The organism is Bacteroides sp. NGMCC 1.200775, assembly GCF_040798045.1.
In the GTDB taxonomy this organism is placed as follows: Bacteria; Bacteroidota; Bacteroidia; order Bacteroidales; family Bacteroidaceae; genus Bacteroides; species Bacteroides hominis.
This window is the reverse complement of record NZ_JASCQK010000008.1, coordinates 125762-183432: the sequence shown is the minus strand read 5'-3', so window position 1 is coordinate 183432 and position 57671 is coordinate 125762. Positions and strand designations below refer to the sequence as shown.

The 57671-nt window shown below is 41.5% G+C and carries 51 protein-coding genes (1 of these 51 cut by a window edge); 20 read left to right on the top strand and 31 right to left on the bottom strand.

What is annotated here, in order from left to right:
- The 3 genes in view from QK890_RS18060 to dnaB are tightly spaced (at most 30 nt apart) and all read right to left on the bottom strand, a layout consistent with a single transcriptional unit that may run on beyond the window.
- Positions 1 to 1281, bottom strand: partial view of a bifunctional fucokinase/fucose-1-phosphate guanylyltransferase gene (locus QK890_RS18060; RefSeq protein ID WP_250704748.1) — the 5' end (the start) only. Its footprint begins 1569 nt before the window's first position; the window shows 1281 of its 2850 coding nt (coding positions 1-1281); the start codon lies at positions 1279 to 1281; the stop codon falls past the left edge of the window.
- A gap of 4 nt (positions 1282 to 1285) precedes the next feature.
- Positions 1286 to 1615: an L-rhamnose mutarotase gene (locus QK890_RS18055; RefSeq protein WP_005778184.1), complete on the bottom strand. Its 330-nt coding sequence runs from the start codon at positions 1613 to 1615 to the stop codon at positions 1286 to 1288.
- 30 nt (positions 1616 to 1645) lie between these two features.
- A complete protein-coding gene (gene dnaB, locus QK890_RS18050; RefSeq protein ID WP_032530667.1) occupies positions 1646 to 3193 on the bottom strand; it encodes a replicative DNA helicase in 1548 nt (515 codons plus the stop codon).
- 180 nt (positions 3194 to 3373) lie between these two features.
- Here dnaB and ispE point away from each other — a divergent pair, with 180 nt between their 5' ends.
- From ispE to QK890_RS18035, 3 genes are all read left to right on the top strand, one after another.
- Positions 3374 to 4198, top strand: a complete 825-nt coding sequence (gene ispE, locus QK890_RS18045; protein ID WP_032530668.1) for a 4-(cytidine 5'-diphospho)-2-C-methyl-D-erythritol kinase — start codon at positions 3374 to 3376, stop codon at positions 4196 to 4198.
- A 22-nt stretch (positions 4199 to 4220) separates the two neighbouring features.
- On the top strand, positions 4221 to 5465 hold the full coding sequence (locus QK890_RS18040) for a DUF4934 domain-containing protein (RefSeq protein ID WP_367627493.1): 1245 nt from the start codon (positions 4221 to 4223) through the stop codon (positions 5463 to 5465).
- Positions 5466 to 5600: 135 nt separating this feature from the next.
- Complete coding sequence (locus QK890_RS18035; protein ID WP_250704750.1) at positions 5601 to 6860, top strand: DUF4934 domain-containing protein; 1260 nt, start codon at positions 5601 to 5603, stop codon at positions 6858 to 6860.
- A gap of 306 nt (positions 6861 to 7166) precedes the next feature.
- Here QK890_RS18035 and galE read toward each other — a convergent pair whose 3' ends face one another.
- From galE to QK890_RS17985, 10 genes are all read right to left on the bottom strand, one after another.
- Positions 7167 to 8201, bottom strand: coding sequence for a UDP-glucose 4-epimerase GalE (galE, locus tag QK890_RS18030; protein ID WP_005778195.1), 1035 nt, complete (start codon positions 8199 to 8201; stop codon positions 7167 to 7169).
- A 203-nt stretch (positions 8202 to 8404) separates the two neighbouring features.
- Positions 8405 to 8977 carry an electron transport complex subunit RsxA gene (gene rsxA / locus QK890_RS18025; RefSeq protein ID WP_005778198.1) on the bottom strand — a complete coding sequence of 191 codons (573 nt, stop codon included), beginning with the start codon at positions 8975 to 8977 and terminating at the stop codon, positions 8405 to 8407.
- 11 nt (positions 8978 to 8988) lie between these two features.
- Positions 8989 to 9576: an RnfABCDGE type electron transport complex subunit E gene (rsxE, locus tag QK890_RS18020; protein ID WP_005778200.1), complete on the bottom strand. Its 588-nt coding sequence runs from the start codon at positions 9574 to 9576 to the stop codon at positions 8989 to 8991.
- 17 nt (positions 9577 to 9593) lie between these two features.
- Positions 9594 to 10268, bottom strand: a complete 675-nt coding sequence (locus QK890_RS18015; RefSeq protein WP_005806529.1) for an RnfABCDGE type electron transport complex subunit G — start codon at positions 10266 to 10268, stop codon at positions 9594 to 9596.
- The gene (locus QK890_RS18010; RefSeq protein ID WP_044300232.1) at positions 10265 to 11257 is read right to left on the bottom strand and encodes an RnfABCDGE type electron transport complex subunit D; all 993 of its coding nucleotides are present in this window, start codon (positions 11255 to 11257) and stop codon (positions 10265 to 10267) included. The genes QK890_RS18015 and QK890_RS18010 overlap by 4 nt, the downstream gene beginning before the upstream one ends.
- A 5-nt stretch (positions 11258 to 11262) precedes the next feature.
- The gene (rsxC, locus tag QK890_RS18005; protein ID WP_367627492.1) at positions 11263 to 12600 is read right to left on the bottom strand and encodes an electron transport complex subunit RsxC; all 1338 of its coding nucleotides are present in this window, start codon (positions 12598 to 12600) and stop codon (positions 11263 to 11265) included.
- 36 nt (positions 12601 to 12636) lie between these two features.
- Entirely contained in the window at positions 12637 to 13509 is an 873-nt protein-coding gene (locus QK890_RS18000; RefSeq protein ID WP_005778209.1) for a Fe-S cluster domain-containing protein, read from the bottom strand.
- Positions 13510 to 13514: 5 nt separating this feature from the next.
- Positions 13515 to 13934, bottom strand: coding sequence for a SoxR reducing system RseC family protein (locus tag QK890_RS17995; RefSeq protein WP_005778211.1), 420 nt, complete (start codon positions 13932 to 13934; stop codon positions 13515 to 13517).
- A gap of 252 nt (positions 13935 to 14186) precedes the next feature.
- Positions 14187 to 14591, bottom strand: a complete 405-nt coding sequence (locus QK890_RS17990) for a hypothetical protein (protein WP_005778212.1) — start codon at positions 14589 to 14591, stop codon at positions 14187 to 14189.
- Positions 14592 to 14711: 120 nt separating this feature from the next.
- Complete coding sequence (locus QK890_RS17985) at positions 14712 to 16142, bottom strand: DUF3078 domain-containing protein (protein ID WP_032530673.1); 1431 nt, start codon at positions 16140 to 16142, stop codon at positions 14712 to 14714.
- A gap of 382 nt (positions 16143 to 16524) precedes the next feature.
- Here QK890_RS17985 and QK890_RS17980 point away from each other — a divergent pair, with 382 nt between their 5' ends.
- From QK890_RS17980 to QK890_RS17965, 4 genes are all read left to right on the top strand, one after another.
- Complete coding sequence (locus tag QK890_RS17980; protein WP_005806541.1) at positions 16525 to 18126, top strand: CTP synthase; 1602 nt, start codon at positions 16525 to 16527, stop codon at positions 18124 to 18126.
- 47 nt (positions 18127 to 18173) lie between these two features.
- Positions 18174 to 20030 (top strand): membrane protein insertase YidC, encoded by a 1857-nt coding sequence (gene yidC, locus QK890_RS17975; protein ID WP_005778218.1) that lies wholly within the window; start codon positions 18174 to 18176, stop codon positions 20028 to 20030.
- An 89-nt stretch (positions 20031 to 20119) separates the two neighbouring features.
- On the top strand, positions 20120 to 21451 hold the full coding sequence (locus QK890_RS17970) for an MATE family efflux transporter (RefSeq protein WP_005778220.1): 1332 nt from the start codon (positions 20120 to 20122) through the stop codon (positions 21449 to 21451).
- Positions 21452 to 21501: 50 nt separating this feature from the next.
- Positions 21502 to 23610, top strand: coding sequence for a S9 family peptidase (locus tag QK890_RS17965; RefSeq protein WP_032536702.1), 2109 nt, complete (start codon positions 21502 to 21504; stop codon positions 23608 to 23610).
- Between the two features lie 92 nt (positions 23611 to 23702).
- Here QK890_RS17965 and QK890_RS17960 read toward each other — a convergent pair whose 3' ends face one another.
- The 5 genes from QK890_RS17960 to QK890_RS17940 all read right to left on the bottom strand — a co-directional run bounded on the left by QK890_RS17960 (position 23703) and on the right by QK890_RS17940 (position 27929).
- On the bottom strand, positions 23703 to 24698 hold the full coding sequence (locus tag QK890_RS17960; RefSeq protein WP_250704754.1) for an MBL fold metallo-hydrolase: 996 nt from the start codon (positions 24696 to 24698) through the stop codon (positions 23703 to 23705).
- Positions 24699 to 24941: 243 nt separating this feature from the next.
- The gene (locus QK890_RS17955; RefSeq protein WP_250711304.1) at positions 24942 to 25466 is read right to left on the bottom strand and encodes a flavodoxin; all 525 of its coding nucleotides are present in this window, start codon (positions 25464 to 25466) and stop codon (positions 24942 to 24944) included.
- A gap of 221 nt (positions 25467 to 25687) precedes the next feature.
- Positions 25688 to 26257 carry a sugar O-acetyltransferase gene (locus tag QK890_RS17950; RefSeq protein ID WP_005778226.1) on the bottom strand — a complete coding sequence of 190 codons (570 nt, stop codon included), beginning with the start codon at positions 26255 to 26257 and terminating at the stop codon, positions 25688 to 25690.
- Positions 26258 to 26501: 244 nt separating this feature from the next.
- Positions 26502 to 27581 (bottom strand): PspC domain-containing protein, encoded by a 1080-nt coding sequence (locus tag QK890_RS17945; protein ID WP_367627491.1) that lies wholly within the window; start codon positions 27579 to 27581, stop codon positions 26502 to 26504.
- A 12-nt stretch (positions 27582 to 27593) separates the two neighbouring features.
- Positions 27594 to 27929 carry a PadR family transcriptional regulator gene (locus tag QK890_RS17940; RefSeq protein WP_005820533.1) on the bottom strand — a complete coding sequence of 112 codons (336 nt, stop codon included), beginning with the start codon at positions 27927 to 27929 and terminating at the stop codon, positions 27594 to 27596.
- 161 nt (positions 27930 to 28090) lie between these two features.
- Between QK890_RS17940 and QK890_RS17935 the strand changes: the two genes are divergently transcribed.
- Positions 28091 to 28588: an N-acetyltransferase family protein gene (locus QK890_RS17935; protein ID WP_367627490.1), complete on the top strand. Its 498-nt coding sequence runs from the start codon at positions 28091 to 28093 to the stop codon at positions 28586 to 28588.
- A 108-nt stretch (positions 28589 to 28696) separates the two neighbouring features.
- Here QK890_RS17935 and QK890_RS17930 read toward each other — a convergent pair whose 3' ends face one another.
- The 3 genes from QK890_RS17930 to uvrA form a co-directional block, all read right to left on the bottom strand.
- Positions 28697 to 30355: a peptide MFS transporter gene (locus QK890_RS17930; RefSeq protein ID WP_005778234.1), complete on the bottom strand. Its 1659-nt coding sequence runs from the start codon at positions 30353 to 30355 to the stop codon at positions 28697 to 28699.
- Positions 30356 to 30416: 61 nt separating this feature from the next.
- The gene (gene ybaK / locus QK890_RS17925; protein ID WP_005778236.1) at positions 30417 to 30896 is read right to left on the bottom strand and encodes a Cys-tRNA(Pro) deacylase; all 480 of its coding nucleotides are present in this window, start codon (positions 30894 to 30896) and stop codon (positions 30417 to 30419) included.
- 160 nt (positions 30897 to 31056) lie between these two features.
- Positions 31057 to 33885 (bottom strand): excinuclease ABC subunit UvrA, encoded by a 2829-nt coding sequence (gene uvrA, locus QK890_RS17920; RefSeq protein WP_005778238.1) that lies wholly within the window; start codon positions 33883 to 33885, stop codon positions 31057 to 31059.
- A 176-nt stretch (positions 33886 to 34061) separates the two neighbouring features.
- Here uvrA and QK890_RS17915 point away from each other — a divergent pair, with 176 nt between their 5' ends.
- Entirely contained in the window at positions 34062 to 35831 is a 1770-nt protein-coding gene (locus tag QK890_RS17915; protein ID WP_250728634.1) for a LysM peptidoglycan-binding domain-containing protein, read from the top strand.
- Positions 35828 to 36535 carry a porin family protein gene (locus tag QK890_RS17910; protein ID WP_032537049.1) on the top strand — a complete coding sequence of 236 codons (708 nt, stop codon included), beginning with the start codon at positions 35828 to 35830 and terminating at the stop codon, positions 36533 to 36535. Before QK890_RS17915 ends, QK890_RS17910 begins: the two co-directional genes overlap by 4 nt.
- A 75-nt stretch (positions 36536 to 36610) precedes the next feature.
- On the opposite strand, the gene QK890_RS17905 is transcribed toward QK890_RS17910, so the two are convergent.
- The 6 genes from QK890_RS17905 to QK890_RS17880 form a co-directional block, all read right to left on the bottom strand.
- Positions 36611 to 37060, bottom strand: a complete 450-nt coding sequence (locus tag QK890_RS17905) for a DUF4293 domain-containing protein (RefSeq protein ID WP_005778244.1) — start codon at positions 37058 to 37060, stop codon at positions 36611 to 36613.
- A gap of 109 nt (positions 37061 to 37169) precedes the next feature.
- Positions 37170 to 37505 (bottom strand): DNA-directed RNA polymerase subunit omega, encoded by a 336-nt coding sequence (locus tag QK890_RS17900; protein ID WP_005778246.1) that lies wholly within the window; start codon positions 37503 to 37505, stop codon positions 37170 to 37172.
- A 15-nt stretch (positions 37506 to 37520) separates the two neighbouring features.
- On the bottom strand, positions 37521 to 38324 hold the full coding sequence (locus QK890_RS17895) for an outer membrane protein assembly factor BamD (RefSeq protein WP_005806568.1): 804 nt from the start codon (positions 38322 to 38324) through the stop codon (positions 37521 to 37523).
- Between the two features lie 186 nt (positions 38325 to 38510).
- The gene (locus tag QK890_RS17890; RefSeq protein WP_005778250.1) at positions 38511 to 38936 is read right to left on the bottom strand and encodes a hypothetical protein; all 426 of its coding nucleotides are present in this window, start codon (positions 38934 to 38936) and stop codon (positions 38511 to 38513) included.
- 26 nt (positions 38937 to 38962) lie between these two features.
- Positions 38963 to 40261, bottom strand: coding sequence for a phenylacetate--CoA ligase family protein (locus QK890_RS17885; protein WP_005778252.1), 1299 nt, complete (start codon positions 40259 to 40261; stop codon positions 38963 to 38965).
- 243 nt (positions 40262 to 40504) lie between these two features.
- Positions 40505 to 40834: a hypothetical protein gene (locus tag QK890_RS17880; RefSeq protein WP_032540518.1), complete on the bottom strand. Its 330-nt coding sequence runs from the start codon at positions 40832 to 40834 to the stop codon at positions 40505 to 40507.
- 759 nt (positions 40835 to 41593) lie between these two features.
- Between QK890_RS17880 and QK890_RS17875 the strand changes: the two genes are divergently transcribed.
- The 10 genes from QK890_RS17875 (at position 41594) to QK890_RS17830 (ending at position 50489) form a co-directional block, all read left to right on the top strand.
- Positions 41594 to 42022: a MarR family winged helix-turn-helix transcriptional regulator gene (locus QK890_RS17875; RefSeq protein ID WP_050550833.1), complete on the top strand. Its 429-nt coding sequence runs from the start codon at positions 41594 to 41596 to the stop codon at positions 42020 to 42022.
- A 225-nt stretch (positions 42023 to 42247) separates the two neighbouring features.
- Complete coding sequence (locus QK890_RS17870; protein WP_032540516.1) at positions 42248 to 42730, top strand: GNAT family N-acetyltransferase; 483 nt, start codon at positions 42248 to 42250, stop codon at positions 42728 to 42730.
- A gap of 424 nt (positions 42731 to 43154) precedes the next feature.
- Positions 43155 to 45188 (top strand): excinuclease ABC subunit UvrB, encoded by a 2034-nt coding sequence (uvrB, locus tag QK890_RS17865; RefSeq protein WP_032540514.1) that lies wholly within the window; start codon positions 43155 to 43157, stop codon positions 45186 to 45188.
- A 294-nt stretch (positions 45189 to 45482) separates the two neighbouring features.
- Complete coding sequence (locus QK890_RS17860) at positions 45483 to 46121, top strand: vancomycin high temperature exclusion protein (RefSeq protein ID WP_005778255.1); 639 nt, start codon at positions 45483 to 45485, stop codon at positions 46119 to 46121.
- A gap of 41 nt (positions 46122 to 46162) precedes the next feature.
- Positions 46163 to 46939 (top strand): transglutaminase-like domain-containing protein, encoded by a 777-nt coding sequence (locus tag QK890_RS17855; RefSeq protein WP_032540540.1) that lies wholly within the window; start codon positions 46163 to 46165, stop codon positions 46937 to 46939.
- 44 nt (positions 46940 to 46983) lie between these two features.
- Complete coding sequence (locus QK890_RS17850; protein WP_032540513.1) at positions 46984 to 47646, top strand: hypothetical protein; 663 nt, start codon at positions 46984 to 46986, stop codon at positions 47644 to 47646.
- A gap of 156 nt (positions 47647 to 47802) precedes the next feature.
- Positions 47803 to 48567 carry a hypothetical protein gene (locus QK890_RS17845; protein WP_032540511.1) on the top strand — a complete coding sequence of 255 codons (765 nt, stop codon included), beginning with the start codon at positions 47803 to 47805 and terminating at the stop codon, positions 48565 to 48567.
- Between the two features lie 31 nt (positions 48568 to 48598).
- On the top strand, positions 48599 to 49063 hold the full coding sequence (locus QK890_RS17840) for a hypothetical protein (RefSeq protein ID WP_005820550.1): 465 nt from the start codon (positions 48599 to 48601) through the stop codon (positions 49061 to 49063).
- Between the two features lie 244 nt (positions 49064 to 49307).
- A complete protein-coding gene (locus QK890_RS17835; RefSeq protein WP_005778266.1) occupies positions 49308 to 49736 on the top strand; it encodes an Hsp20/alpha crystallin family protein in 429 nt (142 codons plus the stop codon).
- 297 nt (positions 49737 to 50033) lie between these two features.
- Positions 50034 to 50489 (top strand): DUF6078 family protein, encoded by a 456-nt coding sequence (locus QK890_RS17830; RefSeq protein WP_005806583.1) that lies wholly within the window; start codon positions 50034 to 50036, stop codon positions 50487 to 50489.
- 229 nt (positions 50490 to 50718) lie between these two features.
- Here QK890_RS17830 and QK890_RS17825 read toward each other — a convergent pair whose 3' ends face one another.
- The 4 genes from QK890_RS17825 to QK890_RS17810 form a co-directional block, all read right to left on the bottom strand.
- Positions 50719 to 53790: a response regulator gene (locus QK890_RS17825; RefSeq protein ID WP_032530067.1), complete on the bottom strand. Its 3072-nt coding sequence runs from the start codon at positions 53788 to 53790 to the stop codon at positions 50719 to 50721.
- Between the two features lie 133 nt (positions 53791 to 53923).
- Positions 53924 to 55042 (bottom strand): ABC transporter permease, encoded by a 1119-nt coding sequence (locus tag QK890_RS17820; RefSeq protein WP_367627489.1) that lies wholly within the window; start codon positions 55040 to 55042, stop codon positions 53924 to 53926.
- Complete coding sequence (locus QK890_RS17815) at positions 55039 to 56139, bottom strand: ABC transporter permease (RefSeq protein WP_032540508.1); 1101 nt, start codon at positions 56137 to 56139, stop codon at positions 55039 to 55041. Before QK890_RS17815 ends, QK890_RS17820 begins: the two co-directional genes overlap by 4 nt.
- 3 nt (positions 56140 to 56142) lie before the next feature.
- Entirely contained in the window at positions 56143 to 57606 is a 1464-nt protein-coding gene (locus QK890_RS17810; RefSeq protein ID WP_175415588.1) for an ATP-binding cassette domain-containing protein, read from the bottom strand.
- Positions 57607 to 57671 lie beyond the last annotated feature (65 nt).

The following is a 57671-nucleotide window of genomic DNA, read 5'->3' as shown; positions in this document are numbered from 1 at the left end:
AGGAAATATAGAAGCAGCCTGCAAGTCGTCCGTACGTCCTTTCAAATCTGTATATGAAAGACCACGTTTCGCCATCCATTCACCAAAAGGAATACCCGTCAGGGTTGTTTTAGAATCTCTCAAATCTCCTTTGAAAACATCGTCCAGACCGTATGGACGGGCAACAAAGCCCTTATCTCCCATCGGAACCACATCTACACACACTCCGGCAGGAACAGTCAATGTCCAGTCATTTTCCGGTACACCGGTTATGATATGTCGTGAAGCTATCTTCCACTGAGCCCCTATATGGCTGTTTTCAATCCATAAATCAGCATTCTCTGCACAGAGAGGTATCTGCACTACAGCATTTTGGACAAACATAGCCGGATTGGGTTTTACTTTACGATGCATGATACGACGCTGATCGTACACTTTATTCTGCACAGAAAGAGTGGAAGAAATCAGTTCTTTACTGGTACCATAATGATAAAACTCTCCCCCGGGCAAAGGTAAAATAGCAACCGACAAAGTATTCACCTCTTCATCTTCAATGCACGGGTGTGCGCCAAGAGCCAATCCAAAATCGGAATAAAGATCGTAATATCTCAGTTCCTCAGAATTCTCTTTATAGGAACGCTTCATCAACACCTCCACAGCACGGTCACTCAAAAGCCAGATGCCAATATCCATCAGAAAAAGATGAGTCTTTGACAATGACTCCAGTTCATCCAAAGAAGGTTTTTGGAGCATGAAGTCAAGTTTTTCAGGATGTTTCCGGTCGGAAGCAAATACACCATGATGAGTGGCCAATGAAGGATCAACCCATAGTCCATAGCAAACTACATCTGCATCCGGAATGGTTTGTAAAGGCTTCTCCGAACGAATATATACATCACCGCTCGCAATCAATGTATGCAGATTTTCCGGAGCTAAAGACATGATCTTTTCATACAGAGGCAATTGTAAGGAAAGCAAGTTCTGCCCAAGGTGTTGGCCCCTCTCCCATCGGAACACAGGAACCGGTGTCAGTATCTTGCCCGATGGTGCGTAACCGGGCAGACGACGGCTTTGTCCGCCTGCATGCAACAGAATTCTTTTCTCTTTTCCCAGCCACCCGGAAAAAGAGGTCCCGTCAGCAAATTCGTTATAACATTCTTTCAGTAACCAAGCTGTTCCACCTCCGGAACCAAGTTTTTTGCCTACCGGATCGGAAGTACAAAACCAATCGGTACGGTTTACCCGCTCTAATTCATGAAAGGACTGAACCAGATTAGGAGGCAAAGATAGTAGTTTTTGCATATCGTCAGAGTTTAAATATACGTTCCATCATTTTCCATTTCTCGTGTGATGCTTGTCCTGGTAACGAACGCTGGAAACGGGACATATAAGCTTCCCATTCAGCCTGCCGAGGCAGTTTAGCCAGACGTTCGTTATCTTTTATCCAATCGAATTCATCTACCGTATCGACAATCATAAAGAGAGTATGTTCGTGGATATAAATCTGCATATCGAGTATCCCGACTTCACGGATACCTGCTTTAATTTCCGGCCACACATGCTGATGTTCTGCAACATAAGCACGAATCAATTCCGAATCGTCGTACAATTCGAGTGTTTGGCAATATCTTTTCATGGTATTATAAATTAAATAAATATCTTATTTCTAAAAAGGCAAAGGTCCGTCATTGCTTCCTCCGAACGGATTACCTCCCTGAGGGGCAAATTCAGCTGGAGGCGGAGGTACACTCCCGGTATTATTCATGCGCGACCCCAACATAGCTCCTGCATCAGGCAATGGAATCACCATATCGTCATCCGGATTCTGGAAACGGGTATATTCACCTTTGAATCGCAACAGAACATCGCCAACTGCACCATTACGATGTTTAGCGATAATAATTTCGGCCATTCCACGGAGATCGTTTCCTTTATCATCCTGAAATATCTTGTAATATTCGGGACGGTGAATGAAGCACACCATATCGGCATCCTGCTCAATGGCACCGGATTCACGAAGGTCACTCAACTGAGGACGCTTTCCTTCAAGTCCTTCACGACTCTCGACACCACGGTTCAACTGTGACAGAGCAATAATCGGGATATTCAACTCCTTGGCAAGTCCCTTCAATGAACGTGAAATGGTACTGACCTCTTCCTGGCGGCTGCCGAATGCCATACCGCTGGCGTTCATCAACTGCAAGTAGTCAATGATGATAATTCTCACTCCATGCTCACGTACCAACCGACGCGCCTTGGTACGAAGTTCAAATACGGAAAGTGAAGGTGTATCGTCCACATAAAGCGGTGCATCCAGCAAATCCTTTAGTTTATAATCGAGCTGTTGCCATTCATAAGCTGCCAATTGTCCGCTCTTGATTTTTTCACTCGGAATTTCACAAACGTTCGAGATCAGACGATTGACCAACTGAACGTTACTCATTTCAAGAGAAAACAAGGCTACCGGATTCCTAAAATTCACGGCAATATTCTTAGCCATTGAAAGTACAAAAGCCGTTTTACCCATGGCCGGACGGGCTGCAATAATTATCAAGTCGGATTTCTGCCATCCGGAAGTCATCTTATCCAGTTTGGTATATCCACTCTCCAATCCGCTCAGACCATCGGTACGTGCGGCGGCTTTCTGAATCTGTTCGTAAGCTTCCGCTATGATCGGATTGATCTGCGTATAGTCTTTCTTCATGTTCCGCTGCGAAATCTCAAAGAGTTTTCCTTCAGCTTCTTGCATAAGATCATCTACATCAAGAGTCTCGTCAAACGCCTTACTCTGAATATTACTTGTAAAAGTTATAAGTTCTCTTGCCAGATATTTTTGTGCTATGATACGAGCATGATATTCAATGTGAGCAGAAGATGCCACTTTACTGCTCAATTGAGTAATATAAAATGGTCCTCCGACTTCTTCCAACTCGCCACGCTTACTGAGTTGCTCTTTTACTGTCAGAATATCTACCGGTTTTTGATTAACGGCAAGGTCGGTAATAGCAGCATAAATCAACTGATGCCGATGTTCATAAAACGATTCCGGACGGAGAATCTCACTCACCAGCGAATAAGCATCTTTTTCAATCATCAAGGCCCCGAGCACAGCTTCTTCCAGTTCCGGCGCTTGCGGCTGGATACGCCCATAATCATTTACGGGTTGAACCTTGGACTTAGTGGTACTACGGGTATTTCTTCTTTGTTCGGCCATCTGTATTTTTATTGAAATATAGAAAATGAATAGTGGATTAAGTTGTATACATCCACAAAATGTAGGCAAAGATAATTCTCTATTATCAATTTTCCATTATCAAATCTGAATTATTTATTTAACTTTGCGTCCATTAGATAGCATTAATCATTAACCACGAATCATTAATAGTCCAAAGACATGATTACATTTCCGAATGCCAAAATAAACCTGGGGCTGAACATTACTGAAAAACGTCCGGACGGATACCATAACCTGGAAACAGTGTTCTATCCTGTACCTCTGGAAGATGCTCTGGAAATTACAATATTGAATGACTCTAAACAGAAATTTGCTTTGCATCAATCCGGTCTTGAAATCAGTGGAGAACCCGAAAACAATCTGGTAGTAAAAGCTTATCTTTTACTTGATCGGGAATTTCAATTACCCCCGATAGATATATACTTGTACAAACACATTCCTTCGGGTGCCGGATTAGGAGGTGGCTCTGCAGATGCTGCTTTCATGCTGAAGCTGCTAAATGAAAAATTTCACCTGCATCTGACAGACGAGAAGCTGGAAGAATATGCTGCCATGTTAGGAGCAGACTGCGCTTTTTTTATAAAAAACAAACCAACTTTCGCAGAAGGTATCGGAAATGTCTTTTCCCCTGTCGATTTATCACTGAAAGGGTATCAGTTAGTACTTGTAAAACCCGATATCTTTGTCTCGACGCGGGAAGCTTTTTCATTCATTAGGCCCCGCCATCCCGAACATTCATTAAAAGAAATCATCAAACGTCCGGTAAACGAATGGAAAGACAACATGCTGAATGATTTTGAAGAAAGTGTCTTCCCACAGTACCCTGTAATCGAAGATATCAAAAAAGAACTTTACCGCAAAGGAGCCGTATATGCTGCCATGTCTGGTTCCGGTTCATCTGTCTTCGGTTTATTCAACCCTGAAGAAGAAATAGCAGATTTAGATTTCGGCCAGGCATTCTGTTTTCAAACGAAATTGAAATAGCCCCATCATAAATTATAATACAATGAAAAACTACTTATTGGCATACGGATGTGCTATGCTTTTATTAGCCTCTTGTACCTCTCCATTAAGAGAAACGAAAGCGCCCAGACAGATAGATATTGTTGGAAAAATTAAAAATCCAACGGAACTTAAAGCCTCCGATTTTCTAAAGGAAATCAATTATATAGCATTAGAAACCACAGACAGTTGTCTGATCAATAACAATCCGGATATACAAGTTTATAAAAACAACATTATCGTTAGCACAAACAAGCAATGCTTAGTCTTCGATAAAACCAACGGCAAATTCATACGTTCTATCGGACATGTAGGTAACGATCCGGGAGGATATAGTGAAGCGACTTTCTGGATCGATGATGTGGCAGAAGAACTATATTTTGTCGGGTGGAACGGTAGTTTAATGCGCTACGATCTGAAAGGTAATTATTTAGGCGAAGTTAAGGTTTCCAAAAGCTTAGGCCCAAGAAATCCTGCTTGCTTTGTTTTCACAGATTCATTAATCATCAGTTACCAATCCGACCTTTTCCCAATAAAAGGAACGGAAAAGAAGCCCCCTTTTCTCCTCCTTGACAAAAAGGGGGAAATATTAGACAGTATCCCATCTCTACTGCCAGTTATACCCGTAGCCATAAATACAATACGAATAAACATATTAAAGAATGAAAAAGCACGAGAGTTCTACGGCAACATGGGGATCTATGGCATGATAATAGCATACTTTAACAGTGATGAGGTCATTGAATCTCCACGGATGCTTTCTACATTATGGAAACATGATGGAAAAGTACGTTTTAAAGAAGCTTATCTGGACACAATCTACACCTTATCCGGAAATAAGTCACATCCTTATCTGGTTTTCAATACAGGAAAATATCATTATCCGGTAGAAGAAAGATACCAGAAAAAGAAAAATGATGAAAGAATTAAAATCGATCATGTGATGGAAAGTGCTTCAATCATCATATTCCAGTTCAGGCAGAGAGATGAGGTATACACCGGCATATACAATAAAAACACTCAAACGACTCAAGTGAGCAAAGGACAGAGTTTTATGAACGATATTGATAACTTCATGCCTCTGAATCCCCGTAGATGTAATGCTGATAATGAATATGTAGATCTTATTCAGGCAAGTAGTGTTTTAGAATGGATGGAAGAGCATCCGGAAATTAAACCAAATGGCAAGTTTGCTTTTGCAAAAGAGATCAACGAGGAATCTAATCCGGTAGTCATCTTTATGAAATAGATTTTTCAAGAATCAAAAAACTAAATATTTTGGTTATTTAACTACAACAAATAGTTTAATCACTAAAATATTTAGTTTATTTGTCCTTCATAACGAACAACAGGTATTTTATAACCTAAAATAAATGATAAAAACATGAAGAGACAAATTGTACCATGTGGCATTTTCGCCCTATTATTATTGCCTTCTTGCAATAGAACACAGCAAACCTCGGAAATCAATCAGATAGATATTGCCGAAGGAATAGAAAAACTGGCAGAGCTCAAAGTATCTGATCTTGGAAAAACAATCCAATACATCCCTTTAGAAACAACAGACTCTTGTTTAATCGGAGATTTTCCGGAAGTTAAACTTTTGGATGATAAGATTATGATCCATAATGGGAAACAATGTTTGTTGTTTGATAAGCAAACCGGAAAGTTTATTTGCTCCGTAGGACATAGAGGAGATGATCCGGAGGCTTATAATAGTACTAATGGATATCTGAATCCACAAAACCAGTTGTTATATTTTAACCGTGAACCTAATCAACTGGTAAAATATGACCAAAAAGGTGAATTTGCGGGAATCATCACCATTCCCACTCCGGAAACCTCAACCGGCAGTATTCAAATAAATCGTCCCGGACTCAACGGATTTATATTTTGTGATTCTATTATCGTAGGACATTATGTAGGTGGTTTGGGGCAGAAATGTCCCAGTTCGGTATTATACTTTTCTGAAAAAGGCAATTTCATAGATACAATCCCTAATATTATACCTGAATTAGGTACCGGACAGGTAGACGATATTAGCAGTATTTCCGTACGCAAAGGATTCGGACTGTTAGGTGGTATCATCCACATACAATACAGTAATGGAAAGCAGAGCATTTGTGTGCCTAATCATACGGCACTTTGGAAAAATAATAATGAAATCCGTTTCAAGGAATTGTTTACTGACACCATTTATACATTGAAAGATTATCAATTGGAAAAACACATGATATTCAATACCGGCAAATATCATTGGCCGGCAGAAGAACGAACACTTTCGGAAAACAATAGTGACCGTATCCTGGTCAGCTATGCAATAGAGAATAACAAATTACTCTATTTCCAATTTATCAGAGGACTATACACAGAAAAGCCTGTTTTATACAATGGAATTTATGATAAAAAGACGAAGGTAACCCATATAGCTTTAGCTGATAATAAATTCATCGATGACTTAACTCAGCTTATGCCTTTCAACCCTACTTTCTTTAATGAAAAAGGAGAATATGCCTCTTTAGTCCAGGCAGACGACATTCTTAGCTGGCTGGAGGAACATCCTGAAATAAAAATAGAGAAAGAACTAAGTGTCTTAAAAGAATTGAATGAAGAATCGAATCCGGTAGTAGTATTGGTAAAGTGATTTAAAAGTGTAATCACATTTTGTTCTCAGACAATAATCTGACAAAGCGGAAGAAGATAAATCAAATAAAGTTCATAATAAAAAAACAGTACCACGACTCACGTCGTAGTACTGTCACAACACAAACACAAAATAAAACACGACAAAACTACTATGCAATCTTACCTGTCTATGCCGGGGAGGCATAAGTACCAATTATGGATATTCACATACACATAAACAGCATCAGGCCGATTTGCATCCTATAAACAAATGTATAAAAACATTTGTTCATTTCTTATATGTTAATTAAAACAATATTCTAATTTATTGGATACCTCTTTCACGAAGTTTCAACTGCCAAGCCCATGCAGAGCGCAGTGTATCTTCAAGAGTTTCCTGTGCCTTCCATCCTAATTCATTGTTTGCATAATCAGGATTAGCCCACACTTTTTCTATATCACCGGCACGGCGCCCTACAATCTGATAGTTCAGTTTTACGCCTGTAGCTTTCTCAAATCCGTTGATCAGTTCAAGAACCGAAACTCCACGACCTGTACCGATATTGAAAGTCTCAACTTTATCTTTTTGTTTCTTTTCAAGAATACGTGCGATAGCAATCACATGTGCTTTGGCAAGATCTACAACATTAATAAAATCACGGATACATGAACCATCGGGTGTATCATAATCATCACCAAACACGCTCAGTTTTTCACGAATTCCGATAGCTGTCTGGGTTAAATAGGGAACAAGATTTTGTGGTACGCCATTAGGAAGTTCTCCCAATAATGCTGTTGGATGAGCACCGATCGGATTAAAGTAGCGCAACAAAATAGCATTTATCGGAGCACCTGAAGTTACAGTATCCCTGACAATCTCTTCGTTAATCTGTTTTGTATTTCCATAGGGAGAAGTAGCTTTCTTAATCGGAGCATTCTCTGTTACAGGTAATTCATCCGGTTCACCATATACAGTACATGAAGAAGAAAATACAATACCTTCTACACCATGTTTTGGCATCAGCTCAAGCAGATTGATTAAAGAAACCAGATTATTGCGGTAGTACAGCAATGGTTTTTCTACAGATTCACCTACTGCCTTGCTGGCTGCAAAGTGAATAATTGCCTTAATACCTTTATATTTATTGAACACGGCATCCAAACCGTTAAAATCCAAACAGTCCAGTTTCTCAAAAACAGGACGAATACCTGATACTTTCTCGATGTTATCTACTACATCAGCATTTGAATTAGATAAGTTATCAATGATGATTACTTCGTATCCACTGTTTTGCAGCTCTACTACAGTATGAGAGCCGATATATCCGGTTCCGCCTGTTACTAAAATTCTTTCTTTCATAACGTGTATAATGGTTAGTTTTTTCGGTTTTCTTGTAAAGTGTTTGCAAATGTAACAAAATAAATTTAGATAAATGCACAAAAAACGAATATTATTTCATGATGGAAATGTGCATTAAGACAAAATAACAGAAAAAGCGACGGAAGAACTACCTTAACGATAGCCTGTCCGCCGCTCATCCTTCAGTTGTTTGTCGTCAGGATTTATACCACTCCGGAGAATCCCATAAATGCCATAGCCAGCAATCCGGCTGTAATTAAAGCAATCGGAGTTCCCTTCATACCTTCGGGAATTTTCACAAGGCTCATTTGCTCACGGAGTCCGGCAAAAAGCACCAAGGCCAAACCAAAACCGATAGCAGTAGAGAATGCATAGACAACTCCCGTCAATAAATCATAATCTTTCTGGATAACAAGAATAGCCACACCCAAAATACAACAGTTTGTCGTAATTAAGGGAAGGAATACGCCCAGTGCCTGATAAAGTGCAGGGGAAACCTTTTTTAGAATAATTTCCACCATCTGGACCAGTGCCGCAATGACCAAAATAAACGTAATAGTCTGCAAGTACTGCAATCCGAAAGCATCGAGCACAAACTTCTGGATCAGGAACGTTACGATTGTGGCAATGGTAAGCACAAAAGCCACCGCTGCACTCATACCCAACGCTGTATCCACTTTCTTGGAAACACCCAGAAACGGACAGATTCCCAGAAATTGCGACAACACAATGTTATTAACAAAGATTGCCGAGATAAATATCAATATATATTCCATAATCGTTTATTTTAATTTGCTTTCTTAAGGCTGTTAATCAGCGCAATCAGATATCCTAATGCAATAAACGCACCCGGAGCAAGAACAAAGACAAGCATACCATATTCTTCGGGGATGATTGACAAGTTGAATATCTTACCTGTACCCAGAAACTCGCGGACAGCTCCCAACAATGTAAGAGCAATCGTAAAGCCCAGTCCCATACCAATTCCGTCGAACATGGACGAAAGAGCATTATTCTTAGCTGCAAATGCTTCTGCACGTCCCAATACAATACAGTTCACAACAATCAACGGAATAAAAAGCCCTAATGTAGCATACAATCCAGGGACATAAGCCTGCATCACCATCTGAAGCAAAGTCACAAAAGACGCGATTACCACAATGAATGATGGAATGCGTACCATGTCCGGAATCAAGTTCTTTATCAACGAGATCACCACATTAGAGCAAATCAAAACAAACATAGTGGCAAGTCCCATGCCCATACCGTTAATGGCCGAAGAAGTCGTACCCAATGTAGGACACATACCAAGCAGGAGCACAAATGTCGGATTCTCTTTAACAATCCCATTCATCAATACTTTAAAGTTGTTCATATCTTTATACTCCTTTCTTATTTAATAACAACTGAATCGACAATCGCAGTTTCAGACTCCTGTACCGGAGCGGCTTTCTGAGAAGCACCGGTTGTCCCGTTAGTATCGCCATTGCCTTTATAAGCACCATACGCAGCGTTCACGGCATTCAAGAAAGCGCGTGAAGTGATTGTAGAAGCGGTAATAGCATCTACCTGTCCACCATCCTTACTTACCGTTAACGGTTGCTCACCCGGATTCATTCCTTTAATACTACCTTTATTGCCTTCCTTAAACCAATCGGCCGCTTTTGAACCAAGCCCGGGAGTCTCGGCATGTGACAACAATGAATAGTTATAGATTTTGCCTTCGGCATCAAAACCAACCAGTACTTTCAGTTCTCCGCCAAATCCCATCGATTTAGCTTCAACCGCCGTCCCGACCCATTGATCTCCGTTTTTAGCCGGATAAATAATAAAGTCAACAATCTTCTTACCGTCTTTCTCACTAAACATAGTATCACACTCTGCAACCGGATTATTCGTGAATTCGGGTAAGACTTCTTTTAAAGCCTCATTCAGTGTTTTTGCATTTGCTTCTGCAATAGGCCCTTTGGTCAACTCATTCACATAAGCCAGCAGAGCTACCGAAATAGCTGTTACTCCCGTGAGTACCAGCAACATATTTTTCAATGATGATTCTAACTTTTTCATTTCTTCTTCGCTACCTCCCCAAAGCGTTTTGGTTTACAATATGTATTGATTAGCGGAGTGAATGCATTCATAATCAGAATAGCAAATGACATACCTTCCGGATATGCACCGAATAAACGGATAACAACTGTCAGTAAACCGATGCAAACACCATAAATCAGCATACCTTTTTTACTCATCGGAGAAGTCACATAATCAGTCGCCATAAAAATGGCACCCAGCATCAGACCTCCCGAAAGCAACTGGATTACCGGAGAAGCATAAGCTTCCGGATTGGCCAGGTACATAATGCCTGAGAATACAAATACAGTGGCCAGAATAGATACCGGAATATGCCATGTAATGATTCTCTTCCATAACATATAGAGGAGTCCCAAAATCAAAGCGGCTGCACTCACCTCGCCCAAACATCCGCCATTATTGCCAATGAACAAATTCCAGGCATCAGGAAGTTGGCTAAAAGCTGAGGCATCACCATGAACGGCTTGTTTCATCAAGGCTAACGGAGTAGCAGCGGTAGTAGCATCAGTATAGGCAGTCAACTGACCAACCACCGGCCACGAAGTCATTTGCACAGGGAATGATAACAACAGAAACACACGTCCTGCCAATGCCGGGTTAAACGGATTATTTCCCAATCCGCCAAATGACATCTTACCGACACCAATAGCGAATAAAGCACCTAAAATAATGATCCAAATAGGCAGGTTCGACGGAAGATTGAATGCCAGCAACACCCCCGTGATGATAGCAGACCCATCACAAATAGTAGTGGTTTCTTTCTTCAGCAAGAACTTACCGATTGCCCATTCAAAAAACAGACAGGCTATCACAGAAGTCGCTGTGACAATCAACGCACCCAGTCCGAAATATATGAGCGAAACGATGAAGGCAGGAATCAGTGCGATCAACACACCGTACATGTTTTTCTGTACACTGTCTCCACCATGAACGTGAGGCGATAATGATACGATTAATTTATTTTCCATACTTATTATTTTTTAGCTTGACGTGCACGAATCATGGCACCAACTTTCCCTTTACCCAAACGACAATAGTCGAGTAACGGACGATTGGCAGGACAAGTGAACTGGCAAGAACCGCACTCGATACAATCCATGATTCTTTCTGATTCCATTCTTTCAAATTCTGTGTTCTCGGCCAAAGCGGAAAGCAGATACGGTTCCAGTCCCATCGGACAAGCACTTACACACTTCGCACAACGGATGCAATTTTGTATTTCTCCGCGTTTAGCCTCTTTCCGGTTCATAATCAAAATTCCGGAACTTCCCTTGGCAGTAGGAACATCGATATTAACCAATGCTTTACCCATCATCGGGCCGCCGCCAATTACCTTTCCGGTGTCTTCGGGCAAACCGCCACAGGCATCAATCAGTTGTTGCATCGGAGTTCCGATACGTGCCAGGAAGTTGGAAGGTTTAGCAACCGATTTACCGGTCACCGTAATCACACGTTCAAACAAAGGCTTATTTTTCTGCACAGCCTGGTATACCGCAAATGCTGTACCTACATTCTGAACAACCGCTCCTGTAGAGATGGGTAGTGCACCACTCGCAACCTGACGTTTGGTTATAGCATCGATCAGCTGCTTCTCACCTCCTTGCGGATATTTCACCTTCAAAGGTACAACCTCGATACCGGCATAACTGGATGCAACTTTTGTCATCAACTCAATAGCATCGGGTTTATTGTTTTCAATACCGATAAACGCTTTATTTACCTTTACGGCTTTCATCAGAATGGAAACTCCTACCATTACTTCTTCGGCATGCTCCAACATTAACTGATGATCGGCAGTTAAATAAGGCTCACACTCTACAGCGTTCATAATAACACATTCTGCTTTAAATGAAGGAGGCGGACAGAGTTTAACCTGAGTGGGGAAACAAGCTCCTCCCAAACCAACAATACCGGCATCGGCTATCTTCTTCACAATCTCTTCCGAAGTCAATTCGCACTCTTTCACCAGTTCAGGGCTGCGATCGATAGATTCTTCCCATTCGTCCCCGTCTACATCTATAAAAATAGCAGGTTTGGCATAACCACTCGCATCGACGATTGAATCAACCTTAGCGACTTTGCCACTGACAGAAGAGTGAATGGCAGCCGAAACAAAGCCATTGGCTTCGGCTATTTTAGTGCCCACCTTCACCACATCACCTTTTGCCACAATAGGCTTAGCAGGTGCACCGATATGCTGCCCCAAAAGTATTACAGCTTTTGCCGGAACTTCCGCCGTAATAATGGGTTGATGTGCTGACAGTTTATTTTCGTGTGGATGAACACCACCAATTGAAAATGTCTTCAACATACAATTCTGTATTTTATCTGTTTATTACTCGTTTTCTTAAGCTTCAGCTGTTTTAGCAGCTTCGGCAACAGGTGCTTCCTCTTTGGGTTTGCGCGGAGGGAAATTCAACTCGATGATAGTGTTCTGGGGACAAACTTCAACACACTTACGACAAGACTTACATTTGTTGTAGTCAATGTAAGCAAGATTGTTCTCAAGTGTGATTGCTTCAAACGGACAAGTCTTGACACACTTACCACAACCGATGCAACTTACCGTACAAGCTTTACGCGCAACAGCCCCCTTGTCTTTATTGACACAAGATACATATACGCGGCGGGATTTTTTGCCCTTAGCACGAAGTTCGATTATCGCTTTCGGACAAGCTTTGACGCAAGCGCCACAGGCTGTACACTTTTCTTCATCCACTTCAGGAAGTCCTGTTTCGGGATTCATGTGAATAGCATCAAACTGGCAAGCAGCCACACAATCGCCACATCCCAGACACCCATAGCTACAGCCGGTTTCTCCACCATAAAGCGAAGCGGCAATAGCACAACTCTTTGCACCGTCATACATATTTGTACGCGGACGGTTCGTGCAGGTTCCGTTACATCTAACCACTGCCACCATCGGTTCTGCAGTTCCGGCGTCCAGCCCGAGGATCGAAGCAACCTGCGACATCACAGGTTGTCCGCCTACCGGACAAAACTTACCTTCCAGCGAACCGGCTTTGACGCAAGCATCAGCAAATCCGCTGCAACCCGGATAACCACATCCACCGCAGTTAGCCTGAGGCAACACTTCGGATACCTGGGCAATTCGTGGGTCTTCGTACACGGCAAATTTCTTGGAAGCAACATACAATATCGCAGCCAGTACAAGCGCAATAGCTCCCAAAGAAATCACTGCAATCAGAATCAAATTCATAATTTTTAGTTATTTATTGGTTTTATAGTAAAAGAAAATTTTTGTTTCAACCGAGTTCTGTTCAGCCATATTATATAATAATAAGGAACAAGCACCGCTAAAGCAGCAAGCGCTCCATATAGTTCACTATGAAGAACTGTCTTGAAAACGAAAAGGCCGAGAATTAAAAGAAAGAGAGGAATAACAAAGGCCAGAAATACAGCCTGCATACCCATGGAAGTAGCACCAATAATTGTCACCTCGTCACCTACCTTCCATACAGATGAAGTGTCGGTAATCTCAATTACCTTCTCTTTGCTATCTGCCGAAGAGCAATGTCCCTTGACACTGCAAGTTGAGCAGGCCGATGTTTGGATGATCCTCACAGAAACCTGAGAACCACTTATGTTTTCCACAATACCTTGATGAGTTATTATATTAGTCATTTTGCAAACTGCACATTACAAATTGCGGCAAATTTAAGCATAAGTTTGAGAACTACGAAGTATTTGAATGTTTTTTATAGCGCAATAAGAGTTCTTTTTGAAGTATTTTTTTACTCCATTAATCAGGAGTAGAAACAGAAAAAGCAGGCTTTTTGCCTGCTTTACTGCTAAATTGTTATCATCCTCCGATATTTTAAAATAAATTAGAAACAGAAACCGATTCTTTTATCACTTTCTGTTCATTTCCTTATTTTACATCTTCAAACATTCATTTATCTCAATCATCCGAATCAAATCTGTCCGTTGAATGGAAAAAGTGCTGCTTTCTTTCTGAACATACTTCAGTAAAGTGAGCCCATCCTGGCGCAGTTTAGACTTTTGCAAAATATTAGACTCCATCTCATCCGAAATCTTCAGCAGGGTCATGGCAGCCAGTTCTATCTTTCCCATCCGGTTAGGATCTCCTTCATAATGGTCAATCAGTTCATCCGGATTCATACTCTGCAACTGCTCCTGAGGAAGTCCTAAAATCTGTCGTGTAAGACAGTCGTACTCTGTCCATTCATCCTTACGAAACTTCTTTTTATTCAAAATCATATTAACAATTAATGAAATGATTTCCTGAATCATTCGTATCAGATAATCTTGTTTAATCATAAGGCGCTTTCTTTAAGTATAACATTTTAATTACAGCGATGAAATTTGCACTACCGGAAACAACAGAGCCGACTGAAAACTCCAGTCGGCCCCATATTTATCTTTGTGTCAACTATTCCTTTACCATTTATAGTTCAGACCAAAACTGAGCAACTCTTTCAACTGGAAATAACTGCTACCGGTGGTCGGCTTTGCACTGTCATCAAAGCGTGCATGCACAAAAAGCTTAGTAGAAAGATAACGGTTCAATACAAAATTGAAAGTATTTTCCCACTCAATGCGTACCCATTTATAGTTAGTCAGATAGTTCAGACGGGAATCGACTACAATGGACGGAATAATGGTCCATGAAATGGTAGGTTGTACCTGTGCACCAAAGTCATTCTTTGAACATTTACCTTTATCCAGTCCGAACTTGGTTTCGTCCACATTTTTGTTACCAATATAACGAAGGTTATAGGTCAATGGAGACATGAATACGGAAAGGTTGAATTTTTTCTTTTTCAGCTTATAATCCATACCGACACTGACAATCACATCAGCAGGAGCAAGGAAAGCAGCAACCAGTTCTTCACTGTTAGCCTTATAACCTTTGGCAAACTGAGTCTTAAACTCACCGGTGATAGTATAGTACCAATTATGTGCAGCCTGGATACCTAATTTGGAATACAAGCGCAACTGGTCGGTATTGACCAAATACTTATGATATTCATCCGATGGAGAAGAGTTGAATCCCAATTTAGCCTCCAACAGATTCTCAAACTGTACTTTCTCACGGTCATTGTAATTGGCAAACAACTGTAAATTAGCCATTACAGCATTGTTACTCTCACCACCTTTATACCAGTTGTCCGATATATAGTTCTGAGTAATTTGAAGCGAACCATTACCTCCCGTCACCCACCAGTTAGGTTTCGAAATTACCATTTCTGCTTCACCTACATTCTCTTCTACCTTATCTGCACGGAACAGGCTTTTCACTTCCGTCTTCGGAATTTCAATCTTTTTATTGCCATGATACAATTTACGGCTCATTATATGATCTTCGGTAGTAACAACCAAATTGGGATGGTTCAGGTATAAATCCATCAAAGCAGCATCTACCAGCCGGGCCGATCTCTTGATTTTGGTAAACTGCAAAGTGTCACACGGTGATAACTGCTCATTAAGAGAAGGTGCAGTAAAAGGCTCTTTAAATTTCCAGCGCATAGTAGAATATTCCGCAATAGGCGAATAATAATAAGTTAGCGGAACAAACAGGCGGTAGTAATCCGGATCTGTTTTCACATAACGCATAGGTACTGAAGGATCATTGAGGTATTCCAACTCTCCTATATAATTATTATATAAGATGGACACTGTATCCATCTTGGGCTTCGGACCATCCAGATTCAGTTTCAGGAGAAGGTACTGCTGAAGCACCTCGGAAAGTGTATCAGCTTTCACTTCATTTTGCACTGTCTCGGAAACCGGTTTTATCGTCTTCTGCGCCATCACTGACGAAGAAAACAGGATTGCAAATGCTAATGTTGAGATGTGACTAGTCTTCATTTTTATAACAAATTTGAGGGCAAATTTACATTAAATAGTTTAGATTACATAAAATTCGCTCATTTTTAATAGGAATAACCGATCAAACGGATCGATGAAACAACCGATCTGTTTTACCGGAATTTGTATGGCATGCATGAGCTACACGGATTTATCCTGTAGACAGGTTTATGCTACTTATGCTACCAGACGGATAAAGCCCCATTCATCCGTTAGAGGCATACAACTTTTTGTCGTCCAAACATTTCGGAACCCGGAATTGCATTTTTTAATAAATTTGTTTTGTAGAAAGCATCCGTTCTTCCCCATTTTTTTGTAATTTTGCGGTTTTTAAGATTCAAATCAAACGATTTAGAAACAAATTATTAAAACAGTTATAGCTGTGGGAGAAACAAAGTATATTTTCGTAACCGGTGGTGTTGCCTCTTCTTTAGGAAAAGGTATCATTTCATCTTCCATCGGTAAATTGCTGCAAGCAAGAGGTTATAAAGTAACTATCCAAAAGTTTGACCCGTACATCAACATTGACCCGGGAACATTGAACCCTTATGAACACGGAGAATGCTACGTGACTGTAGACGGCCATGAAGCCGACCTTGACTTAGGACACTACGAACGTTTCCTGGGCATCCAGACTACAAAGGCCAACAATATCACGACAGGCCGTATCTATAAGAGCGTCATTGATAAAGAACGCCGTGGAGACTATCTGGGAAAAACCATTCAAGTCATTCCCCACATCACGGATGAAATCAAGCGTAACGTCAAGTTGCTGGGCAACAAGTATAAGTTCGACTTTGTAATTACAGAAATCGGAGGCACGGTAGGTGACATCGAGTCCTTGCCTTATCTGGAAAGTATCCGTCAGTTGAAATGGGAGTTGGGACAGAATGCGTTGTGCGTGCATTTAACTTATGTGCCTTTCCTGTCTGCCGCTCAAGAACTGAAAACCAAACCGACCCAACACTCTGTAAAAGAATTGCAGTCACTCGGAGTGCAACCGGATATTCTGGTGCTTCGTACCGAACATGACCTGAACGCCAACCTGCGTAAGAAAGTGGCATTGTTCTGTAATGTTGCCGAGAATGCGGTCGTTCAGTCAATCGATGCTTCAACTATATATGAAGTACCCCTGTTGATGCAGGAACAAGGCTTGGACGAAACCATACTTCAGAAAATGGGCTTACCTGTGGGCGAACGTCCGCCGTTGGGACCTTGGAAAGACTTCTTGAACCGTCGTGCCAATGCTACCGAAACGGTGACTATTGCAATGGTAGGTAAATACGTTGAACTGCAGGATGCGTATAAGTCTATCCTGGAATCACTGTCACAGGCTGCCACTTATAATGACCGTAAAGTTAAAATAGAATATGTATCATCCGAACACCTCACTCCGGACAATGTGGACGAACAGCTGGGACATGTAGACGGAGTAGTTATCTGTCCGGGATTCGGTTCACGTGGTATCGAAGGTAAGTTCGTAGCTGCCAAGTACACCCGCGAACATAACATTCCGACTTTTGGTATCTGCCTGGGTATGCAATGCATGGCCATCGAATTTGCCCGCAACGTACTAGGTTATGCCGATGCCAATTCTATTGAAATGGACGAAAAGACCAAACATAACGTTATCGACATCATGGAAGAGCAGAAGGCCATCACCAATATGGGAGGTACAATGCGTCTGGGTGCTTACGAATGCGTCTTGAAAAAAGACTCTAAAGTATACGAAGCTTATAAACAAGAACACATTCAGGAGCGTCATCGCCACCGTTACGAATTCAACAACGACTATCGCAAGCAATTCGAAGAGGCCGGCATGAAATGTGTAGGTATCAATCCGGAATCGGACCTGGTAGAGATTGTAGAGATCCCTACATTGAAATGGTACATCGGAACGCAGTTCCATCCGGAATACAGCAGTACGGTGCTACACCCGCATCCGTTGTTCGTATCGTTCATTAAGGCTGCAATCGATAAGTAAAATCACTATCGTATAGATTATTAATCATTAATCACTAAAACAAGAGAATGGATAAAAACACCATCACAGGCCTCGTTTTAATAGGTATATTACTGGTAGGATTCAGTTTTCTGAGCCGTCCCAGCGAGGAGCAAATAGCCGCCCAGAAGCGGTATTATGACTCTATAGCCGTGGTACAGCAGCAAGAAGAAGCACTGAAAGCCAAAACCGAAGCTGCACTGGCTAATGAAAAAGAGGAAACAGCCGCCGATTCGGCATCTCTCTTCTTCAATGCTACCCAAGGTAAAGAGGCGTTTACTACTATCCAGAACAATTTGGTAGAAATCACTCTGGATAACAAAGGCGGCCGCGTTTACTCTGCCCTGTTGAAAAACTACATGGGACAAGATAAGAAACCGGTTGTGTTGTTCAACGGCAGCGATGCTTCCATGAACTTCAACTTCTACAATAAGAAGGGTGCCCTCCAGACGAAAGACTTCTATTTCGAAGCAGTCAATAAAACAGACAGCAGTGTTACGATGCGTCTGGCCGCCGACAGTGCCAGCTATATCGACTTTATTTATACACTGAAACCGGATAATTATCTGATGAGCTTTGTGATTAAAGCAACAGGTATGGAAGGCAAATTGGCTGCTACTACAAACTATGTGGACATCTCGTGGTCACAACGTGCCCGCCAGATCGAGAAAGGATATACTTACGAGAACCGTTTGGCAGACCTCACCTACAAATATACAGGTGATGATGTGGACAACCTTTCGGCAAGTAAAGACGATGAAAAGTCAGTACCGGAGCGTCTGGACTGGATTGCTTTCAAAAACCAGTTCTTCTCTTCTGTATTCATTGCAGAACAGGATTTCGAAAAGACTACGGTCAGATCGAAAATGGAGAAACAGGGAAGTGGCTACATCAAAGACTACTCGGCTGAAATGAGTACGTTCTTCGATCCTACCGGTAAGCAACCGACCGACATGTATTTCTACTTCGGCCCGAACCACTATAAAACACTGACCGCATTGGACAAGGGACGTGAAGAGAAATGGGAACTCAACAACCTGGTATATCTGGGTTGGCCGTTGATTCGATGGATCAACAAATGGATCACCATCAACGTGTTCGACTGGTTGTCAGGTTGGGGATTAGGCATGGGTGTCGTACTGTTGCTATTGACAATTATGGTGAAAGTTGTGGTTTTTCCGGCAACCTGGAAGACTTATATGTCATCGGCCAAGATGCGTGTACTGAAACCAAAAATTGACGAGATCAATAAGAAATATCCCAAGCAGGAAGATGCGATGAAGAAACAGCAAGAGGTAATGGGACTATACAGTCAATACGGTGTAAGCCCGATGGGCGGCTGTTTGCCGATGCTTGTTCAATTCCCTATCCTGATGGCATTGTTCATGTTTGTGCCGAGCGCTATCGAACTCCGCCAGCAGAGTTTCCTTTGGGCGGACGACTTATCGACCTACGACGCATTCATCACTTTCCCGTTCCATATTCCGTTCTTGGGTAATCACCTCAGCTTGTTCTGCCTGCTGATGACCATTACCAATATCCTGAACACGAAGTACACGATGCAGCAGCAGGATACAGGTGCCCAGCCGCAAATGGCAGCAATGAAGTGGATGATGTATCTGATGCCGATTATGTTCCTCTTCGTTTTGAACGACTATCCTTCGGGATTGAACTATTACTACTTCATTTCGACTTTGATCAGTGTGGTAACCATGATCATACTGCGCCGGACAACTGACGAAGACAAGTTGCTCGCCGATCTGGAAGCAAAGAAAAAAGATCCGAAGCAAATGAAGAAGACCGGATTTGCCGCACGTTTGGAAGCCATGCAGAAACAGCAGGAACAGATGGCAAAAGAACGGGCTAATAAGCAGAATAAGCGATAAGAAATAAAAATTAGCTTAAAGACCGAAGAGCCGGGCAAGCAGTATATGTTTGTCCGGCTTTTTTTCCCCTTTATAGAATATATAAAAACATGACTACCAAATACACATACAAAGAGATATGGCTCATAGCCTACCCTATCCTGATCAGCCTGATCATGGAACAATTAATAGGTATGACAGACACTGCCTTCCTGGGACGGGTAGGCGAAATCGAACTGGGAGCCTCGGCCATCGCAGGCGTATATTATCTGGCCATTTTCATGATGGCGTTCGGATTCAGCATCGGAGCACAAATCCTGATAGCCCGGCGAAACGGCGAGCAACAATACCGCACCATCGGACCGATATTCTATCAGGGGGTCTATTTTTTGCTGGCATTGGCAATAGTGGCATTTACCCTTTCTTTATGCTTCTCTCCTCATTTGCTGAAACTGGTTATCAGTTCGCAGCACATTTATGACGCGTCCATCAGCTACATCAACTGGAGAGTTTTTGGTTTCTTTTTCTCTTTCGTCGGCGTGATGTTCCGGGCATTTTTTGTAGGTACCACACAGACCAAGACCCTGACATTGAATTCAATCGTAATGGTATTGTCCAACGTAGTATTCAACTATATCCTGATATTCGGTAAGTTCGGCTTCCCCGCATTAGGTATTGCCGGAGCTGCTATCGGGTCGTCACTGGCCGAAATGGTATCGGTCATCTTTTTCATCGTCTATACCTGGAAGCGGATAGACTGTAAGAAGTATGCACTGAACCAGCTTCCCAGTTTCCAACCGGAAACATTAAAACGAATATTAAACGTATCTTTTTGGACTATGATCCAAAATTTCTTCTCACTATCCACCTGGTTCATGTTCTTCCTTTTTGTGGAACATCTGGGCGAACGCGCACTGGCTATTACGAACATTATCCGCAACGTATCGGGTATTCCGTTTATGGTTGCGATGGCATTTGCCACCACATGCGGTTCACTGGTGAGCAACCTGATAGGCGCAGGAGAGATTAAAAGCGTACCCGGAACTATCCGGCAGCATGTACGCATCGGCTATGTTTTTGTATTACCTCTGGTACTGTTCTTCGCCCTCTTCCCCGATCTGGTGTTAAGTATCTATACAGATATACCGGATCTGAAAGAGGCTTCCATCCCCTCGTTATGGGTATTATGTTCCGCCTATCTGATATTGGTCCCGGCCAATGTTTATTTCCAGGCGGTATCCGGAACGGGCAATACACGTACGGCACTGGGATTAGAACTCTGCGTGCTGGCTGTCTATCTGGCTTATATCACGTATGTCATCCTCTATTTGAGAGTAGACGTAGCCTTCTGCTGGACTACAGAGCATTTATACGGAATCTGTATCCTGACTCTGTCGTACATCTATATAAAGAAAGGAAACTGGCAAAAAAAGCAGATTTGACCTGATTTTTGCTTATCTTCGCAACTCAAATAATCAATTATTAAAAACTTATGAGACAAGTAAACCTATTTATTATGTCGGCAACAATGATGTTAGCATCCTGTGGCGGAACCAAGGATGCAGGCAAAACGGACCAGGCGCTGATCGGAAAATCCGATATCAAAATCGAGGGGAAGCGGATGACTCCCGAAGCACTCTGGGCAATGGGACGTATCGGCGGACTCTCTGTATCGCCCGATGGAAAGCAGATAGCCTATACAGTGGCTTACTACAGTGTACCCGAAAACAAAAGCAACCGGGAAGTTTTTGTGATGAACGCAGACGGAACCGACAACCGGCAAATCACTCACACTCCTTTTCAGGAAAATGAAGTGACTTGGGCAACGGACGGAAGCAAACTGCTTTTCCTGAGCAACGACAACGGCAGCAGCCAACTGTACGAAATGAACCCCGACGGTAGCGGACGCAAACAGATTTCCAATTATGACGGGGATATCGAAGGATATTCCATCTCGCCGGACGGCAAGAAGATACTGTTCATCGCCCAAGTAAAGACTGTTAAAAGCACGGCTGACAAATATCCTGACCTGGACAAAGCAACCGGCATCATCATCACCGACCTGATGTACAAACATTGGGATGAATGGGTGACAACTGCCCCCCACCCCTTTATCGCCGATTTCGATGGCAAGTCGGTAACCAACATCGTAGACGTGCTGGAAGGTGAGCCTTACGAAAGTCCGATGAAACCATGGGGAGGTATCGAACAACTGGCATGGAACACGACCTCGGATAAAGTGGCTTATACCTGTCGAAAGAAAACGGGACTGGCTTATGCCATTTCTACCAACTCGGATATCTATGTATACGACCTCAATACCAAGAAAACAATAAATATCACCGAAGGTATGATGGGTTATGATACTAATCCGCAATATTCTCCGGATGGAAAGAGCATCGCCTGGCAAAGTATGGAGCGTGATGGTTACGAAGCAGACCAGAACCGTCTCTTCATCATGAATCTGGAAACCGGAGAAAAACGTTTTGCCAGCAAAGCGTTCGATTCGAATGTAGATGCATTCGTATGGAGCCAGGATGCCAAGACGATCTATTTCACCGGTGTATGGCACGGTGAAACTCAAATCTACTCACTCGATCTGACCAATGATTCTGTACGTCCTGTCACTTCGGGTATGTACGACTATGAAGGCGTTGCCCTCTTCGGTGATAAACTGATTGCCAAACGTCACTCTATGAGCATGGGCGATGAAATTTATGCCGTTTCCCTGGATGGGCAGACGACACAACTGACTCAAGAGAACAAGCAGATCTACGATCAGATAGAGATGGGCAAAGTTGAAGGACGCTGGATGAAAACGACAGATGGTAAAGAAATGCTGACATGGGTCATCTATCCGCCCCAGTTCGATCCGAATAAGAAATATCCGACACTGCTCTTCTGCGAAGGCGGTCCACAGAGCCCGGTAAGCCAATTCTGGAGTTATCGCTGGAACATGCAGATTATGGCTGCCAACGGCTATATCGTTGTAGCACCGAACCGCCGCGGACTTCCCGGTTTCGGAGTGGAATGGAACGAAGCTATCAGCGGAGATTACGGTGGCCAATGCATGAAGGATTATTTCACGGCAATCGACGAAATGGCAAAAGAACCTTTCGTTGACAAAGACCACCTGGGCTGTGTGGGTGCCAGCTTCGGAGGATTCTCCGTCTACTGGCTGGCAGGACATCACGACAAACGTTTCAAAGCCTTCATTGCCCACGATGGTATCTTCAACATGGAGATGCAATACCTGGAGACAGAAGAGAAATGGTTTGCCAATTGGGATATGGGAGGCGCATACTGGGAAAAGCAGAATCCGGTTGCCCAGCGCACTTTTGCGAACTCTCCGCACTTGTTCGTCGAAAAATGGGATACCCCGATTCTTTGCATCCACGGTGAGAAGGATTACCGTATCCTTGCCAATCAGGCCATGGCTGCGTTCGACGCTGCCGTAATGCGTGGCGTACCGGCTGAACTGCTTATTTATCCAGACGAGAACCACTGGGTGTTGAAACCGCAAAACGGTGTGTTGTGGCAACGCACTTTCTTCGAATGGCTGGACAAATGGTTGAAACCAAACACTACAGATTCCAAATAAAGGCTCTGTTCTGCTAAAATAAAGGCTCTGTTCCGACGGAACAGAGCCTTTATTTTAGCAGAACAGAGTGTCCGTTTACTCCTTCGGAAAGCTTACATCCGCTTCAACTTGACAATCTCTCCAAGTACCGGAATATACACGTCTATCCTACGTTTCTTTGCTTCGGCAGCAAAAACCTGCGGAGGGTCATGCAGAGGTTCGTCCGACAAGTCGAACGTACCATAATGCATCGGGATGGTAAGAGCTACTTTCATATCGGTGGACGCTGTCAGTGCATCGTAAGGTGAAATGTGATTGGGCTGCATAAACCAACGCGGCTTATAAGCACCGATACCCACCAAAGCATAATCGGGTGTCCCGAATAGCTCGGGTATCTCACGGAAATGCCTGGAATATCCGGTATCGCCACTGTAATAGATGGAGATGCCGTCACCCTGTACCATAAACGCTCCCCACAGCCTTCGTCCTCCGTCACGCACCGAACGCTTGCTCCAATGCTGGGCAGGAAGAAAAGTAATCTTCAACCTGTCATCTTCTATCTGTTGGTACCATCCGGCCTCCGTTACCTCAAGCTCCGGAAACCAACTCTTTATCAATTCACCGGTACCCAACCCACAGAAAAGTTTCATCCGGGGATTGTTCTTCACCAGCCGGGCTACACTTTGCTTATCCAAATGGTCGAAATGGTCGTGACTGATAAGCAGGTAATCTATATCGGTAAAAATATCGGGGTTTGCCGGAAAATCACTCTGACGTTTGACAAAAGGGATATCTCCAAAAACAGGATCGAACATGACACGTTTTCCTGCCAATTGAAGGAAGAAGGAGTTATGCCCCAGCCATATCAGCGAATTACCGACCACCCCTTCCAATGAACGCAGATAACTCATCCGGGGATTCCACTTCACACTCTTCTTCTCTTTCCGCTGCGGATTGGGAGAAAGGCGCCATTTCAAGACACTTCCCATCCCGGGACGAAAACGATGCTGGCGATTGACAAACTTTCCTCTCACCACAGGATTACCCCGCCAATGCGGGTTTACCGTTGCCAGTCTTTCATTTCTTCTGAAACATATATGCTCGCCCATACACTTATATACTTTTTTCGTTGTGTAACAAACAAAAATAACAAAAGATTTGTGTATAGTCGCAGAATAAGACATTTTTTTAACTTAAAAAGATCACCCTCACGTCAAACAGGATTGTAACGTGAGGGGTAATCTTCGCAAGCGTCATCCGTATGCAGTATGGCAAGTACGACCAGCATCGCTCTCTACAAGCCAATGCTACCGATAAATAAATACGTTATCATTGTTTTTGGTTCCAGATAGTCAGTACCCTAACTTATCGACCCACTCACGAATGGATTTTTCATTGGCACGATTAAGTAATCTTCCTTCTTTCCATTTCAAATTGTGATAGTCATTTTTCAATGCTGTCTCACTACCTGTAATACTGCTTCCCCCCGAAGTGGCAAAAGGTATGATGATCTTATTTTTAAGATCATGACTTTCAATGAAAGTGTTCACAACACGAGGTGCAAGATTCCACCAGATGGGATAGCCGATAAAGATCACTTCATAATCGGCTATGTTTTCTTTTTTATTCTTAAGGACCGGACGTGATTTCAGATCGTTCATCTCCACCGAGCTGCGCGATTGTTTGTTATGCCAGTCAAGATCGGCATTCGTATAAGGTTTTGCAGGAGTGATGGCATACAGTTCACCACCCGTAACCCGAGCCAGTTTCTTTGCAGCTTCCGCCGTAGTACCGGTTGCCGAAAAGTAGGCAACTAAAATTCGTTTACCATTGTGCCCCTGCTTTATGGGATCTTGTGCCGCTGCGTGTAAATTCATAAATAAGATTGCTAAAAGCGTTAGTAAAACAGATTTTGTTCTCATATTATTCAATATTTTAATAAGTTATTTTATTACTTTTCTCATACGTTTACGATTGCTGCAATGCAAGCCGTCGATCGTTGCCTGCCACCATCCTTTGCCAAAGCTCAAACCATACAGGAGTGCTGTCAAATATACGGCAGTTATACCCGGAATTTAGCAACTCTCCATCTTCAGCTCTATTCGGGGGCTATCGATTTGATGAATTTCGCCGGAACTCCTCCGACAATGACATTCGGCGGCACATCTTTTGTGACCACCGCTCCCGCCGCAATAACGGCATTGTCACCAATCATCACACCCGGAAGAATTGTGGCATTTGCCCCTACCCAGACATTTTTTCCTAAAACAATCGGAGCAGGATACGTTGTTCCGCGGTCTTCAGGAGCAAGCCCGTGATTAAGAGTGGCAAACACTACATTATGTCCGATTTGGCAACTGTCGCCAATGGTTATGCCACCGTGATCCTGAAAGTGGCAACAGGCATTTATGAATACATCATCACCTATCACTATATTCTTCCCAAAATCAGTATAGAACGGAGGAAATACGCGAAGTGTAGGCGGAACCGGACTTCTAAAAAGCTCGGATAATAAATTTCGTACTTCGGCCGGCGTATGATAAGAAGCATTCAGCCTGAATGTAAAACGCCTTGCCTCGTTACTCATATCATCCATAAAACAGTGGATTTCTTCTGTGTTGAGAGGCTTACGTGACTTTACATACTCTTTAAAACTTTCGATAGTCATATTATTGTCGTTATAATTTTACTCATACATCTTTGGCTACATCCTATGTCGCGATACCAATCCGATAGCCGATATATTTAATTGCAAAATTACCGGAATAAAAAAGAGCGGTTGTATATGATTTACGGATATTCATACCCGAATCCCCGATTTTGAAATAAAACGCATATTATCTACAAAAAAAATACCTTCCGGACACACAACGGAAGGTATTTCTACACATGTCAATCTATTCATGGACAGGTCATCCGACCAAAAGGAAAGGATAAGGCCATCCCAAATAAGACAGGTTAATAACAAAGATTACGGCTGCCAGCACCCACAGTATCAATAAAGACCATTTCAGTCCGGACACCATAGCCAGCCAATCAAATATCTGTCGGAGAATAGCATAAATGATCCCCGCCAAAGGTATGCCCACCAATGCTACTCCTGCAATACTTCCTACAATGGTCATCATCGGCGAAGTGGAGATCAGCGGTGACCAATCGACTGCTGGCAGCATATGATAGAGAGCAGCTCCACCACCAATGGCTACTGCAATGGCAGCAATCACCAGAGCAACAAAAACAATGGCAAGCACAAAAAGCACCGGACTGCATATAATGGCGAGCACCACCAGACAGGCTTTCAGAAAGAAACCCGCTATCGATACCAACGCATCGCCCACCTTCTGCAGAAAACTGCGGGGCTTACCTGAATTTACATAATTGTTCACCCCGTTGGCTACCCTTTCAAACCCATCAGTCACCGTCTTACCGATATTCTCTATGGTGATATCCTCACCGCGCATACTCAACTTCTCGGCTGCCGTACGGGCCTCGGGAATAATCAGCCAACAGATGATGTATATAGGAATCAACACTCCATATCCACAGATCAGCACAACGAACATAATCAGTCGCAACAGCGTTACATCCCAGTTCAGATATGCAGCCAGCCCGCTAATCACCCCTCCCAATATTTTATCATCCGGATTACGGTAAAAACGGCGATGAATGGTTGTGCCGGATTGTGCCCCTGTATGTCCGGCTGTCTTTTGAGGTTCGTCTTCCTCACTCTCCTCACCAAAATCTTCAGGTTTTCCCATCCGGGCAATCACTTCTTCTACGTCGGCAATCGTAATCACTTGCGATCCGGCAGCCAACTTCTCGGCAAATAGTTCGGAGATGCGATTCTCTATATCGTTCACAATCTCCTCTGCTCCTTCTTGTTTGCGGAAGTGAAGTTTTAGGTTGCACAAATAATTATCGAGCAACCGGTAGGCATCCTCGTCGATATGAAAAACGGTTCCACCTAAATTTACGGTTAATGTTTTTTTCATCTTTATTTCTTTTTAAATGGATTCTCTATTAGCAATATGATTCACAGTTTCGTTCAGCTCCCTCCACGAAAGTTCCAGTTCGCCAAGGAACAACTCGCCTTTCTCTGTCAGCTTATAATACTTCCGTGGCGGTCCCTGTGTAGATTCCACCCATTCGTAACTAAGTAAATCATCGTTTTTCAATCGGGTCAACAATGGATACAATGTGCCCTCCACCACAATCAGCTTTGCCTCTTTCAACTTCTGGATGATATCCGAAGCGTAAGCCGGCTCTTTATGCAACAGCAGCATGATGCAATATTCCAGCATGCCTTTTCGCATTTGCGACTTTACATTATCTACATTCATAAGCTTTACCTTTTTGATGCGACAAATATATGCATAACTTTAGTACTATGCAATGCAAAGTACCTTAAATTCATACTAATTAACTTATTAAGATACCTCCACCTTATTATAAAAGCAAATTATCACTATATTTGCGACATAAACCGAAAAATACAACAAACATGTTTACTATCCGAAAAGCCACTTCAGATGATTGCATACTGATTAACAAACTGGCGAAACAGGTATTTCCGGCTACTTACAAAGAAATACTTTCACCCGATCAACTTGACTACATGATGGAATGGATGTACGCGCCCCTGAATATCCGCAAACAAATAGAAAAAGAAGGACACGTATACTTCATCGCTTACCAGGAAGATGAACCTTGCGGCTATGTATCAGTACAGCCTCAAGGAGATGATGTGTTTCATCTCCAGAAAATATATGTCCTTCCCTCTTTTCAGGGAGCACACCTGGGAAGCAAACTATTTGACCACGCAGTACAATACATCAAAGAGATTCATCCGTCTCCCTGTCTGATGGAATTAAATGTCAACCGGAATAACAAGGCATTGCACTTTTATGAACATAAAGGGATGAAAAAACTACGTGAAGGTGATTTTCACATCGGAAACGGATATTATATGAATGACTATATCATGGGATTGGAACTCTGATGCGCATGTAAAGAAAATGCCAATATAAGAAACGCCCCGTTACATATATTGTTATCGTAATAACAAATAATGTAACTGGGCGTTTGGTGTATAGATACAACCCGAAGGTTATGCTACTTTTTCAAGTTTCTTCATGATAGAGAAGATGAACAGAGCGGCCAGCAGACAGCATACGATAAGTACACTCCATACCATCCACAACTGCATGCCACCCCACAGATAACCAATGATGGCAACGAGGTAGTTACCAATGGCAGTTGCGGCAAACCATCCACCCATCATCATACCTTTGTATTTGGGAGGAGCTACTTTCGAAACAAACGAAATACCCATCGGAGAGAGGAACAACTCGGCGAAAGTAAGCACCAGATAAGTAGAGATCAACCAGTTTGGAGAAACCAGTGCGTCTTTCTCGATGCCACTGGCTGCCAGAGCATCCGGAGTAGGCAACCCGATAGACCCAATGGCCATTATCAAGAAACCGCATACGGCAATCATCATACCGATACCGATTTTACGCGGAGCAGAAGGTTCTTTCCCTTTTCTGGCAAGATATCCAAACACCGCCAGTGAAACCGGAGTCAAGGCAATCACGAAGAACGGATTGAATTGCTGGAAGATCTGAGGCAGAATATTAACAGTAGGATCCATAGAGCTATAGCTCCATCCCAGACAGAGAAGTGCGGCAGCAACTACTATACCGGCAATCATTTTTGATTTACCGGTCTTTCCCTGGAACAGTGAAAAAAGTCCGTAAATAACAATCAACAAGAAGGTGAGGTTCACGATATTGAAGCCCAAACGGTCGAGTCCGGTCACCTCTTGTGCGGTATAATCACGTGCAAAGAATGTCAGTGTCAGTCCGTTCTGGTGGAAAGCCATCCAGAAGAAAATAACTACGGCAAATACAAGCAACAAAGCCACGATGCGCTGTTTGGTTTGTTCCGGAGTCAACTTCTCCTCAACTACGTTAGCCGGTTTAGCTTGTTTAGAGTTGTAGTCGGCATGTTTAAATGTAGAGCGGAAAGCGACGTAAATCAACATCGAAATAATCAATGATACACATGCCACACCAAATCCATAGTTATATGCTTCAGAAAGCTTATCGATATAAGTAGTACAGAATGTGGCAATGTCGCCGGTAAAGTTCTGTGCAGCCTGCAATGATTCCAAAGTAGCCTGGTTAGCAGGAGTGATTGTACCGTCAAGATATTGATGTGCCAATGAAGGAATCTGAGGAACATACGAAAGCCCTGCCTTGCCCAACATATAGTTGGTTACCTTTGTAGCAGCTGTCGGAGCGTACATCGCACCGATATTGATAGCCATATAGAATATACTGAACGCCGTGTCACGTTTGGAGCTATATTCGGGGGCATCATACAAATTACCCACCATTACCTGCAAATTACCTTTAAAAAGTCCGGTACCGCAAGCAATCAGAGCCAGTGCACCAAACATCATTACTTTGCCGGAATCGTTGGAAGTCGGGATGGCAAGCAGTGCGTAGCCGATAAACATGACTACAATACCCATTGTCACCATTTTGCCATAACCAAACTTATCGGCAAGAATACCACCAAAGAACGGAATAAAATAAACAGCAGCCAAAAAGCATCCGAAAATGGTAGAAGTTTCAGCAGCAGTGTAACCAAACTTTGCTTGTAGAAACAAAGTAAAAATCGCAAGCATGGTATAGTAACCGAATCGCTCGCCTGTGTTGGCAAGTGCCAGAGCATACAAACCCTTAGGTTGTCCTTCAAACATAAAATTAGAATATTAGATTATTAAATAGATATTTTCTGCAAATATATACTTTTTACTGAAATTAAACAGTATATAATACACAAACTTCCGCCCGAACCTCGTTTATTAGCTCTTTAGGATCAATTTTTATCTGTAATCCGCGTTGCCCCGCACTTACATAAATATACGGAAACTCCAGACAGGTTTCATGGATATAGGTGGGAAAATGTTTTTTCATTCCGACAGGCGAACAGGCACCGCGGATATATCCGGTGACGGAAAGAAGCTCTTTCATAGGAATCATATCACAACTCTTATTACCGGACACCTTTGCGGCAAGCTTCAGATTTACCTCTTTGTCTCCGGGAATCACGCAAACGAAGTATCCCGTTTTATCGCCATGAAGCACAAGAGTTTTAAAAACCTGATCAATATTCTCTCCCAAACTGGCCGCTACATGCACAGCACTCAAATCATTTTCGTCTACCTCGTAAGGGATAAGTTCATAGGAAATTTTGGCCTTATCCAACAGACGGGCAGCATTGGTCTTATTGATTTTCATAGATATATGTATATTGGAGCAGCCATAGAAAAAAGCTGCTATTAGTAAGTTAATAACGTAACTCTACAAAGTTAACTTCGTAGTTGCAGGAAGTTAACTTTGTACAAATACGATATTAACTCTTTATTATTTAACAAGTTAATATCGTATATATAAATTATCAATCGATTCTCAGTTCTTCGCGAAGAAACTTCGGGGTATATCCTTTTGTACTCTTCGCAACCTCTTCCGGTGTCCCGAAACTGAGAAGTTCCCCTCCCCCTTTACCGCCTTCGGGGCCCATGTCGATAATGTAATCCGCCATCTTTATCACATCCAGATTATGCTCAATGACGATCACAGTATTACCTTTATCCACCAATTTATTTAATACTCCCATCAGCACACGGATATCCTCAAAATGCAGACCGGTAGTCGGTTCATCAAGAATATACAAAGTCTTTCCCGTATCTCGTTTCGAAAGCTCCGTTGCCAATTTTACGCGCTGGCTTTCACCTCCCGAAAGGGTGGTTGATGATTGCCCTAATTTAATGTATCCCAATCCAACATCCTGGATAGTCTTAATTTTGTTCAGAATCTGAGGAACATTTTCAAAGAACTCTACCGCACGGTTAATGGTCATATCGAGCACATCGGCAATGGATTTTCCCTTGAAACGCACTTCCAGAGTTTCGCGGTTATAACGTTTGCCATGACAAACTTCACATGGAACATATACATCGGGCAGGAAATTCATTTCGATTGTCTTGTAGCCATTCCCGGAACATGCCTCACAACGTCCTCCGGAGACATTGAAAGAAAAACGACCGGGTTTATAGCCACGAATCTTAGCTTCCGGCAATCCGACAAAAAGACTGCGGATATCTGAAAAGACACCGGTATAAGTGGCAGGATTGGAACGCGGAGTACGCCCCAACGGAGACTGGTCCACATTGACAACCTTATCTATGTTCTCCAATCCTTCAATAGAATCGTATTCCAAAGGATCCTGCAAAGAACGATAGAACTTCTGCGAAAGTATCGGTTGCAAAGTTTCATTTATCAACGTAGACTTACCACTACCGGATACTCCCGTAACACAAATCAATTTGCCTAACGGAAATTCGACATCTACATTCTTCAGATTATTCCCTTTAGCGCCACGCAACCATAAAGATTTTCCATTACCGGGACGCCGCTTGGAAGGCACTTCGATGGCAGTTTGTCCGTTGAGATACTGTGAAGTAAGCGTACTGGTCTTCAACATCTTTTGCGGAGTTCCGGCAAAAACAACTTCTCCCCCCAGTCGTCCGGCTTTAGGCCCCATGTCAATCACATAGTCGGCAGCCAGCATCATATCTTTATCATGCTCTACCACGATCACAGAGTTACCCATATCACGCAGTTCTTTCAAGGAGTTGATTAACCGCAGGTTATCACGTTGGTGCAGCCCGATGCTCGGCTCGTCAAGAATATAAAGCACATTGACCAGTTGAGAACCAATTTGTGTGGCCAGACGGATACGCTGACTCTCCCCACCCGACAGACTGACGGAACTACGGTTTAAAGACAGATAATCCAATCCTACATCCAACAGGAATTTTAAGCGGGTACGTATCTCCTTCAAAATCTCTGCGGCAATCATTTTCTGCTTATCCGTCAGAAATTCGTCCACTTTCATCAACCAGTCATACAACTCATTGATGTCCATATTTGAAAGTTCATTGATATTTTTATCATGGATACGGAAGTGGAGTGCTTCCTTATTCAGTTTCGCTCCCTTACATTCAGGGCAAACTGTGGTTTTGGCAAATTGTTCCGCCCATTTCTGTGCAGTGGCCGAAGCATCTTTCTCCTGCAACATCTGGATATACTTGACAACACCTTCATACGTCACAAAATAATCGGAAGAAGTACCTATCAAAGAGCTTTTTATCTTGATACGTTCGTCCGAGCCATACAGAATCTCGTCGATTGCATCATTTGGCAAATCTTTTACGGGAGTCTTCAATGACGCATCATATTTCTCCAGCAAAGCACCGATCTGCCAGAAAATCATTGCATTCTTATATTTACCTAAAGGAGCTATCGCCCCTTCATATATAGACAACTCTTTATCAGGAATCACCTTATCTACATCAATCTGACTGACTACCCCCAATCCCTTACAACGCGGACAAGCTCCCTGCGGAGAATTGAACGAAAAGTTGTGCGGAGCCGGTTCACGATACGACAGTCCCGTGACAGGGCACATCAGGCGTTTACTGTAGTGACGGATACTCTCTGTCTGTGCATCGAGAATCATCAATAATCCGTCGCCCTGCCGCATAGCAGTAGCGACACTCTGTTTCAACCGCTTGTCATCCTTATCTTCCACGATAAGCTTATCCACAACGACTTCGATGTCGTGGTTTTTATAACGATCCAGTTTCAGTCCGTGGGTGATTTCGCGTACTTCTCCATCTATACGGACATACAAATATCCCTTTTTGCGAATCTGCTCGAAGAGTTCTTTGTAATGTCCCTTACGTGAACGCACCAAAGGTGCCAGCATATAAATTTTCTTTCCTTTATAATCTTTCAGGATCAGTTCCAGTATCTGTTCCTCAGTGTATTTCACCATCTTTTCTCCCGAGAGATAAGAATAGGCTATTCCGGCACGGGCATAAAGCAGACGGAGATAATCGTAAATCTCTGTAGTAGTGCCGACCGTGGAACGGGGATTTTTATTCGTAGTCTTTTGTTCTATGGAAATAACCGGACTCAACCCTGTAATCTTATCTACATCCGGACGCTCCAGATTGCCCAGAAAGTTGCGGGCATAAGCCGAAAAGGTTTCAATATAGCGGCGCTGGCCCTCTGCAAATATTGTATCGAAAGCAAGAGATGATTTCCCGCTTCCACTCAGTCCGGTAATCACAGTCAGGCTGTCACGTGGTATTTCCGCATCAATGTCTTTCAGATTGTGTACGCGCGCACCGTACACATTTATATATTCTGTTTCCTGCATACTCTAACTTTTATTGAGTTGCAAAATTAATGTTTCCGCCCGAAATATAGTTTTAAAAAACACAATATTATTTTCTTAACTCAATATATTATGTGAATCTATGACATTATTCGTACCTTTGCCGTAATCAATTGAGAATTGAATAGTAAAAATTACAAATTAAGATTAATAAATTGATGAAATCAATCAAACGAATCTTCTTTCTCCTGTCTTTTATAAGTGTTTCCTATTTAAGCACATTGGCACAAGAGAACCAATCCTACTTCCTTCACACTATTGAAAAGGGGCAAAGCTTATATTCCATCTCAAGTATGTATGGAGTCAGCAAAGCAGATATTATTCGCCTGAACCCCGGTTGTGAGGACAAAATCTATGCAGGACAAGCCATCAAAATCCCACAGAACAAAACCGCCCAGAAAAGTGAAATGTTCCATACCATTCAACCGGGAGAAACCCTTTATCGGTTGACAACCACCTATAAAGTTTCTGCAAAAGCCATTTGTGACGCCAATCCGGGATTAAGTGCAGAGAACTTCCGTATCGGACAGGTTATCCGTATCCCTTCCGCTGCAGAAGCCATCGACTCTACAGTAGAAGCAGTAGTCACAACTCCCGAACAACCCATTATCCAACCGGCTGTAAAGCCCCGTTGCAGAGACATGCACAAAGTGAAACGCAGAGAGACTATTTTCAGCGTCAGCCGTGAATATGGCATTCCTGAACAGGAACTGATTGCAGCCAATCCGGAGTTGAAGAACGGTATGAAGAAGGGACAATTCCTTTGTATCCCCTATCCGTCAGAGAAATCGGCAGTCACTACTCCCCAGACAGACACCAATATCACACCGCCAAGCAACAGCGAATTGTTCCGTGAAAACAAAGAAACACCCAAAAGCATTTCTACCATCAAAGCGGCTCTCTTGTTACCCTTTGACGACAAAAGAATGGTAGAATATTATGAAGGCTTCCTGATGGCAGTTGACAGTCTGAAACGTACCGGCACTTCAATCGATCTATACGTCTACGATTGCAATAAAGAAAGTTCATCATTGAACAACATTCTGGCAAAAAGTGAGATGAAGAATATGAATGTCATTTTTGGTCCGGCACAGCAACAGCATATTAAACCGTTAGCAGCTTTCGCGAAGAAAAACGATATTCGCCTGGTTGTCCCTTTCTCTTCAAAAGAAGGCGAAGTATTCAGCAACCCGTTTATTTATCAAATCAATACTCCACAGTCTTATCTGTACTCCGAAGTCTACGAGCACTTCACACGTCAATTCCCGAATGCTAACGTGATTCTTTTGGAATCTTCGGTTGTGGATAAAGATAAAGTTGAATTTATCAAAGGCTTAAAACAGGAACTGGGAAGCAAAGGGATTCCGGTGAAAACATTAAAGGAAAACGCCCCGGTGGAAACGCTGAAAGCAGCTTTGCGTAACGATAAAGAGAACTTCTTCATCCCCACCTCCGGTAACGATTTGACGCTTTTGAAAATCATTCCCCAATTGACATTACTTGTAAGAGATAACCCGGAAGCGCGTATTCATCTATTCGGTTATCCTGAATGGCAAACTTATACAAAGGATCATCTGGAAAGTTTCTTTGAGCTGGACACCTATTTCTATTCGTCATTCTACACGAATAATCTGCTACCTGCTGCAATCAACTTCACTCATGCTTATCGCAAATGGTACAGCAAAGAGATGGAAGAACGGTACCCGAAATACGGTATGCTGGGTTTTGACACAGGATACTTCTTCCTCAAAGGACTGTCCAAATACGGTTCCGAACTGGAAAAAAATCTCCCTCTGATGGATTTAACTCCTATCCAAACCGGATTTAAATTCCAACGTGTCAATAACTGGGGAGGATTTGTGAACAAGAAAGTATTCTTTGTCCATTTCACAAAGAACTTTGAATTGATTAAACTTGACTTCGAATGAAAAAGAATCAACTGAAATCAATCCTACTGGGAACTGCTTTGCTGGCAGGAATTGTACTGCCGGCAAATGCCCAGATAGGCGAACAACGACATAATTTTGCCATCGGAATTAATGGAGGTGCAAATTACAGTACCGTTTCTTTCCAACCTACCATTAAGCAAAACGGATTATTAGGAATTACCGGAGGAATAACAGCACGTTATATTTCCGAAAAATACTTCGCTATGATTTGTGGAGCACAATTGGAACTTAACTTCTCGCAACGGGGATGGGACGAAAAATTCGACCCCGAGCAAGGCTTTTCTTCAGAAGACTCTTATGTCCGTACCCTGAACTACCTTGAAATACCTTTTCTTGCCCATTTGGCTTTCGGCAAAGACAGAGGAGCACAGTTCTTCATCAACCTGGGACCGCAAATAGGTTTCTTGTTAAGCGAAAACGAAAAAAGAGAAGGTAGTTGGAAAACAGCCAATCGGGCACCCAACGAACAATATGGAAAACGGATAGAAAATAAATTCGACTATGGAATTGCAGGTGGCGGCGGAATCGAAGTCAGGACTAAGGCCGGAAATTTTCTTTTAGAAGGAAGATATTATTTTGGACTGGCCGATTTTTATAACAGCACCAAAAAAGACTATTTTGCACGTTCGGCCAATAGTACCATTACAGCAAAAATCACTTATTTATTTGACATAAAGAAGTAAAAGCGTATAAATGAATTCACCACAAAGGATATGGTGTCCATAGAGACATCCTGTATCCTTTGTGGTGAATCTTTTTTATCGGAGACGGTCGGCAGCCTTTACCATCACTTCATCCCGCCCTATCGCACGAATAGCCAAATAGTTGAGAATAATCGAAATCAACGGCAGGCACAACGCCCATGAAATCTGAAAAGCAGCATTCAGATCTTTCTTCAGGACAAACATAAAAGCAAGAAAGGTAAGATAATAACCAATCAACAAAATGCTATTGAATATCGACATGCGAATCTGCAACATACGGTTCTTGAAAAGAAAGATTGTGGCAAATGCGATGATTGCACTAAGCAACAATATACCAAATACTCCCCAAGTAGAATAAAACATTCCGTTCTGTTCCACCCCCAATGGTTTGAAAGTATACATGGCAGCATCAGCACCTATAAAGCTGCCGACAGGCAGACACATACTTGTTATCAGTAATGCAGTAACAAGCAAAAGATAAATCGTTTGAATTCGTTGAATCATAGTTTTTAAAGTTGTGTTTAATCCGGAATAAAAAAGTCAAGCAATAAGAGATAGAAGAATAGACTCCTACTTACTACTTGACTGTTAACTCTTCAACCGGCGAAGAAAATTACTGTAATTTTTCTTTTTCCTTTGCCGGGTTTCTATAATAGATCTTTCCTTCTACATACTCTTGCGCAGCAATCAAATCGGGTTTCGGCAATTTCTCGTAGTAACGTGAAATTTCGATCTGCTCTCTATTTTCAAATACTTCCTCCAAATTATCGTTGTAGGAAGCAAACTCCGCAAGTTTCTTGGAAAGGTCGTTCTTTATTTCCACACTGATCTGATTGGCACGCTTACCAATGATAGCTACTGTTTCATAAACATTACCGGTATCGGCACATAAGTCCATCATATCACGGGTAATGGTATTCGTCGGAGCATTTGTTTTCTTGTAATCCATAAATCTATTTATAATTTAGTCTTTAATTACTTTTTGAGAATCTTTGAATATCCTTTCGGCTTCCTTCAGATATTTACTTTCCGGAAATTCATTCTTGAAAGCATAATATTCGTCTACCGTTTCACGGTAACGATCCATCTTCTTGTCTTCCACACTATTCACCGCCATTTCATACTTGGCCCGGAGAATCAATATAGACAGTTCTTCACGATAATCAGTATAAGGATAGTCCTTTAAAGCATTCTGGGCAGTGATCACACAAGACATGAAGTTATTGCCCAGATAATTACCAAGATTATAATATAATCTTGCAGACAGAAGTTCTTTCAAAACCAACTTGTCCTGCAAAGCAAAAATCATATTTTGTGCCTCCTGTTTTCTGCTGCTCTGGGGATAATATTCCAGAAACATCTGCAACTGCTGGATAGCCTGATAAGTACTTGATTGATCCAAACGGGGTTCAGGAGTATCCAAATACAGAGCTTTGCCGGCATGGAAGCGGGCCAACTCTGAGAACTGACCGCGCGGATATGTATTGAAGTAAGTGATAAATGACTGGGCCGCAGTAGAATAATCTTTCTGATTATAATAACTCATAGCCAGCATGTATAATGATTCTTCTGCTTTATCCGTACCTTTCAGGATAGTTATCAACTCGTTCAGCAATGTAGCCGATCGATTATACTGACCTTTAGCGAAGTAGTTCTTAGCGGCCTCATACTTGTATTCGTAATCGGTGCTTTTTAGCAACTTATTGTACTCTCCACACGAGGATAAAACAGTAGCTGCAAGCAGCGTTATAATGATGTTCTTCTTCATTCTGTATTTAAATAATGCGCAAAGTTAAAGATTCGCGCTGAATAAACCAATTAATCAATGTTTTTTAAGATAAAAAAGAATGGAAGAATAGAGTTTAGTTACGAATAGTGAATAAGCGATGATGGATGGTTAATTTATAAACAATGCAACAGTCATTCACTAACCACCCATCACTACTCACAGGTTTTACAGTTTATACAGATCGCTTGCCGCCAGCAAGTCAACTTTCTTCTCTGTTAACACCCGGATACAATTTTCCATATCGTTGGGACGGATAATCACATTTGCAGAATTATTATTGGCAAATGAATACATATATTCAATGAAAACCCCTTCATTGGAAAGATATTGTAATACTTTAGCCAACGCACCGGGCACGTTAGGGCAGTTAATACCTACCACCTCCGTCACATTGACTGCGAAATGGTTATCTTTTAAAGCTTTGTAAGCCTTATCCGGATCGGATACAATTCCGCGGAGAATACCAAAATCGGCGTTCTCGGCAATGCAAAGAGCCGAAAGATTAATACCTTCCTTTGCCAATACTTCAGTCACCTCTGTCAGTCGGCCTGATTTATTCTCCAAAAAAATGGAAAGTTGTTTTGCTACCATAATAAATGACTTTATATTTATATTCGTTATAGTTTTCTATTATCAATCACACGCTTCGCTTTACCCACACTACGCTCGATGCTGCGAGGTTCCACCAACTTCACATCTACTCCCAAACCTAACACACTCTGCAAACGTGCTGTCAGCTTTTTCTTTAAAGCCAGCATCTTATTTATTTCATCCGAATAATAGTCCGGACGAACTTCAACTTTCAGTTCCATAGTATCCGTATTATTCTTACGGTCGATAGTCAGCAGATAATGCGGCTCAAACTCTACCATTTCCAAAATAACAGATTCAATCTGTGTGGGGAATACATTGACTCCACGGATAATAAGCATATCATCGCTGCGTCCCAGAATACGATCCATACGTACCAAAGTACGTCCACAAGAGCATTTTTCATAATGCAATGCGGTCAGATCTTTCGTCCTGTAACGCAATAGAGGCATACCCTCTTTAGTCAGATGGGTGAAAACCAATTCACCGGTTTGCCCGGGCTCTACAGGCTGTAATGTATGCGGATCTATTATTTCAGGGAAGAAATGATCTTCATTCAAGTGGGTACCGTTTTGACACTCACATTCATATCCGACGCCGGGACCTGCAATTTCACTTAATCCATATATATCATAAGCCTTAATCCCTAATTTTGCCTCGATGTCTTTACGCATGCTTTCTGTCCAGGGTTCTGCACCGAAGGCGCCTGCTTTCAGCTTAAACTCTTCACGCGGGAAACCGGAATCATTAATCGCATCAGCCAGATAAAGGGCATAAGACGGTGTACAACATAGGACGGTTGATCCGAAATCATGCATCAAAGTAATCTGTTTCTCCGTATTACCACTCGACATGGGAATAACTGAAGCCCCGATATTTTCGGCACCGGCATGTGCTCCCAGCCCACCTGTAAACAGACCGTAGCCATATGATACCTGAAATATATCCGAACGGCTTGCTCCATAGGCCGTAAAGGCACGAGACAAACACTCTGCCCAGGACGATAAGTCTTTACGGGTATACCCTACTACAGTCGGTTTGCCGGTAGTACCCGATGATGCATGGATACGTACAATCTGACTCATAGGCACGGCACACAGTCCGAATGGATAATTGTCGCGTAAATCTAATTTAGTGGTAAATGGTAGTTTGGAGATGTCTTCTATTCCGTTGATATCATCAGGAGTGATACCTAATTCTTGCATTTTCCTACGATAGAACGGCGTATTGTGATAAACGTATTCTACTATTTTCTTTAGTCTAATGCTCTGGATTTTACGCAAATTATCGCGTTCCATGCATTCGATGCTCTCATTCCAAATCATGTCTTTCGTTGTATTTTGTTAGTTATGTTGTGCAAAGTAAAGGATTTATTTTAAAAATCTATTTGTTTATCAAGAAAATTAATCATTAAAATCATAAACCACCAAACTTCAGAGCAGGAAAAGAGTAAGAGCATAATAAGAGAAGTCAATTAGAATCTTACTTTATCACCGAAAAAAACTCCGGTCCCTAAGAACCGGAGCTACCATAATAAAGGTCAAATAGAAATCCCTAATCCAATTACCTTATTCTTTCACTATTTCGCCTTTTTCATTCAAAAGAACAGTAACATCCTCTGTAGATTGATCTTCTTTAGTTACAGTCAATACAACTTTATAAACCTTGCCAGTTTCTTTTTCAGCTACAAAAGCGTTTTTTAATGCAGCACCTTCATAATCTTTGGCCAAGGCATTGATAACTACGGCAGGAACATCCTTAACATCAATTTTTGTAAATTCATCTTGGGGCGTCTGCATGGTCTGCTCTACTGCTAAAGTATCACCCGATACACCAGCGAATGCCACTGAAGTTCCCAATCCCATAATCATTGCTAACGCTACTAATACCTTTTTCATAATTGTAATCTTTTAGTGTGAATAATTAAAACTAACTCTTATGCCAAATAAAAAACAAAAGGCATGCCAGAATACGGACAGGATACAAAACATCTATCAAACAGCAAGTTAAGCACAAAGCAATATAAGGAAGACTGGGGAACAAATGGAGAATAGCCACACATCTTGGGGAATAAATACACAAAAGCTCCTAATCTTTCACCCCGGAGCATTACACATTATTATAATAACAAAGTTCACACCCAACTGATAAAGATAGTATCTCTACTTAGAATAGCAACTGCCAACCCTATAAATAAACACTTTTGGATTAACAGAATACCTATACAAAGCAGACTTTCACAAAGAGTTCAAAAGTAAATTGATTAATAGTCGTGAAAACAAACTCAAATAAAACCGACAACTCTCTTCAAGAGTAGAATTTGCACAAATCCTTATCAGTTTATTAAATATGAGAATTAATTTGTTTTTTATACAAGCATAAACAGAAAAAAATCATCCATATTTGCACGCAAAAATATATCTGCCGGTTTTATAACTGCCTGGTAGTTGAACCTTAACAAAGATAGAACAGTTCGACAAAGTAAGGCAGAACTTTAGGCAAGCCATCCAATCGCGACAGGAAAGCAATGGAATGAAACTATAACCATTATATTTTCATGAAGAAAAATAAAAACACTCAAACATTTTATGATCACATAAGCATTTATTTTTGCACGCATTGTTGACTAAGTCAACTATTCTATTTACATTTGCACCATGAAACAAGAGCATATAGATTATATCAGAGCTTTTAATAGGTTTTATACCAAAAATTTAGGTATCCTGAACAAAACCTATTTAGGGAGCGAATTGGGGCTTCCTGAAATCCGTGTTATCCAAGATGTTTATTTATATCCTAATCGGAATGCAAAAGCCATATCCATAGCACTTAATATGGATAAAGGATTATTATCCCGTATATTGAAAAAACTGGAAATGAAAGGTTATATATATCGGGAAAAAACAATAAAAGACAGCCGTGCAGAGTTAATAAGTCTTACAAACAATGGAATAAAAGTTTATCACACCTTAGATATAGCAGCAAACCAATCCGTCAAAGAGATATTTGCAGGATTGGAAGAAAATCAGTTGCTGGAAATTGTAAAAAGTATGAAAACAATATCTTTCATTATGGCACGCAATTAATTGGATATTGCAACTATGGCAAATGCAGGTAGTGCTTAGCTCGGCCATCTGTGACAATGAAAAAGGTTTATATTATCTTTTAGGTATAATTTATATATCTCATTTATGGATTATTTTACAAGTAACACCACTTGTTATAAATGTACAATAGTGACAGAATGCCTGCTACATCAATAAAATATTTGAATCGAAAAGAAGTTATTCTAAATTAAATACAAAAATAAAATGATAGAAATTGAAAAATATTCAGAGCGTGATAAAGATGAAATTATTGCTATAGTACTGCATTGTCAAAATGACGGAACTCGTCCATTGGTTAGCGTTGAAGATCAGCCGGAACTACTTTGCATACGCGAAAAATACATCGACAATGGAGGATGTTTTTGGGTAGCAAAAGAAAACGGAAAAGTTGTAGGAACTATCGGCTTGATGAACAAAGGAAATGGATTGTGTATACTGAAAAAATTTTTTGTGTATAAGCCTTATAGAGGAAATCCACATCATCTTGGACAGCAATTATACACAGTTTTCTTAGACTTTGCAAAAGTTCACGGCTTCTCAAAAATCATCCTCGACACTCCCAAAAACACTGATAGGGCACACTCATTTTATGAAAAATCTGGATTTAAGAAAATCGAGAAAGAAGAACTTCCGATCAAATACGATTATCCGTATGATGATTCTCATTTCTTCTATTTGGACTTATAGTAACGTGGAAACCTCCGGTAGAATAACACTGGAAGTTTTCACGGCACTAATTACAAAAAACAATCTATCATGATTGTTTTTTGTAATTAGTGCCGTACGTATGTATATGAAAAGGAATTATTTGCCAGCACAGCACTACAAATCACTGAAATTCATACAATTCTAAATCGTTACCACTACTTCTCAAAAACTCCGCTAAAAGTTTATTTTTTAATAGGTCGTGTCAAACCGATAAAAACTTAAAATATACATAGCATGGAAACTCAAAATCTTGACGATACATAATCCCTGATTATTTTCCAAGAGTTTATTTGAGTAGCATAATACAATCTGAAGAGCAACTGTTTATAAGATAATTTGAGAAAAACTATTTGTTTATCTCAACTATTTTGCCGAATATTGTCTTCTGAAAGAAAAAAGAAACATGAATTTTGAATTAACATCCGCATACAAGCCAACCGGAGATCAGCCGGAAGCAATCGCACAACTGACCGAAGGAGTTCTTGAAGGTATACCGGCACAAACGTTACTGGGTGTAACCGGTTCCGGAAAGACATTCACCATTGCCAATGTTATTGCCAATATCAATAAACCTACGTTGATTCTGAGCCATAACAAAACGCTGGCAGCTCAGCTATATGGTGAGTTTAAAGGATTTTTCCCCAATAACGCTGTCGAATATTACGTCTCTTATTACGATTATTACCAGCCGGAAGCCTACCTTCCGAGTTCGGATACATATATAGAAAAGGACCTCGCTATCAATGATGAAATTGACAAGCTCAGATTGGCTGCAACTTCAGCTCTCCTTTCCGGAAGAAAAGATGTGGTGGTGGTATCTTCCGTATCTTGCATCTATGGTATGGGAAATCCATCGGATTTCTATGATAATGTTATTGAAATAGAGAGAGGACGAACCATCAACCGCAATGTGTTTCTCCGACGATTGGTAGATAGTCTGTATATGCGTAACGACATCGAACTCAATCGTGGAAATTTCCGGGTAAAAGGAGACACGGTAGACATTTATCTGGCCTACTCGGACAATTTACTTCGGGTTACCTTTTGGGGGGATGAAATTGACGGCATCGAAGAAGTAGATCCGGTTTCCGGAGTAACCATCGCACCTTTTGAGGCTTATAAAATATATCCCGCCAACCTGTTTATGACTACCAAAGAAGCAACCTTACGCGCCATCCATGAAATAGAGGATGATCTCACCAAACAGGTTGCCTATTTCGAATCTATCGGCAAAGAATATGAAGCGAAACGCCTTTATGAGCGAGTAACATATGATATGGAAATGATACGGGAACTGGGTCATTGTTCCGGCATCGAAAACTATTCACGATACTTTGACGGTCGTGCAGCAGGTACACGCCCTTACTGTCTGTTAGATTTTTTTCCGGATGATTTCTTGATTGTAATAGATGAAAGTCATGTAAGTGTTCCGCAAATACGTGCTATGTACGGAGGAGACCGGGCCCGCAAAATTAACTTGGTGGAATATGGCTTCCGACTGCCTGCCGCAATGGACAATCGCCCGTTAAAGTTCGAAGAGTTCGAATCAATGGCTAAACAGGTTATCTATGTAAGTGCTACCCCCGCCGATTACGAACTGGTGCAATCAGAAGGCATCGTCGTTGAGCAAGTGATCCGCCCTACCGGTCTATTGGATCCTATTATCGAAGTACGCCCCAGTCTAAACCAAATAGACGATTTGATGGAAGAGATCCAACTCCGTATCGAACGGGAAGAGCGCGTACTCGTAACTACTCTGACTAAACGTATGGCTGAAGAATTAACGGAATATCTATTAAATAATAATGTACGTTGCAACTATATCCACAGCGATGTGGATACCTTAGAGCGCGTCAAGATCATGGATGATCTTCGCCAAGGTGTATATGACGTATTGATCGGGGTAAATTTATTACGTGAAGGACTTGACCTTCCGGAAGTATCACTGGTGGCCATCCTCGACGCAGATAAAGAAGGTTTTCTCCGTTCACACCGCTCATTAACCCAAACGGCCGGACGAGCTGCCCGAAACGTAAACGGAATGGTAATTATGTATGCCGACAAGATCACGGACAGCATGCGACTGACCATTGACGAAACTAACCGCCGCCGCGAAAAACAACTCGCATACAATGAAGAGCATGGAATCACTCCACAGCAGATCAAGAAAGCACGCAACCTGGCTGTATTCGGCAACGGTAACGAAATGGAGGAAACGCAAAAAACAACCCGTGCATACGTGGAACCCTCTTCACCCAATATTGCCGCAGACCCGGTCGTACAGTATATGAGTAAAGCTCAGCTGGAGAAAAGTATGGAACGCACCCGTAAACTGATGCAAGAAGCAGCTAAGAAGCTGGAATTCATTGAAGCTGCCCAATACAGGGACGAATTGCTCAAGATGGAAGACTTAATGAAAGAGAAGTGGCCAGGATAAAAAGCACCTTGGTTTTGATAGAATAACAAGTAGTTAGAATATATCGGAGAAACCATCTTTTTCTTAATTATCCTAACAAATTCAATTAAGAAATAAAATAAATGTTATAAAATCAGGCGTTTCTAATAAAACGCTTGCCAATATCTGAAAAAGCTGTATCTTTGCAATGTGTTTTTCATAGTATTAGATTTAAGGTTAACAAAGGTTGGAGCAAGGCGTTGCTCCTTTTTTTATGCTTTCAAGTCAACTTTCAACCCAAATCCCTATCTTTGCAAAGAACTCTGAATATAAAAAATGAAAAAGATTATCTTTATAGGAGCACCTTTATTGCTGACAGTTCTTGTAATTACCATCTATGTATGTAATCGGACTATTCAGAAAAACAGTGAAGCATATCTTTATTCAACAGTATCCGATATTCCCTATAATAAAGTAGGTCTGTTATTGGGCACCTCGCCCAAATTGAAAAACGGGAAAAACAATCTGTATTTCGACTATCGGATTAAAGCTGCCACAGAATTATATAACGCAGGAAAAATCAAATATATATTGGTGAGCGGTGACAATCGGAGAAATGATTATAATGAACCCGAAGAAATGAAGCAGGCATTAATTGCCACAGGTATTCCCGAACAGCAAATCATATTAGACTATGCCGGTCTGAGAACATTGGACTCTGTTATAAGAGCGCATTTAATTTTTGGTCTGGAGCGTTTCACTCTGATTTCACAAGAATTTCACAATGAACGGGCTATTTTTCTGGCTCAGCAAAACCATCTTCAGGTTATTGGATATAATGCTCAGGACGTGAGTGCATATGCCGGCTTTAAAACCAACCTTCGAGAATTACTGGCAAGAGTAAAAGTCTTTATGGATATCATTACCGATAAAGCTCCCAAACATCTTGGGGAAAAGGTAGAGATACCGGAATAATAATTTTAATATTTCCCTAATAACTCATTATCATGAAAAACATGCAAAAGTTGCTATTTCTTTTTTTATTGTCGCTGATGCCATTTTCTTTCCTGTGTCATGCTCAGACAACTTATCGAATGGTGACAAGAAATTACTCTCCGGTCACAGATTCTTATCCACAAGAGGTTTCTGATTTTAAAAAGGCAGACAGTGTCTACCATTTCACCGTAAAAGTATCCAAAGCTTATGACGATACCTTAAAAAGGAAAGCAGCAGAAAAGGCCCTTTATATCCCCAATGACATCTATGACGAAGAGGTTGCTCCTTATCTGAACCCAACCAAACTTATCGACTATTCTTCTCCTGCTATCGAACTCATAACAGACTCTTTATTCAAAGGTGAAGACAGTACAATGATAATTATTAAAAAAGGCTTAGAGTTTGTATCCCATTATATAAGTTTTGACGATTCTTTAGCCATGGCTATTTCAAAAGGTGATTGTAAAACATTGGATGTAAATCATATCCTCCAAAGAAAGAAAGGTACTTGTAGCGAATACACCAATTTGTTCACGGCACTTATGAGAAAGAAAGGAATTCCTTGCCGTTTTGTTGCCGGCTTTATTTTTATACCTGAACAAAAATTCTATGGATGTCATGCCTGGGCCGAATGTTACCTTAAACAATACGGATGGATGGCAGTAGACCCGCAATCTGGCAAAAGCTGGCTACCGACAACTATAATCCGACTCTTTGCCGGAAAAGATTATGCAGACTGCGGACTGAACTCTTTCATGGATTTAGTACCTAAATCTATAGAAATAGTAAAAGAATAAATACATATCAAAAATATAGAAAGGTGAATAACATTTAGATAATTATGGAACAACAACTTCAACTCAACGACCACAACAAACAAAAATATCCCCCTATGCATAGCATAAATCATTCTAGCTTATCACACTCAAATATTAGCCACAAAACGAAAATAAATCTTAAGAAACTATTCCTTTTTATTTTTATAATATTTGGCATGTCATCTTGTGCTGCTATAGACCCTATTACTCCAGTCAGTTATAATATTCTACTAACCAAAATTAATGACCTACTTAATCTATGTATCATACTTTTAAACCAGCCAGAGCAGTATCATGGACAAATAATTTCAAGACTTTATTATGGTTATTATCATTTAGCACGCTTACTATATATCAATTATTACAATTATGATGCAGGAGGGCATGGAAAAACATGGAAAAAACTACCAAAAAACATTTGTGAATTTGGACTAAAAATGAAAATATTGAGAGAAAAATATGATTACGATGCTATTGACTCAATAGATTTAAGTGAAAATATAGACATAGATTTTAAGACAATATTAGACGAAGAAGAGAATGCTAACAATTTATTAGAAGAACTTGAAAATACATTAGATAAATGCACCTACTTATCGAACAAAGACATAAAAAGATGCAAAAGTAAAATTAACGATATAAAAGAAACGCATAAAATATTAGTAGAACAAATAAAAGAAAAATAATTTTTACTACATACAATAATCAAATTGACAAATGAAATATTATTTAAAATAATATTTAACTAATAATATGAGCTGCAATTAGACTATATACAACCCTGCTTCAGGATGTATCAATTACATATATAACATATCATTAAAAAATTATCAACATCTACAATGGACTTAGAACTAAAATTACAGCAAGGAATTAAAATACTTCTGATGAAATCAGAAAATTCAGAAGAATATTACGTCATTGGTAAATCTTTCATCACAGATTTACTCAATGGTATGGGTAAATTATCTATAAAATACCATAAGCATCAACTTATAGACTTTCCTTATATCTATGGTGAAAGACAACTTGATAGTATTATATTACCGACTCTTTCAAAGATTTGTGATGGAGCCGTTTTAGCAGAGTTACCAACAAAAAGAAATTGTTTTCTAAAGAGTCACGAAATAGAGGATTCATCTGGTAGAATTGATTATTGGTGTATATATAAAGATTACTCCATTATACTTGAAGTAAAACATAGTTTCGATGCTTTTTTGACAAACAAAACTAGAGAAAAGAAAGTTGTTGAGAAATGGGAATATATGACAATAGACCAACTCCAGTCAATCAAAGACGACATAAAACAACAATGTGAAGAAAACACTAAAGGTATAATAAGGCTTGGGCTACACTTTATAACATCATATTCAGATAAACAACCAAGCATTACTATTATAAATAAATATAGCAAATTATTACCAACTATTCTAGAAAGAATAAAAAGTGATGTATGCAGATGTAAACCAACACTAACCAATCCTGACTATATGGCTTGTTGGATAATCCCCAAACAAATTGTTCTAGAAGGATTTCAAACTTTTCCAGGGCTCATCTTAATGGGAAAAATATTCAAACCCATACTACATAAGAAAATAATAAAGTAAATTAAGTAATCTCAATATAATCAGAAAAATTATGGAAATAAACCAAGCAGCCCCCAAGTTTCAGGATGTGTCAATTGCACCTATGCATACAGCAGAGCATTTGCTCAATGCTACTATGGTAAAAACATTCGGATGTCCACGTTCACGTAATGCACATATCGAAAAGAAAAAGAGCAAATGTGATTATGAACTTCCGGTTTGCCCAACCGAGGAGCAGATTCATGCCATTGAAGAAAAAGTAAACGAAGCCATCAATCGCCATTTACCTGTAACCTGTGAGTTCATGACACACGAAAAAGCCAAAAGCATCGTAGACCTGAGTAAGCTTCCGGAAAATGCAAGCGAAATGTTGCGTATTGTTAGAATAGGAGATTACGATGCCTGCGCCTGCATCGGGCAACACGTAGAAAACACATCGGAAATAGGCATCTTTAAAATTATCAGTTACGACTATGCCGACGGAAAATTACGCCTTAGATTCAAACTGATAAAATAGGCATGTAATGGTATCGAACGACCGAGGAATTTTTAACAAATATCTTATCAAAGTATAAATAGGAGAACAATTTGACAGCAAGATAGCAAATTTGACATTACATCTCTGACATTTAGTCAAACAAAGAAAGAATATGGCACTGGCACAGGTTTTGTATCTTCTTTAGTGAACAACGGTTCAAAAGAAAGAGCCGGAGTTCAAAAATTAACCTGAATGTTTAACTAAAAAGATAGGAGACTAAATTATGATGCCTGTTAGAAGATCTCAGAATTGGTTACCAAGTATCTTTAATGATTTCTTTGATAACGAATGGATGGTAAAAGCAAATGCTACTGCACCTGCTATCAACGTAATTGAAACTGAAAAAGCCTACAAAGTAGAGCTGGCTGCACCGGGAATGACCAAGGAAGATTTCAACGTGCGTATTGACGAAGAAAACAACCTGGTAATTTCAATGGAAAAGAAAACTGAAAACAAAGAAGAGAAAAAAGACGGTCGTTATCTGCGCCGTGAGTTTTCGTACTCAAAATTCCAGCAGACAATGATTCTGCCTGAAAATGTAGACAAAGATCACATTTCCGCACAAGTAGAAAATGGAGTTTTGAATATTGAATTGCCCAAATTAAGTGAAGAAGAAGTGAAGAAACCGGACAGAACCATTGAAGTTAAATAAGCTCATTGAATAAGGAAAGGTCCCCTAACACAAAGAGGACTAAGGGCTACACCGGAATTATTCTCCCTAAGGAGATGAAGTTCCGGTGTATTTTTTTATAAAGTGCAACACAATTAGCCCACGCCAAGATGGAATAAAACAAACATTATATCATTATTCCTTCAATAACATCAAGTCTGTCATCCATCTTTTTTTGAATATTCAACCGGCACTTCATCAATTAGATTGCTTTAATTAGGAAATTTGGTAATATATGTTGTACCTTTGTAAAACTATTATTAACCTATTATATATACAATGGAAAAAGAAACGTTCGACTACTCAATGGTTCCCAATAATTTTAGTTTATGTACAGAACAAGATTGTCCAAATGCCGATACTTGCCTGCGTCGCATTGCGTACGATCATGTTCCGGCAAGTATAACTTTTCTGTCTATACTGAATCCGAAAGCAAATAAAGAAGCGACAAGAAAAAGATGTCAACATTACTGTTCAAACGAAAAAGTACGTTATGCTAAAGGATTTGTACGCACTACGGGAATCCTGACGGTAAATGCAGCGAGTACATTCCGCTACAAGCTAATTGCCACTTGGGGAATCAGACGATATTACCAGAAGCGAAAAGGGGAAACTTTACTCTCTCCCGCCGAACAACTACAAGTCATCTCACTTGCCCAAAAGCTGGGCGTTCATCAAGAAGAATACTTTGATAATTATATAGAAGAGTACAAATGGCATAATGAAACTGATTAAAGGATCACTTCATATTACCGGATCTACCTTTTAACAATAGGGCCTAACTCCTCCGGCCCCAAAGGAATATTCCGTTTACATACCGGGGTAAAGGCATTTACATACCGGGGTAAAAGGATTTACGCACGGAGGTAAAAGACGTTACATACCGAGGTAAATGGTTTTACATAGCAATGTAAAACCATGGTAAATATAACATTTTGATAATCAGCGATTATTTAGTAAACCATCATAAAGCAATATCCGGAGAATAGCAGTATTTACGTAATACAGACATCAGTCTTGCCTTATCTACCGGCTTGGCAAGATAATCATTGCAACCGGCTTCTAATGCAGCTGCCTTATCGGAGTCGAAAGCATGTGCCGTAAGCGCTACAATGGGTAATTCCTTATTGAACTTCCGAATCTCGACTGTTGCCGTCAGTCCGTCCATTACAGGCATTTTCATATCCATCAGCAAAAGATCAATCCTGTAGTTCTTCGCCATCTCTACAGCTTGCTGTCCATTCATGGCATGAAGCAAATTATAATGCTTACACAGCATGGCCGATAATAACAGATAATTACTTGAGATATCTTCTGCTATCAGAATCGTCTTTCTATCCAAAGCCGCATTCAGATTCCGGCCATATGTCATATTCTCTTCATCTATGCTTGGCCCGATATGCCTTTCGGGCTCCCGCCCGGTTTTCACTTCCGGATTGCAAGGAATAATGGCCCAGAACAGAGAGCCTTCATGGTATTTAGATTCAAAACCGACACTTCCTCCCATCGATTCGGTAATTGCCTTACAGATAGAAAGGCCGAGCCCTGTGCCTTGAGCAAACTCATCGAGTTTCTCGAACCGATGGAAAACTTTATTCTTTTTCTCCTCCGGTATGCCGATACCTGTGTCTTTTACATACAGACGGATTCCTGTATCCATTACTTCATACCCCATTTCTATAGATCCTTTCGGAGTATATTTAATGGCATTTGTGACATAATTAGTCATCACTTGTGCCACACGGTTTCTGTCAAGTTTCACCAGACACACATCATAAGGATTAATCGTCACCAACCGGACTTCCGGATTAACCATCCGTTGCTTCATAGAAGATGCCATGCCATTAAAATATTCGGCCAGATCAAAATCTTCATATTTTAGTTCCACCGAACCGGACTCCAATTTCGACAGGTCCAGGATATCATTAATAAGTTTCAGCAACAGTTCGTTATTGGTATTGATAATCTGCATATACTCTTCTCTATCAGCCTGCTCTTCCGAGTTCATCAGTAAATCAGAGAAGCCGACAATCGCATTTAGCGGTGTACGGATTTCATGACTCATATTGGCAAGAAAAGCTGACTTAAGTTTATCCGATTGTTCGGCCAGCAGCTTCGCCTGCCTCAGTTCTTCGATCATTCTCTCTCTATCAGTAATATCATCCACACGAATCACGATGCCATCTATCTCTTCACCTTCACCAAATACGGGAGTAGCCAATACCTCTACAATCCGGTTGTTTTCCGAATGAAACTTTATCTTTTCCATCTGCCTTGATGCCAATACTTTGCCTAACACACAATTTTCACAGGGAGAAGTCCGGTTATGGGCACTCTTATAACAGCACTCTCCCCGCTTATATGCCTCAAAGGAAAGGCTGGACGAACAGACCGATACATTTTCCCATTGCACAACATAATCTTTAGTGATATAAGCCAATCCGGAATTAGTATTATTCAGTACCAATTCATTCTGCCGGATCAGCCTCTTCAGTTTCTCCTTATTCTTCAGCAAAGTCAATTCTGTCTGTTTATAAGATTCAATGCTGATCGTCATGCCGGAGACATACTGATAAGGAGTATCATTAAGAATAGAGGTCTCAAGCACTCCACGGGTTTGCCACCATTCGTAATTCCCGTTTCCCCGCAAGTCTGCACGATATTCTATGTCCCATTCACCACTATCCTGCTTCAGCACTGCATCCATCGTACCGATGAACTGCCTCCGGTCGTCAGGATGCACACATTCTGCAAACTTTTCAAAAGTATTGATGTCCAAAGCATTCCGCCCTATCTTATCAAATCCCTCACCAAAACTGACTCTTTGCTTCGACGGCTCGTAAAACCAAGTATAAGCATTCATCACCTCCATGGATATGGAAAGAACCTTGGCACGGCGTTCAAGGTCATTCTGCAATTTCTGATCCCAACGAATATTGAGCAACAGACGCTTGCTACCATCATAAATGATATTCTTGCGTACAATGGTATCATAGCTGCGACCATCCTTCAAAATAATTCTTTCTACCCCAAAATAAGGCTTGCCGGTAGTAAAAACTTCCAAATCTGTTTTTTGCATGCGCTCCGCCTGTTCACGATCCAGAATGTCACTTACTGTTTCACCTTCATAGGTGCCAAACATCCGCATACTTTCTTCATTACAGAAAACATAACGGAAATCATCTTCCACATCTTTTATGTGTATAGGCAACGGTATGCTATTCAAAATGTTCTCTTGCAATAACTTCCGTCTTTGTAACTCTGTATTGTTTTTGCGAAACCCTACATACTTGACAACTTTTCCATCGACTCCCCTCTCATACGGAGAACAATTCAATTTACAATATTGCCACTCTGATGTATCGGACAGTCTAATCCGGATATCCATTTCATACAGACAATCACAGCCATTAAGCATATCAAGCAAAATGGGTTCCGCTTCTTTCCAATCCTCCGGATGAATATGTTTTTTATAATCTTCAATAGTGAGGGGCTGGGTAGGATCGCAGTTATTAAGTGGTTCATTCTCCGCATAGAACAAATGGGTGCGAACATCAAATTCCCATAAAACCACATCGGCGGCCTGCATGGCCAATGCGGTTTTTTGCTTGCTTTGACGTAATATCTCTTCGGTACGTACCGTTTCGGTCACATCCTGTGCTATAAAAAGGAACTTATCGATCTCCTTATTCTCATCATCCCGGACTACCGATACGGTAATTTCAAAATAACGTATCCCTGATAAAGTTGTCGGATAATAAAATTTGGCTAATTCAAAATCATACTTGACTGTAAAACGAATATTCTCTCCCGCACGCAAGCGGCTCTTCATTTCATCGGGAACATTCGGGTTTTCAAAAATGTTGATACCCAACATATCTTGTTTATCCTTCACCCCCATCATTTTCAGTCCTACACTGTTTATCTCTATCAGGCGGCCTTCACAATCATACAATTCCATCCCTACGGGAAGATTTTCATATATAGTTTGCTGAAGTCTATGGGTTTGAGAAGGGCTTGATGTTTGTTTGCTCATTACGTAATATCTTAGTATATCTGTTTTCTTTCTACAAAAATACACATAAGTTGCAAGCAAACACAGGTTTATCCTAAATTTTCCAGTCTGTTAACCACTTTTCGAATGCTTTTTGAAGCTCTCCACTGCCTAATTAGCCACTCTTCCGATAGCTCTTCACCGCCCAAATATTGAAAAACAGCGCAAAGGCCAGCAAAGTTCCCAGTTGCGGCAATAAATCGATAAACCCGCTCCCCTTGAGATATACCATACGCATCACCTGCATAAAATATTTCAGTGGATTGAGCATAGTGATCCATTGTGCCCACTCGGGCATACTGCGGACAGGAGTAAATAGTCCGCTCATTAAGATTAGAATCAGCATACAGAACCACATGACAAACATGGCTTGTTGCATGGTAGCCGAATGATTGGAAATGACCAATCCAAGACCGGATACAGCCAAAACAAAGATGATGGCAAAGAAATAGATCACCAGAAAATGGCCTGCAGGAAAAATTCCGTAAAGTGCCCATGCCAGAATAAAACAAAGTGTCAGAACCACAAAGCCTATCAACCAATAAGGAATCAGTTTGGCAAGGATAAAAGTGAACTTTCCGACAGGAGTCACATTGATCTGCTCAATCGTACCGGCCTCCTTCTCCCCTACTATATTCAACGCAGGCAAGAAGCCGCAAAGCATGGTAAGCAGCATCACCATCAGGGCCGGAATCATAAACAGTTTATAATCCAGATTAGGGTTGAAAAGATTCTGAGTAAGAATATCAATCCGGGGCAGATTCCCGTTGGCAGCAGCCGGAATGTTTCCACTCTCCGCCTGCAATTCCGTACCATAATCGTTGATGATGGCAGACAGATATGAACTGCCCAAACCGCCCTTGGTCCCATTTACGGCATTGGCGGCCACAAGTACGTGGGCAGCCTCGCCATTCACCCAGTCCTTCTCGAAATCTCCGGGAATTTCAAGCAGCACATCGGCTGTCCCCGCTTCAATCGCTTCCAACCCTTCTTTATAGGAGTCCGGTAAAGCAGTGGTCCGGAAGTAAGTTGAAGCCGTTATCTTATCGACCAGCCTGCGTGAAAGAGCCGAATGATCATTATCTATAATATTCATCCGGATATTTTTTATTTCAAGATTAGCAGCCCAGGGCATAAGAAGCATAATCATGCAAGGGAAGATAAAAATCAACCTCGGCAGGAAAGAGTTGCGGAGCAACTGCTTGAATTCTTTCTCTATAAGATATTTAATCATAACCTGTTTTTGAATTTCTTGAAGCTAATTGTTATCAACACGACTGCCATAAGAGCCAGAATACTGACCTCAGACAGCACAAAAGAAATATCTACTCCCTCAATCATCAATTTACGTACGGCCTGAATATACCAGCGGGCGGGCAGAATATCGGAAATCAATTGCAATACCAGAGGCATGCTCTCTATCGGAAATATCATGCCGGAAAGTAACATTGTAGGCATCATCAAGATCAACCCCGAAGCGAGCATGGCGGCCACTTGCGTCCGTGTCACCGTGGAAATAAGCAATCCCAACGCCAACGACACAAAGATAAAAAGCAATGATACCATTATCAACCAGAACAGGCTGCCTGCCACGGGTACATCAAGTACATAAACTGAAAGCAGCAGAATCGTCGTAAGATTGACAAACGACAGCACAAAATAAGGAACGGCCTTAGCCAGAATAACGAACAAAGGTTTCACCGGAGAAACCAGCAATATCTCCATCGTACCTGTCTCCTTCTCGCGGACAATGGATATGGAAGTCATCATGGCACAGATCAGCATCAGGATAAGTCCCATCACACCGGGCACAAAATTGTAGGCACTCTTCATCTGTGGATTATAGAGCAGTTTCACATCGGGCACAACAGAAGATGCGGACATTCCGGGAGGAAGCATTTCCTGTCGGACGGAAGCTATGACATTAGTGGCGTAACCGGCTTGTGTGGTAGCCATATTCGGATCGGTTGCATCGGAAACCAGTTGCACACGGGCATCGCCTGTATACAGATGATTGGCAAATTGTTCGCTGAATACAAGTGCCATGTCGATTTCATTTTCCTGAAACGCCCTTTCCATCTCCTGTGGAGAATGCAACAGGCACTTCACGGAAAAGTATTCGCTGGCATCCAAACGGTCGATGATCTTGCGGGTAACCATGTCATTCGAAGGGTCGAGTACACCCACACGTACATTTTTCACTTCGGTAGTAATGGCAAAACCAAAGAGAATGATCTGAACAACAGGCATCCCTAACAGAATCAACATAGTCCGTCGGTCGCGGAAAATGTGGAAGAACTCCTTTTTTACAAATGCTATAAACTGTTTCATAGGTTAATCGGCTTTACGCACTGCCTTACGGGCCAGTTGCTGGAATACATCGTCCATGGTATCGGCATGAAAACGTGCCTTTAGTCCGCGAGGGGTGTCAAGTGCCTCGATACGTCCGTCTACCATGATAGACACACGGTTACAATACTCGGCCTCGTCCATGTAATGGGTGGTTACAAAGACCGTTATCCCCCGATCTGCCGCTTGATAAATCAATTCCCAGAATTGCCGGCGGGTAGCAGGATCGACTCCTCCCGTAGGTTCGTCAAGAAACACAATCCGCGGATCATGGAAAATCGAAACTGAAAAGGCCAGCTTTTGTTTCCAGCCTAAAGGAAGGCTCTTCACAAGTGTGTCACGCTCGTCGCTGAACCCCAGACGATCGAGAAGAGCATCTGTCTTTTCGGCTATCTCGCGGTCCTGCATTCCATAAATGCCGGCAAAAAGACGAATGTTTTCCCATACTTTAAGATCTTCGTATAGAGAGAACTTCTGGCTCATGTATCCAATATTCTTCTTCACTTCTTCAGGATGGACGGCAACATCAAAGCCGGCTACCCGTGCTATGCCGGAGGTAGGTTTGCTCAATCCGCAAAGCATACGCATCGCAGTGGTTTTTCCCGCACCGTTCGCCCCGAGAAATCCGAAGATCTCTCCCCGGTTCACCTGAAAGGAGATGTGGTCGACAGCCGTGAAATGCCCAAAACATTTGGTAAGCCGGTCTACCTCAATGGCAAAATCATTTTCGGCATGTACTTCCGCACGTTCCAGACCAGGTGGACAAAGAATGTGACTGAACTGTTTCAGGATGCGTTCCGGCACATCGATCCCCTGTATCTCTCCTTCGTTGATAAAAGCGATACGGTCGCATTGCCGGGCTTCATCCATAATCGGAGTAGAAACGAGAATAGTGATTCCCTGCTCCTTGAGATGCCTCAACATTTCCCAAAACTCCTTGCGTGAAACCGGATCCACACCGGTAGTCGGCTCGTCCAGGAACAGAATGCCGGGTTTGTGAATCAACGCACAACTTAAGGCCAGCTTTTGTTTCATACCTCCCGACAAAGCCCCCGCTCTGCGTTTACGAAAAGGTTCTATCTGCTGGTAGATATCTTTCACCAAATCATAGTTTTCGCGGATAGTCGTATGAAATACAGTAGCAAAAAAGTCGAGGTTCTCTTCCACCGTCAGGTCCTGATAAAGCGAAAAACGTCCGGGCATGTATCCCACCTGTTGCCGGATTTGTTTGTAATCCTTCACAACATCGAGCCCGTTCACCGTAGCCGTCCCACTGTCGGCAAGCAACAGTGTAGTCAGGATGCGGAAGAGTGTACTCTTACCGGCTCCATCCGGTCCGATGATGCCGAACAACTCACCGGGATTCACGGAAAAGGAAACCTTCTTCAAGGCTTCTACTTCACCGTAACATTTAGTCACGTCACTGACAGATACAGCTGGTTTCATCATCAGGCATCATTTAAAACTTCACTCCACCATACATACCTATTTTGAGCAGTCCGTCGTTCTCCACG

What these genes read in the sequence shown, in the direction of transcription:
- QK890_RS18055 (WP_005778184.1), bottom strand. Translation starts at nt 1,615, where the DNA reads ATGAAAAGATATTGCCAAACACTCGAATTGTACGACGATTCGGAATTG.
- dnaB (WP_032530667.1), bottom strand. Translation starts at nt 3,193, where the DNA reads ATGGCCGAACAAAGAAGAAATACCCGTAGTACCACTAAGTCCAAGGTT.
- ispE (WP_032530668.1), top strand. Translation starts at nt 3,374, where the DNA reads ATGATTACATTTCCGAATGCCAAAATAAACCTGGGGCTGAACATTACT.
- QK890_RS18040 (WP_367627493.1), top strand. Translation starts at nt 4,221, where the DNA reads ATGAAAAACTACTTATTGGCATACGGATGTGCTATGCTTTTATTAGCC.
- QK890_RS18035 (WP_250704750.1), top strand. Translation starts at nt 5,601, where the DNA reads ATGAAGAGACAAATTGTACCATGTGGCATTTTCGCCCTATTATTATTG.
- galE (WP_005778195.1), bottom strand. Translation starts at nt 8,201, where the DNA reads ATGAAAGAAAGAATTTTAGTAACAGGCGGAACCGGATATATCGGCTCT.
- rsxA (WP_005778198.1), bottom strand. Translation starts at nt 8,977, where the DNA reads ATGGAATATATATTGATATTTATCTCGGCAATCTTTGTTAATAACATT.
- rsxE (WP_005778200.1), bottom strand. Translation starts at nt 9,576, where the DNA reads ATGAACAACTTTAAAGTATTGATGAATGGGATTGTTAAAGAGAATCCG.
- QK890_RS18015 (WP_005806529.1), bottom strand. Translation starts at nt 10,268, where the DNA reads ATGAAAAAGTTAGAATCATCATTGAAAAATATGTTGCTGGTACTCACG.
- QK890_RS18010 (WP_044300232.1), bottom strand. Translation starts at nt 11,257, where the DNA reads ATGGAAAATAAATTAATCGTATCATTATCGCCTCACGTTCATGGTGGA.
- rsxC (WP_367627492.1), bottom strand. Translation starts at nt 12,600, where the DNA reads ATGTTGAAGACATTTTCAATTGGTGGTGTTCATCCACACGAAAATAAA.
- QK890_RS18000 (WP_005778209.1), bottom strand. Translation starts at nt 13,509, where the DNA reads ATGAATTTGATTCTGATTGCAGTGATTTCTTTGGGAGCTATTGCGCTT.
- QK890_RS17995 (WP_005778211.1), bottom strand. Translation starts at nt 13,934, where the DNA reads ATGACTAATATAATAACTCATCAAGGTATTGTGGAAAACATAAGTGGT.
- QK890_RS17990 (WP_005778212.1), bottom strand. Translation starts at nt 14,591, where the DNA reads ATGATTAAACAAGATTATCTGATACGAATGATTCAGGAAATCATTTCA.
- QK890_RS17985 (WP_032530673.1), bottom strand. Translation starts at nt 16,142, where the DNA reads ATGAAGACTAGTCACATCTCAACATTAGCATTTGCAATCCTGTTTTCT.
- yidC (WP_005778218.1), top strand. Translation starts at nt 18,174, where the DNA reads ATGGATAAAAACACCATCACAGGCCTCGTTTTAATAGGTATATTACTG.
- QK890_RS17970 (WP_005778220.1), top strand. Translation starts at nt 20,120, where the DNA reads ATGACTACCAAATACACATACAAAGAGATATGGCTCATAGCCTACCCT.
- QK890_RS17965 (WP_032536702.1), top strand. Translation starts at nt 21,502, where the DNA reads ATGAGACAAGTAAACCTATTTATTATGTCGGCAACAATGATGTTAGCA.
- QK890_RS17960 (WP_250704754.1), bottom strand. Translation starts at nt 24,698, where the DNA reads ATGGGCGAGCATATATGTTTCAGAAGAAATGAAAGACTGGCAACGGTA.
- QK890_RS17955 (WP_250711304.1), bottom strand. Translation starts at nt 25,466, where the DNA reads ATGAATTTACACGCAGCGGCACAAGATCCCATAAAGCAGGGGCACAAT.
- QK890_RS17950 (WP_005778226.1), bottom strand. Translation starts at nt 26,257, where the DNA reads ATGACTATCGAAAGTTTTAAAGAGTATGTAAAGTCACGTAAGCCTCTC.
- QK890_RS17945 (WP_367627491.1), bottom strand. Translation starts at nt 27,581, where the DNA reads ATGAAAAAAACATTAACCGTAAATTTAGGTGGAACCGTTTTTCATATC.
- QK890_RS17940 (WP_005820533.1), bottom strand. Translation starts at nt 27,929, where the DNA reads ATGAATGTAGATAATGTAAAGTCGCAAATGCGAAAAGGCATGCTGGAA.
- QK890_RS17935 (WP_367627490.1), top strand. Translation starts at nt 28,091, where the DNA reads ATGTTTACTATCCGAAAAGCCACTTCAGATGATTGCATACTGATTAAC.
- QK890_RS17930 (WP_005778234.1), bottom strand. Translation starts at nt 30,355, where the DNA reads ATGTTTGAAGGACAACCTAAGGGTTTGTATGCTCTGGCACTTGCCAAC.
- ybaK (WP_005778236.1), bottom strand. Translation starts at nt 30,896, where the DNA reads ATGAAAATCAATAAGACCAATGCTGCCCGTCTGTTGGATAAGGCCAAA.
- uvrA (WP_005778238.1), bottom strand. Translation starts at nt 33,885, where the DNA reads ATGCAGGAAACAGAATATATAAATGTGTACGGTGCGCGCGTACACAAT.
- QK890_RS17915 (WP_250728634.1), top strand. Translation starts at nt 34,062, where the DNA reads ATGAAATCAATCAAACGAATCTTCTTTCTCCTGTCTTTTATAAGTGTT.
- QK890_RS17910 (WP_032537049.1), top strand. Translation starts at nt 35,828, where the DNA reads ATGAAAAAGAATCAACTGAAATCAATCCTACTGGGAACTGCTTTGCTG.
- QK890_RS17905 (WP_005778244.1), bottom strand. Translation starts at nt 37,060, where the DNA reads ATGATTCAACGAATTCAAACGATTTATCTTTTGCTTGTTACTGCATTA.
- QK890_RS17900 (WP_005778246.1), bottom strand. Translation starts at nt 37,505, where the DNA reads ATGGATTACAAGAAAACAAATGCTCCGACGAATACCATTACCCGTGAT.
- QK890_RS17895 (WP_005806568.1), bottom strand. Translation starts at nt 38,324, where the DNA reads ATGAAGAAGAACATCATTATAACGCTGCTTGCAGCTACTGTTTTATCC.
- QK890_RS17890 (WP_005778250.1), bottom strand. Translation starts at nt 38,936, where the DNA reads ATGGTAGCAAAACAACTTTCCATTTTTTTGGAGAATAAATCAGGCCGA.
- QK890_RS17885 (WP_005778252.1), bottom strand. Translation starts at nt 40,261, where the DNA reads ATGATTTGGAATGAGAGCATCGAATGCATGGAACGCGATAATTTGCGT.
- QK890_RS17880 (WP_032540518.1), bottom strand. Translation starts at nt 40,834, where the DNA reads ATGAAAAAGGTATTAGTAGCGTTAGCAATGATTATGGGATTGGGAACT.
- QK890_RS17875 (WP_050550833.1), top strand. Translation starts at nt 41,594, where the DNA reads ATGAAACAAGAGCATATAGATTATATCAGAGCTTTTAATAGGTTTTAT.
- QK890_RS17870 (WP_032540516.1), top strand. Translation starts at nt 42,248, where the DNA reads ATGATAGAAATTGAAAAATATTCAGAGCGTGATAAAGATGAAATTATT.
- uvrB (WP_032540514.1), top strand. Translation starts at nt 43,155, where the DNA reads ATGAATTTTGAATTAACATCCGCATACAAGCCAACCGGAGATCAGCCG.
- QK890_RS17860 (WP_005778255.1), top strand. Translation starts at nt 45,483, where the DNA reads ATGAAAAAGATTATCTTTATAGGAGCACCTTTATTGCTGACAGTTCTT.
- QK890_RS17855 (WP_032540540.1), top strand. Translation starts at nt 46,163, where the DNA reads ATGCAAAAGTTGCTATTTCTTTTTTTATTGTCGCTGATGCCATTTTCT.
- QK890_RS17850 (WP_032540513.1), top strand. Translation starts at nt 46,984, where the DNA reads ATGGAACAACAACTTCAACTCAACGACCACAACAAACAAAAATATCCC.
- QK890_RS17845 (WP_032540511.1), top strand. Translation starts at nt 47,803, where the DNA reads ATGGACTTAGAACTAAAATTACAGCAAGGAATTAAAATACTTCTGATG.
- QK890_RS17840 (WP_005820550.1), top strand. Translation starts at nt 48,599, where the DNA reads ATGGAAATAAACCAAGCAGCCCCCAAGTTTCAGGATGTGTCAATTGCA.
- QK890_RS17835 (WP_005778266.1), top strand. Translation starts at nt 49,308, where the DNA reads ATGATGCCTGTTAGAAGATCTCAGAATTGGTTACCAAGTATCTTTAAT.
- QK890_RS17830 (WP_005806583.1), top strand. Translation starts at nt 50,034, where the DNA reads ATGGAAAAAGAAACGTTCGACTACTCAATGGTTCCCAATAATTTTAGT.
- QK890_RS17825 (WP_032530067.1), bottom strand. Translation starts at nt 53,790, where the DNA reads ATGAGCAAACAAACATCAAGCCCTTCTCAAACCCATAGACTTCAGCAA.
- QK890_RS17820 (WP_367627489.1), bottom strand. Translation starts at nt 55,042, where the DNA reads ATGATTAAATATCTTATAGAGAAAGAATTCAAGCAGTTGCTCCGCAAC.
- QK890_RS17815 (WP_032540508.1), bottom strand. Translation starts at nt 56,139, where the DNA reads ATGAAACAGTTTATAGCATTTGTAAAAAAGGAGTTCTTCCACATTTTC.
- QK890_RS17810 (WP_175415588.1), bottom strand. Translation starts at nt 57,606, where the DNA reads ATGATGAAACCAGCTGTATCTGTCAGTGACGTGACTAAATGTTACGGT.